This window comes from Eubacterium sp. An3, from assembly GCF_002159465.1.
Taxonomy (GTDB): domain Bacteria; phylum Bacillota; class Clostridia; order Lachnospirales; family Lachnospiraceae; genus Anaerobutyricum; species Anaerobutyricum stercoris.
Genome location: NZ_NFIR01000008.1, coordinates 1 through 57,671, shown reverse-complemented (window position 1 = coordinate 57,671; position 57,671 = coordinate 1). Strand labels below are relative to the sequence as shown.

General features: G+C 47.3%; 30 protein-coding genes and 1 other RNA gene (1 of these 31 running past the window's edge). 27 read left to right on the top strand and 4 right to left on the bottom strand.

The features are described from left to right. From dnaG to B5F87_RS08870, 5 genes are all read left to right on the top strand, one after another. A protein-coding gene (gene dnaG, locus B5F87_RS08890; RefSeq protein WP_087279947.1) for a DNA primase crosses the window boundary here: on the top strand, positions 1 to 1,300 show its 3' portion. It extends 476 nt beyond the left edge of the window; only the last 1,300 of its 1,776 coding nucleotides appear in the window; the start codon falls outside the window, past its left edge; the stop codon is at positions 1,298 to 1,300. Positions 1,301 to 1,492: 192 nt separating this feature from the next. Further along, the gene (rpoD, locus tag B5F87_RS08885; RefSeq protein WP_242964347.1) at positions 1,493 to 2,590 is read left to right on the top strand and encodes an RNA polymerase sigma factor RpoD; all 1,098 of its coding nucleotides are present in this window, start codon (positions 1,493 to 1,495) and stop codon (positions 2,588 to 2,590) included. Positions 2,591 to 2,612: 22 nt separating this feature from the next. Continuing rightward, positions 2,613 to 3,425, top strand: a complete 813-nt coding sequence (locus B5F87_RS08880; protein WP_087279941.1) for a class I SAM-dependent methyltransferase — start codon at positions 2,613 to 2,615, stop codon at positions 3,423 to 3,425. Positions 3,426 to 3,768: 343 nt separating this feature from the next. Further along, a complete protein-coding gene (locus tag B5F87_RS08875) occupies positions 3,769 to 20,478 on the top strand; it encodes an FctA domain-containing protein (protein WP_087279938.1) in 16,710 nt (5,569 codons plus the stop codon). Positions 20,479 to 20,930: 452 nt separating this feature from the next. Continuing rightward, positions 20,931 to 25,688, top strand: coding sequence for a pectinesterase family protein (locus B5F87_RS08870; protein ID WP_158097001.1), 4,758 nt, complete (start codon positions 20,931 to 20,933; stop codon positions 25,686 to 25,688). Between the two features lie 167 nt (positions 25,689 to 25,855). Here the strand turns inward: B5F87_RS08870 and B5F87_RS08865 are convergent, their stop codons facing one another. Continuing rightward, the gene (locus B5F87_RS08865; protein ID WP_087279932.1) at positions 25,856 to 26,050 is read right to left on the bottom strand and encodes a CopG family transcriptional regulator; all 195 of its coding nucleotides are present in this window, start codon (positions 26,048 to 26,050) and stop codon (positions 25,856 to 25,858) included. A 169-nt stretch (positions 26,051 to 26,219) separates the two neighbouring features. Between B5F87_RS08865 and B5F87_RS08860 the strand changes: the two genes are divergently transcribed. From B5F87_RS08860 to fucO, 5 genes are all read left to right on the top strand, one after another. Further along, positions 26,220 to 26,534, top strand: a complete 315-nt coding sequence (locus B5F87_RS08860; protein ID WP_087279929.1) for a hypothetical protein — start codon at positions 26,220 to 26,222, stop codon at positions 26,532 to 26,534. A 91-nt stretch (positions 26,535 to 26,625) separates the two neighbouring features. Continuing rightward, positions 26,626 to 27,177, top strand: coding sequence for a prolyl-tRNA synthetase associated domain-containing protein (locus B5F87_RS08855; RefSeq protein WP_087280116.1), 552 nt, complete (start codon positions 26,626 to 26,628; stop codon positions 27,175 to 27,177). Next, on the top strand, positions 27,174 to 27,734 hold the full coding sequence (locus tag B5F87_RS08850) for an NAD(+) diphosphatase (RefSeq protein ID WP_242964344.1): 561 nt from the start codon (positions 27,174 to 27,176) through the stop codon (positions 27,732 to 27,734). Before B5F87_RS08855 ends, B5F87_RS08850 begins: the two co-directional genes overlap by 4 nt. A 141-nt stretch (positions 27,735 to 27,875) precedes the next feature. Beyond that, a complete protein-coding gene (locus B5F87_RS08845; RefSeq protein ID WP_087280110.1) occupies positions 27,876 to 28,787 on the top strand; it encodes a S8 family peptidase in 912 nt (303 codons plus the stop codon). Between the two features lie 161 nt (positions 28,788 to 28,948). Beyond that, positions 28,949 to 30,097: a lactaldehyde reductase gene (gene fucO, locus B5F87_RS08840; RefSeq protein WP_087279926.1), complete on the top strand. Its 1,149-nt coding sequence runs from the start codon at positions 28,949 to 28,951 to the stop codon at positions 30,095 to 30,097. Positions 30,098 to 30,283: 186 nt separating this feature from the next. On the opposite strand, the gene rnpB is transcribed toward fucO, so the two are convergent. Then, positions 30,284 to 30,637: RNase P RNA component class A (gene rnpB / locus B5F87_RS08835), an RNA gene on the bottom strand. A 140-nt stretch (positions 30,638 to 30,777) separates the two neighbouring features. Here rnpB and B5F87_RS08830 point away from each other — a divergent pair. The 10 genes from B5F87_RS08830 to B5F87_RS08785 all read left to right on the top strand — a co-directional run bounded on the left by B5F87_RS08830 (position 30,778) and on the right by B5F87_RS08785 (position 45,305). Continuing rightward, on the top strand, positions 30,778 to 31,488 hold the full coding sequence (locus tag B5F87_RS08830; RefSeq protein WP_087279923.1) for a response regulator transcription factor: 711 nt from the start codon (positions 30,778 to 30,780) through the stop codon (positions 31,486 to 31,488). A 37-nt stretch (positions 31,489 to 31,525) separates the two neighbouring features. Beyond that, positions 31,526 to 32,635, top strand: coding sequence for a HAMP domain-containing sensor histidine kinase (locus B5F87_RS08825; RefSeq protein WP_158097000.1), 1,110 nt, complete (start codon positions 31,526 to 31,528; stop codon positions 32,633 to 32,635). A gap of 65 nt (positions 32,636 to 32,700) precedes the next feature. Next, positions 32,701 to 35,121 (top strand): hypothetical protein, encoded by a 2,421-nt coding sequence (locus tag B5F87_RS08820; RefSeq protein WP_087279917.1) that lies wholly within the window; start codon positions 32,701 to 32,703, stop codon positions 35,119 to 35,121. 12 nt (positions 35,122 to 35,133) lie between these two features. Then, positions 35,134 to 36,039 carry an ABC transporter ATP-binding protein gene (locus B5F87_RS08815; protein ID WP_087279915.1) on the top strand — a complete coding sequence of 302 codons (906 nt, stop codon included), beginning with the start codon at positions 35,134 to 35,136 and terminating at the stop codon, positions 36,037 to 36,039. A 3-nt stretch (positions 36,040 to 36,042) separates the two neighbouring features. Beyond that, a complete protein-coding gene (locus tag B5F87_RS08810; protein WP_087279912.1) occupies positions 36,043 to 36,918 on the top strand; it encodes a hypothetical protein in 876 nt (291 codons plus the stop codon). Between the two features lie 110 nt (positions 36,919 to 37,028). Then, complete coding sequence (gene thrC / locus B5F87_RS08805; protein ID WP_087279910.1) at positions 37,029 to 38,516, top strand: threonine synthase; 1,488 nt, start codon at positions 37,029 to 37,031, stop codon at positions 38,514 to 38,516. A 23-nt stretch (positions 38,517 to 38,539) separates the two neighbouring features. Then, positions 38,540 to 40,414, top strand: a complete 1,875-nt coding sequence (locus B5F87_RS08800; RefSeq protein ID WP_087279907.1) for a CDP-glycerol glycerophosphotransferase family protein — start codon at positions 38,540 to 38,542, stop codon at positions 40,412 to 40,414. Positions 40,415 to 40,473: 59 nt separating this feature from the next. After that, positions 40,474 to 41,571, top strand: a complete 1,098-nt coding sequence (gene glf / locus B5F87_RS08795) for a UDP-galactopyranose mutase (protein WP_087279904.1) — start codon at positions 40,474 to 40,476, stop codon at positions 41,569 to 41,571. A 393-nt stretch (positions 41,572 to 41,964) separates the two neighbouring features. Then, a complete protein-coding gene (gene rpoD, locus B5F87_RS08790; protein ID WP_087279901.1) occupies positions 41,965 to 43,065 on the top strand; it encodes an RNA polymerase sigma factor RpoD in 1,101 nt (366 codons plus the stop codon). 305 nt (positions 43,066 to 43,370) lie between these two features. Then, positions 43,371 to 45,305: an NAD(+) synthase gene (locus B5F87_RS08785; protein ID WP_087279898.1), complete on the top strand. Its 1,935-nt coding sequence runs from the start codon at positions 43,371 to 43,373 to the stop codon at positions 45,303 to 45,305. A 25-nt stretch (positions 45,306 to 45,330) separates the two neighbouring features. On the opposite strand, the gene B5F87_RS08780 is transcribed toward B5F87_RS08785, so the two are convergent. Then, the gene (locus B5F87_RS08780; protein ID WP_087279895.1) at positions 45,331 to 45,759 is read right to left on the bottom strand and encodes a hypothetical protein; all 429 of its coding nucleotides are present in this window, start codon (positions 45,757 to 45,759) and stop codon (positions 45,331 to 45,333) included. Positions 45,760 to 45,879: 120 nt separating this feature from the next. Here B5F87_RS08780 and B5F87_RS08775 point away from each other — a divergent pair, with 120 nt between their 5' ends. The 5 genes from B5F87_RS08775 (at position 45,880) to B5F87_RS08755 (ending at position 54,665) form a co-directional block, all read left to right on the top strand. Then, complete coding sequence (locus tag B5F87_RS08775) at positions 45,880 to 50,343, top strand: PolC-type DNA polymerase III (protein WP_087279892.1); 4,464 nt, start codon at positions 45,880 to 45,882, stop codon at positions 50,341 to 50,343. Between the two features lie 238 nt (positions 50,344 to 50,581). Further along, positions 50,582 to 51,073: a gamma carbonic anhydrase family protein gene (locus B5F87_RS08770; protein WP_087279889.1), complete on the top strand. Its 492-nt coding sequence runs from the start codon at positions 50,582 to 50,584 to the stop codon at positions 51,071 to 51,073. 86 nt (positions 51,074 to 51,159) lie between these two features. After that, the gene (locus tag B5F87_RS08765; RefSeq protein ID WP_143405239.1) at positions 51,160 to 52,188 is read left to right on the top strand and encodes a hypothetical protein; all 1,029 of its coding nucleotides are present in this window, start codon (positions 51,160 to 51,162) and stop codon (positions 52,186 to 52,188) included. 6 nt (positions 52,189 to 52,194) lie between these two features. Further along, on the top strand, positions 52,195 to 53,418 hold the full coding sequence (locus B5F87_RS08760) for an alanine--tRNA ligase-related protein (protein WP_087279882.1): 1,224 nt from the start codon (positions 52,195 to 52,197) through the stop codon (positions 53,416 to 53,418). 143 nt (positions 53,419 to 53,561) lie between these two features. Beyond that, positions 53,562 to 54,665 carry a hypothetical protein gene (locus B5F87_RS08755; RefSeq protein ID WP_087279879.1) on the top strand — a complete coding sequence of 368 codons (1,104 nt, stop codon included), beginning with the start codon at positions 53,562 to 53,564 and terminating at the stop codon, positions 54,663 to 54,665. Between the two features lie 79 nt (positions 54,666 to 54,744). On the opposite strand, the gene B5F87_RS08750 is transcribed toward B5F87_RS08755, so the two are convergent. Continuing rightward, positions 54,745 to 55,236, bottom strand: coding sequence for an acyl-CoA thioesterase (locus tag B5F87_RS08750; protein ID WP_087279876.1), 492 nt, complete (start codon positions 55,234 to 55,236; stop codon positions 54,745 to 54,747). 185 nt (positions 55,237 to 55,421) lie between these two features. Between B5F87_RS08750 and B5F87_RS08745 the strand changes: the two genes are divergently transcribed. Then, positions 55,422 to 55,808 carry a helix-turn-helix transcriptional regulator gene (locus tag B5F87_RS08745; RefSeq protein WP_242964343.1) on the top strand — a complete coding sequence of 129 codons (387 nt, stop codon included), beginning with the start codon at positions 55,422 to 55,424 and terminating at the stop codon, positions 55,806 to 55,808. A gap of 98 nt (positions 55,809 to 55,906) precedes the next feature. Further along, a complete protein-coding gene (locus B5F87_RS08740; protein WP_087279873.1) occupies positions 55,907 to 57,475 on the top strand; it encodes a hypothetical protein in 1,569 nt (522 codons plus the stop codon). Positions 57,476 to 57,671 lie beyond the last annotated feature (196 nt).

The window sequence follows — 57,671 nt, the reverse complement described above, 5'->3', positions numbered from 1 at the left end:
GGACATCTACCGGGACGACCTGTATCAGTATCTGAAAAAACAGGGCTACAGCGATTACCAGATGAAGGAATCCTCTCTGGTCACCATTGATTCGGTAAAAGGCAGTTACGACAAGTTTTTTAACCGGGTCATTTTTCCGATTATGGACGTGAACCAGAGGGTCATCGGCTTTGGCGGCCGGGTCATGGGAGACGGCGAGCCCAAATACTTAAACTCCAGAGAGACCATTTTGTTTGACAAGGGAAGAAATCTCTACGGTCTTAACTACGCCAAGAGGACCAAGGAGAACGCCATTATCCTCTGCGAGGGATACATGGACGTGATCTCTCTGCATCAGGCGGGCTTTACCAACGCGGTGGCGCCGCTTGGCACCGCTTTCACGCCGAATCAGGCGATGCTGCTGAAGCGTTATACCGACGAAGTGATACTGTCCTTTGACAGCGACGGCGCCGGAGTGAAGGCCGCGCTGCGCGCTCTGCCGATTCTGCGGGAAAACGGACTCCGGGGACGGGTGCTTTCCATGAAGCCGTTCAAGGACCCGGACGAGCTCATCAAAGAAGAGGGGGCGGAAGGATACCGGAAGCGGCTGGAGGAATCGGAGCCGGGCCGGATGTTTGAGATGCTGGTGCTTTACGGGCAGTATAATCAGAAAGACCCGGAGAGCCGCACGGAATTTATCCGCGCCATCGCCAGAAAGCTGGCGGAGATCGAGGAGCCGGCGGAGAGAAATACGTATCTGGAAGCGGCGGCCAATCGATTTATGATCCTCCGGAAGGATCTCGAAGATCTGGTGAACCGGTATGGCATGGATTATCAGTACAAGAAAGCCAACGAGCAGTACAAAAAGGAGCCGGAAAGCCGCGAAAAAAAGCAGGAGAAGAAAGAGCAGAACCACACGCAGCCGCAGCGGATTCTGCTGACCTGGCTCACGGAACACCCGGAGATCTATCCGTACGTGCGTCCCTATGTGAACGCCGATGATTTTCTGAATCCGATCTACCACTCGGTAGCTATCATGCTCTTTGACCAGCTGGAACAGGGACAGGCGGTGAATCCGGCGCGGATTATCAATCAGTTTACGGAGGCCGAGGAGCAGAAAGAGGTGGCGGCGCTCTTCAACGCCCACCTCAAATACGAGACCTCCCCGGAGGACAGAGACAAGGCGCTTACCGACGTGGTCAGAAAGATTCTCCTCACCAGCATCGAGGAGGAGATGGTCCACACCGGCGACATCGTGCGGTGGCAGGAACTGCTCACGAAGAAAAACAAGGTGCAGAAAATGCAGCTTCATATGAACTAAAGGAAAACTGACAGAGAACGAAGGAGAAAATGGGTTTTCACGCCGGCGCAGTATACAGAAGAGAGAATAATTCACAGAAAAACGGTTAGACTTTACTTAGTATATTGGGAACGATTCAGCCGTGCGCTTCGGATTCGCAGCTTACGCTGCGTTTCGCTGCCTGCGCAGCTGAAATAAATTGGAGGGCGTATTTTGGGCAGGGAAGAACAAACCTTTGGCAGTCAGTTAAATATATTATTTCAGAAGGCGGAAAGAAATAAAAATGTGCTGGAAATGCAGGAAATCAGAGAAGCCTTTCAGGGCATTTCTCTGACGCCGGCGCAGCTGGAGCGCATCGTCTCCGTCCTGGAAGGCCGGGGCGTCGACGTCCTCACTGTGTCAGAAAATATGGACGAGGATCTGAGCGACCCGGAGGAGGAGATGGAGAGCGCTCTGAGCCTGATGGACTCAGAAAATGTATCCATGGAAGATCCGGTGCGGATGTATCTCAAAGAGATCGGAAAGATTCCCCTCCTGAAGCCGGAGGAAGAGATCGAGCTGGCCAGGCGGATGGAACAGGGCGATGAGGCCGCCAAGAAACGCCTCTCCGAGGCCAATCTCCGGCTGACCGTCAGCATCGCCAAACGCTACGCCGGCAGAGGCATGCAGTTTCTTGATCTGATTCAGGAAGGCAACCTGGGGCTCATCAAGGCGGTGGATAAGTTCGACTACCGCAAAGGCTACAAATTCAGTACTTACGCCACCTGGTGGATCCGCCAGTCCATCACCCGGGCCATCGCCGACCAGGCAAGAACCATCCGGATTCCCGTACACATGGTGGAGACCATCAACCGGGTCAACAGGGCCAGACGGGCGTTGCTGCAGGAAAAAGGCCGCGAACCGACCCCGGAGGAGGTGGCGCGCCGTATGGACATGCCGGTGGAACGGATTCTCGAGATATCTAAGATCTCTCAGGAACCGGTCTCCCTGGAGACGCCCATCGGCGAGGAGGAGGACAGCCATCTGGGCGATTTCATCCAGGACGAGCACATCCCGATTCCATCGGAGGAAGCAGCCCACGCCCTGCTGCGGGAGCAGCTCTGCGAAGTGATGGATACCCTCTCCGAGCGGGAACAAAAGGTGCTTGCCCTCCGCTTCGGGCTGCTGGATGGCAAACCGCACACCCTGGAAGAGGTGGGCAAAGACTTCCAGGTGACCAGGGAGCGCATCCGCCAGATCGAGGCCAAGGCACTGCGCAAGCTCCGACATCCGACGAGAAGCCGGAAGCTGCGGGACTTCCTGGATATGTAAAAATACCATAGGAGAAAACATAATGGAATTATCAAAACGTTTACAGACCGTAGCCGCAGCCGTCACTCCCGGCCATCGCATCGCCGATGTGGGGACGGACCACGGCTACGTTCCTATTTATCTTGTAAAAAACGGACTCTGTCCGTCGGCCTGCGCCATGGACGTAAACAAAGGCCCCCTCGCCCGCGCGGCGGAACACATCGGACAGGAAGGTCTCTCGGACAAAATCGCCACAAGGCTCAGCGACGGCCTCGCCGGGCTGTCGCCCGATGAGACCGATACCGTTGTCATAGCCGGCATGGGGGGCGAGCTCATTTGCCGGATTCTGAAAAACGCCCCGGAATTTCTGAAGGCGGGCATGGAATTCATCCTCCAGCCCCAGTCCGAATGGTTCAAAGTACGCCACCTGCTCCATGACGCCGGATACCACATTGCCGGCGAATGGTTCCTGAAAGAAGACGGCAAATATTACGTGGTCATAAAAGCCCTCCCGGCTCCCGCCGGACAGCAGGAAAGCTACCCGGACGAATTCCACTACGCCTACGGCTCCTGCCTGCTCCGGGAGAAAAATCCGGTGTTGCTGGAATATCTGCAAAAAGAACAGCAGAAAAAGAAGAGCATCCTGGCGCGCATGGCGCAGCCGGAAGAGGAAGAAAATATCCCGCAGATAACAGATTCCGAACAACAATCCCGGAATTCGCAGGAAGATCCGGAAAACACATCCGGTAAGTCCCGAAAAGATCCGGAACAAAACGCCATGAAACGCCGCCAGCGTCAAAAACAGCTGGAAGAAGAAATCCGGGCGATCGGGCAGTATCTGAGAGAGACAGTCTGAAAATATCACTAAACTTATTAGAAATATGTACAAACTTGATACCTTTCGTTGTAATAGTGTCAAGTTTGTATAAGAACAGAGTTTTGGAGAAAATCCAGGACTCTTTTTTTGTTTCATTTCCTTTCAATCATGGTAATCCCCCCCGTATCATTACAAAAACAAAAAGGCGAAAAAAGTAAATTAGAATTATTGTAATGGAAAAATAAACTTTTTATAAAACTTATAATGATTCTATTGAAAAAGTGCAAAAAATGTGCAATATTACATAATAAGAAAATGTGTATTTTTCTGCATAAAAAGGTAATGAAAATTACCACGAAAAACGTGGAAAGGAGAGGTTAGTATGAAAAAAAGAAATTTCTGGGCCAAATGCATAGCATTCCTGCTGGTCGTTGTCATGGTCTTAAGTGAGCAGAATATCACTACTCTCGGCGAGACCATCGGCAGCTACGCACAGGAGCGCATGACTGGCAGCTCAGAGCAGGAGACGGAAAGAGCAATTATAAAAGAGGACTCTTCTCAGGAGAGTTCTTCTGCGGCTGGTTCGTCGGCCAGTTCGTCGGAGACGAGTCAGGCAGAAAGCTCAGCAACCCAAAACGATTCTCAGCAAACGCAGCAGACAGGTAAAAATTCCGACGCGGGCAGCGCACAGACAGACCAGGGGACAAGTGCGCCTTCCGGGCAGCAGGCGCTGACAGACGGCGCTTCAGATGCGGACAACGCCGGCGCTCAGAATGAGAAAAAAACTGCTGATGACAAGAAAAACAATCGGCAGAATGCTCAAAAAAAGCAGAAAGCGAAAACAGAGGAGCAGAATGACGCGAATCAACAGGAAGAAAATCAGGATGCAGAGAATAATAGCGCAAGTTTAGACGATACCATCAGAGATTATTATGGTGATGTAAATAGTACGGAGGATGGGAATCGTCCGACAGCATCAGTAACAATTAAACAGATTGGTGAAGAACTGACAGACATTAAAACAGGGCAGACCATTGACTTTAAAGTGGAATATACTCTGACCAAAGCAGCTTATTTCAGCTACGGTGAACAGCGTCAGCCATTATTTGATACTTATGATGAGACAAAGATTTATTTAACTCTTCCGGATGGAATCAGTATCATTGATGATGAAAATTTAAAAGGTATTACTTTGAATGCGCCAGAAGAAAATTCCCCAACGAATACCTGGACTTTAGAGTTGCCGTCAAATATTGATGCATCACAAGACAATTATTCTAGTTTTACACTGACAATGATGATTAACGGAAACGGTACCTATGAAGATAAACATGTCTTTGATTTTGGAGAGAGTCAGAATATGATGCAAATTGAGACTTTCTTTACCGTTAAAGACCGTACAGATGCATCCGATGTCACAGATAAAGGTAGATTTCATAAGGTTATTGGTACTGAGAGTAAGATTAATGACGATAATAAATTGACAGCAGTGACAGAAGATGCTTGGATGGTAAAGAAAACTCCAAATGGCTATGAAGTCAGTGATGATAACGAAACTGTGACAGTAAGATTTAAACTTGAGGTAGGTCTTACATCGGATGGAACAAATGTTATTACATCTGCGTCAAATTATGAATTGCCGGGACGTGTACCTTTTGCAAATGAAAATAATACAATCACTTTATTGGAAAATCCATCTGTATTGAATCGGAATAATCAACCGATTCAGGCAGAAAGTATCAAAGTGATTCCACAGTTTGATAATACCGATGACAGTAATACAATCGAGGTAACCAATGAAGAAGGAAAGATTACATTTCCACAGACACTGACAATTCCGGTAGATACCTGTGAGGGAAAAACCGATAGTGCGAAAGTAGATCCAAATGCACCATATTATTCGGAATATATAGTGGAAGTGGTATATCCGTATGCTGATTTTGTGGCGCATTATTCTGACACCAATCAGGAGCAGCTCGATGTTAATAATACTGCCACAATCAATTATCAGTTGAAAGGTCAGGATCAGAAGACTTCAGATAGTACTGCCACTGTCAAAGTCGGAGACGTAATACAACCGGCTACATTGATTTTAAAGAAAATGATTCAGGACAGTGACGGAAATAGCAAACCATATACTATCACCAACTTTGATCAAAATGACCCTGTTAAGGGTTCGGTGGAATATACGATAACGAATGCTGAAGATGATACAACGCCAACTTTATATCAAAAGAACGCAGATGGTTCATATTCTGTGAAGGAAAATGCAACAAATGGAAAAGTCACTTATGATTTAGGGGCGACAGGAGAAGTTATTGTATATCTCGATCCGGGAAATTATATCGTGAGGGAAACGCGTTATCCTTCTAAGACGGAACCTGTGACAAATGGCACCAATAATGCCAATGCCCGGGAAACCGGCTATATTGATGAAGAAGAAAGTGTTACAGAGACTTTCTATAACAAAGAACTCCTCGGTGAGATTACAATTACGAAAAAAGAAACAGGTACCAACACACTACTTGATGGAGCAGAATTCGGATTATACGAAGACGAAACCTGTACAAAGTTGATTGACACAACTAAAAAAACAGGGGAAGATGGAACAGTAGTATTTAACCGACTTGATTATGATGAGACAAGCGGAACAACGTACTATGTCAAAGAGATTGCTGCGCCGGAAGGATATTTGATCGACGATAAGAATCCAATGGCCTTTACAATCTCTAAGGGTGATTTAACAGCAGAAAAGACAGTTTACAATACGCCGAACGAGGCGTCTGTTGTCTTGCAAAAAAGAGTATTTAACCCGACCACAGGTAAGTATGAAAATGTTGGTTTAGGCAACTATACGGATTTTTCCGGTAAATTTGAACTGCAGCAATTCGTAAAAGATGCGGATCATCCGGACGGAGCATGGATTCCGGTTGAGAAGTATTCGTCACCGTTTGGCGTTGGACAGGAGGGTAAATCTGAGACCTTTGCTCTTCCTGTATACGAATCTGATGGAAATCTGATCCGATATCGTTTTAAGGAAACATTGCCAGAAGGATATCATGCCGCCGGAGAGAAGGTAGAAGGAACAGTCAGGGTATATAGTCAGGAATTTAATTTAGAGGGATGTCTGGCAGAAGATTATACAGGTCCGAAGACGGTAACCATAGATAATACCCGTAACGGCAGTATCACTCTGACGAAGAACTTTTATACTGCTGGCAATAATGGAATACAGCAGAATACAGATGGAACTTTACAGGCAACATTCGATTTGTATGCCCAAAAAGGCGGAAAGGTAGAGAAAGTAAATACAGATTCTTATACCGTAACTAACAGCGCTGATGGTAAGTCGGTCACGATTAATGACCTGCCGCGCACCTATCTTCCTGATACGGGTGGGGACGCTGAAGGACAGCCAATAAAGTATTATCTGGTAGAAACCAGTCCATCCGCTGCGGACTATATTTCATCAGAAGCAGGCGGCGTGAATACAGCAGAGAAGACTAGGTTAACTATACCATCTGTGGGAGAGAGTGGAAACCAAACAGAGACAACGGTAGAAGCTTATGGTCCATTTGATTTTACTCAGAATATTAATACTGGTACGGATGAATCACAGGAATTAGAAATTGTTCTGGAACAGTCTATTACCATCAACAATGTGGAAAATAAAGTTCCGGTTGTGGTGAAAAAAGTTAACAGCTATGACTACGCAAATAATAAGGAAACGTTTGTTCCAGGAGCAAAATATTCTATTTATCTATATGATAAAGATGAGAAAGCCGCCTCTCCACTTGAAGGTTATAGTAATGTAGAAATAACCTCAGTATCCGGTTCTCTTGCCAAATTAGAGACGGGACATAAGTATATTATAGAGGAGACAGTCACTCCATCAGGATATGAAAATGTAACAGATTCAGAAGATTTAATTATTGATTTGACAGGTGATAATGCGACTATAACAGCAGGTATGCCTGCGAAAGAGGTTGTGCTTTTGAACCGGCCGGATCCTTCTTTTAGAGTGTCAAAGGTACGGGTCAATGCGGACGGAACTACTACTTCTTTGAATAAGAATGCGTCAGAAATTACTCCACCGGCACAGTTTGAAGTCTATACATCGTCTGATGGTGGAAAAACATTTAAGCCTGTACCAGGAGCTGCTGAAGGAAGTATACTTACAATTACAGCTGGAGAAACTGTACAGATTACAGATGGAACTTATTACCTGAAAGAAATAGTGCCAAAGGAAAATCCGAATGGCATTCTTGATCCATCTATTTCTTTCTGGAAAGAGTTGTATCCTGAAACTGTAAGACAGGCTGATGGAACAAATAAGAGAATTGGAGTAAGAACAACAGATGATTCTTTCTATTTCGGCCCTTATACAGTCCAGAATCAACAGGCAGTGCAGGATTTTGGTACTATTACAAACTACTCTAACACTGGCGCAGTGACTGTTAAGAAAGAAGCTATGGATTACGATGGTACAACAGAAGCACAGGATGGTGCTACCATTGAGATAACCAGTGCGGACGGGTCAATTACGGAAACGGGAACAACCAGGAACGGTCAGGTAACCTTCACTGGTCTTCCGATATATGACGCGTCAGGAAGTAAAATTGTATATACAATTAAGGAAACGGCAGCCCCGAATGGTTACACCGTCAGTGATACTAAATTTACAGTGACATTGACGCCAGGTGAGACGGTAATAAAGGATAACACCAGCCCGACGCCAGTTGATTTAAAGTTTGTCAATCAGCCGACAACAGAGTTTAAGGTAAATAAGGTGTACTATAATGCCTGGGAGCATGCGTTTACCGATAAAACTTATCCTCTGCCAGGCACAGAGGTTGCATTGTATCAGTGGGTTGAGAATGACAGCAATTATCCAGAGGGAATTTACAAATATGTAACAAAGGGAACAACCGATGATGAGACCGGCAGTGTTACATTTTCAGGATTGGCACAGGATGTAAAATATGTTGCCATTGAAGTCAGCATTCCAGATGATGTGAAATACCAGTATTTGGAACCGAATGGGCCAGATGGAGGAAAGGATTATCTGGAATATGTGACAGATGCGGATGGTCAATCTAAGTTGCCTGATACACTTACAGCAGATAAACTCAGTCAATATAATTATGTTGTGAAGGATGAAAACACGACTGCAAATAATCCAGTTGAGTTGACCACGCGAACTCTTGAAAATGTGGAAAACTGGACGCAGCTTCATATCAAGAAGTTTGTGACAGAAACGGAAACACATGAGGATGAAGGGATTATAGCAGGCGAAGAACGTCTTATCAATAACGCCGAGTTCAACCTTTATATGCAGGTTCTGCCGGATGATACGGTGGAACAGGGCAAAACAGAGTCGGGTGCAGTATTATCATTTAATAAAGAGGCAAACCCGGAACAGTATACCCTCATTGGTACTTATTCCAGCGGAACGCTTTATAATACCAATGGAGAAAGATTAGACGGCTGGTTTGGAACAGATATTCTGAAATCTGCGGATAATGTAGTATACTGGCTGGAGGAAACCAAGGCCGGTATTGGTGCTGAGATTAGACCAACAAGTGTCTATACTTTAATTTACCGTGATGGAATGAATTATAGTAATGAGACTCCATATACACCAGCAGGAGATGCAGAGCAAGTAACATGTCAGGGTGCGATAAAGTATTATGACAGCACAGTATCCACCGGAGCGATAGAAAATGATCCGTTATATGGTGGGAACGGCGCTATGTTTTCTACAGTTCGTATCGCTAAATGGGCAGGAAGCCGTACGGCGGACGGAGGAAAAGAAAATATATTTAGCCCGTTGGGAAATGTAAACTTTGATTTGTATCTGACAGATGCGAATGGAACGCAGATTCAACTGCTGGATACGCTGACAACTGGTCTTGACAATACGACAATCGGTGATTATCTCCCTGAAGGAAGTACCGGCACGACAGAAGGAGATATCGCTTCTGGTACAGACAATGTGAATGCTGGTGAAACAGGTGAAGAAACGACGAAAGAAGGATTGACAGCGTGGGCTTCTTCTAAGGCGTTTTCATTCCAGGAAATATGTGATTTTGCAGGAGGACTGGAATCTGGAATAGATAGAGGTATTATAGTAGAAGATAAAGCTGAAGATGATACGGTGAAAGGATATTTTGTACGTGTCGCTCTCGAAGAGGGTAATGCTCCTAACGGCTATCTGGCGGAAAAAAATATCTACTATATGTATATGTATTTCAGCAGAGAATTGTTTGGCAGCGAAGGCGATACGACAGAAGATGGAGAAGTTCGGATTAAAACAACCGAAATCTTTAATGACGCTTACTATGTCCAAGATGATGGTACTACAGAAACTGGCATAACAAATGCAGATGAACAGGAGAAAGTATACCAGTGGGCATTATATCCAACCACGGAACAAAAGGATGGGACTTACTCACCATGTACTGTTGAAAATGCTCCGAGCGATGCTGATACTCCGTCGCAACAATATCGCCTGGTCAACTGGCCGGTAGATACGCAGGCGGTCACTGTACAGAAATATGGTTATACAGTAAATGAAGCAGAGGAAGGCGGTAATCTGAAGCTGACATCTGAAGGCCTGGATGCGTACTATGGCGTTGGTTCTGGTCATACTGACAGAGAGCCGATTTCTGTTAAAATGAAGCTTCAGAGATATGTCAATAATCAATGGCAAGATTGGGCATATGAGACAACCTCGGAAAACGCTGACTCAAAAAACACTGATTCAGAAAACAAGCTGGGGCTTGGAGAATTTATCACCAACGACGCCGGTTACTTCGCGTTTCCGGAAGGTTTGCAGATGGGATATTACCGTATTGTTGAAATAGGTGCTGAAGGCGATACGGCTGAGGATTACGAATTGATTTATGATGGCTCAGATGTGAAAAAGGATAACACAGCAGATACGCCGGATACTCCTAAATCAGCCGCATATTATTTCCAGGTAAAGGATGACAGTGTTCATATCACCATGTACAATCCTGATAAACAGGATTTGACCATCAAGAAAACAGATATGGAAGGAACGACTGCTGTAGGAGATGTTATTTTTACTTTGCTGAATAAGGATGATAACTCTTTAACAGTACAAGGCGAAACAGATAACAATGGTACTGTCACTCTCAGTAATATTTCTACGGGTACCCATACATTAAGTGAATCGGTAGATAATTCAGAATATTCAGGTACTTACTTTGAACAATATTTTAAAGAAACATATGCTAATTATAATAATGCAAATGGAAAGGGCGGAAAACTTAGTGATTTAGTTGATAACGACATTTTCCTGGGGTATGATTTTGCTTTGCAATCTGATTCCAATGGAACCAGCGTTATCGTAACTAATAAGACTGATATCTCTGATTACGGTATTAGCCGCACAAATGGTATTGACCTGAATATCAAGAATCCGAAGAAAGTATTTTTCAAAATACTGAAAAAAGATGCGAATACGGGCAATCCATTGGCGGGTGCGAAGTTTAATGTAGACTATATCTTATTTAGTGCCACCAATAGAACAGACATAGATATAGCGGCAGATGCAACCTGGAAAAGCTTACGAAAGGATGCCACGACAGATAATAACGGTTTGATTTCAATAGAAAATGCGGAACCGGGAATCTATCGTATTACAGAAACAGCACCGCCGACAGATTATGATCGAAACCTTACTCCACAGTATATTGTGATAACCGGTGGATTGAATATCGGAACTGTTAAGGTAAATGGTAATGTAATCGCAGCCCGTTATACAGGTGCAGAAACAGACGGAATCACTGTAGAATTTACCAATGAAAAGCAGGTAAATCTGACTGTAACAAAGGAAATTGCGGCTGGAAATATGGGCGTTACTGGAAATCATGAGTTTACATTTACTTTATATGATAGTAATAAAAAACAAATAGGAGAACCTAAAGAAATTACAGTAAATGGAAATGGAACGGGAATCGCAACCTTTACCGGATTAAGTCAGGGAGCTACCTATTATCTCAAAGAAACAGGTATAGCATCCGGATTCAAACTGACGGGTATGACAGGAACAGGTGCAAAGATTACTAATAACGGCGATGGTTATTACAAAATCGAAGTTCCAAATACAACAGGTGCGAAGCCAGCAGATATCTCTGTGACAGCAACAAATACTTATCTGTATGGGCAAGTATCTTTCCTGAAAGTGAATGGAGAGACAGGTGAGAAACTTACAGGAGCAACATTCCAGATTAAACGCGTGAAAGCGGATGGAAGTGAAGAAGATGTAAGTACTACAATTACAGATAATAAAGACGGCAGTTATACGGCTGTAATTCTTTTAAGCGATAATAAAGAGGAAACGTTCCGTATTTATGAAGCAACAGCGCCGAAGAATTATCTGTTGTCGGGTGATATGCATCTTGAGTTCAAATTAAAACCAGGGACTGTACTTGGCGTTCCTGAATGGAAAACGGATTATGCGAAAAACAATGATACCATGCTTCAAAATCGCATTTTCCCGAACTATCAGGGTGCATATATAGATCTTACAAAATATGATAATGTACATGATGCAGCAACAAAAAATACATTAGCAGATGTAAAATTCACACTGTACAAACAGAATGCAGATGGAACATGGAATTATGTGCAGGATAAGACAACAGAGGACAATGGATCTTTACGATTTGTAGTGGACAGCGGCGTATATGCTCTGGAAGAAAATCTGCCTGAAAACTCTGAATATCAGGGCTTGGAGGGTATCTATAACTATAAACAGGGAACGAATGTCGCAGAAAACACCATTGAAGCGACAATACAGACAGGCAATGCGACGGAAACAAAGATTCTGCACCAGATTAACGGAGGCCAGGCTGTTGTAACGGGAACAGAATATACATATTCTGCTTATAATATTCCGTACATCCCGCTGACTATTGAGAAATATAATAGCGATACGTCTTCTTCCACGAGGTTAACAGCGAAAGCGGCAGTATATGAGGTGCCTGCTGAAGTTGTATCTGAGTGGGGGGCTATCGATCAGGTAACCGACGAGCAAGTAACTACATTTATTAATGAATACACACCGTTGATTGATGATATTGACGTATCAACCCAGAGTAGCACTGATGGAAGACCGCACAGCTATGCGGATTCTGTTACAAAACCAGAATTAGGCAGAACTCTCGTGGCAGGGAAGACGTATCTTGTAGTAGAAAAGACAGCGGGAGATGTTGGTGATACAGCTGGCGGAGCACAGATTCGCGGCAATGAAAAAGTGCAGTGGTATGACATAGTACAGACTGAGGCAGGCACCACAACTGGACAGACAGCGGCGCTCTATAATGTAGAAGGAAAGGCGTCTCTTACTTTGGATAAGACAGTAGACGATACTGCTTATACCAGTCTGTTCACACAGGCGGCTGAGGTAGAATATACAATTACGCCAACTGTTAATAATACTTATCCGCTTATGGCGTTTACAGTAGAAGATACCGGTTTGACAGCTTTTGGGAAAAACGGACGGCTTTCTGACGATTATCTGAAAGATAAATACTCTCTGACGCAGGTAAAGATAGAGAAAGCATCTCATGAAGTATCAGATTATTCGGAATTGTCAACAGCGCCAATTAATGCAACGGTAACATTCAAAAATAGTGAAGGGCAGGCAATTGATGTTCAAACAGTGGAGAATGTACAGAATCTGAGTGAAAATGGTGCAACGGTAACTCTTTCGGCAGGCAAAGGAAAAGCAGCACAAGTGTCTATTAGTTATGAGTCTCCAACTTTTAAAGCAAATACAAAGAAAGAAGGGGAGCATGAAGGATACGCACTTGGAGCTAACTTTAATCCGGGAGATGTAACCATTACAGCGATGATTGATCAACAGACTGGCGGTTCGGGCAGAGAAGCGATTACAAAAATAAATAATAAAGCCTCTAGTACACTGAGTTACTATGAATGGAATGCAGACGGAACAGAAGCAGATAATACGACATCAATAACAAAAGAAGATGATGTTGATGTTAATTTTGCAGAACAGAAAGCTCCAAAGATTGCTGTAAATAAGACATCGGATGAAGAAGATGGTACGGCAGCATTGAATAGTACGACAACATACAGTATCAAGATAGAAAATCAATCTACGGATGGAGCTGTTTTTCAAAATCCATTTATTGTGGATTATCTGCCGCAGGGAACATCATGGGTTCTTGACAGTAACTCAAATGTGGATGTGAAACTGAAAGAAGATACAGGGGTAACTCAGCCTGATCTCACTATTGGCGATATTGTAACACAGCCAGTAAACGGAGAGAAAGCAGTTCTTATTTACCTGAATGGTGAATTGGATGCAGGGGAATCTGTAACAGTTGACTTGAAAGTAAAGATTGACAATACGGTTACTGCCTATGGAACAACGATGTATAATTATGCATTAGTCGGAAGTACAAATAAAGGAGCGCAAAGCACGGATAATCCGTATGCAGCTTCCTTTAAAAACAGTACAGGAAACTGGCCGGATAATGTGGATACTTTATTGGGACAGGCAATATCAACAGAAAGACTGACAACATTGAAGGAACTGCTCGGTGGTGAAGCAGGTGATGGTTTTGTCATGGATAGTGCAAATCTGAACTGGACAACTGCTTCAGAATCTGTTCTGGTAAAATCTGCCTATGGAGACAGAAACGCAAATCAGGGATATACCACAAATGTACTTTCTACAGTCAATAATATTATTGCAGGACAGGATGGTTCAGGTACTATGCATTACAGACTGGCTGTATCTAATACATCCAGTGACTATAAGACTACAAACCTATCTGTAATCGATATTCTTCCAAATGTAGGTGATTATACGTCTAAGGGAGATGAAAGAGAGAGTGCCTGGGGACTGACATTTAATAATATTGACAGAGTATATGTCAACGGTCAGAAAGATAAAAAAATTAACATAAAGACTTATTATTATACAGGAACGGTTTCAGGAGAAAGTCAATATACAAAACTGTATAATGATGTTCTTACCATTTCCTATGATACCGAAGAGAGCGCTCTGCCTGAAGGCTGGACAAGCACATTGCCAAATGATAAGACCACAATTAAGGCATTTATCGTCACGACAGATAGTAGTGTACAATTGGATAATACGGATAGCCTGTATATTGAATATACGGCAAAAGTAAAAGATGGAATTAATCCATGGACAGAAGAAGAATTGAGTAATAATTCTTGGAAAAATGCAGTAAATAATTTTGCTTGTACCTATAGTCAGTTAGAAGAACGTGACGGAGAGACAGTCTCTGTCCCTGAACCATTGAACAAAGTGCTTGAATCTAATGAAGTATCTGCCACAACCATGCCAAATCCGGTAAAGGTTGGAGGAAACATTTGGATTGATAAGAATGGAGATGGTGTAAGAGACACTGGAGAGGAGATAACTGCTTTTGCTGGCAATATTTTGATTGAGGATATGCTTAGCAAAGTTGAAGTGAATCTGAATACTTATCATGGAGATGAAACATCGGCAAGTGTTACACCGTATGGAGGCTCCTTAAGTACCAGTACCGCAAACTATGTCTTTGATAATTTGGATCCGGCAATGGTAAGAGATAACTGGGCTGATGCGGATGTATATCCAAATGGTACACTAAGTCCAAATGCGCTGAAGGGAACTTCTCCGGCGACATATACTATAGATGTCGATATTCCGGATTCGGTAAAAGGTATCTATGAAGTAACCTCCAGAGGTCAAACCTGTGGAAGGTCGAACCATCCGGATGAACTTTCAACAACGGAGCAAACAGATAATAACTTTATTGATGCCAATGCAAGTGGTAATACCAAGGCGATTTCTGCAACTTCCGAGCGTTTCTACCTGTGGCCGACAGATGTTACGACATCATGGGACAATACAAAAGATTTTGCTGTGATACCTCAACGTACGCTTACAATTACAAAGCAGGCAGCAGATCAGAATAAGAATGCAGTAAATGGCGCGAGGTTTAGATTATATGGTCCGTTTGCTGAGGATGACAATATAACGGCAGAGAGTTTGTCAGGTAACTATATGGGTACTTATATGACGGCAAATGGTCAGGTGGAGATTGATAATCTTTTATGGTTCCAGAAATATGTTATCGTCGAAGAAAGTACGGCGGAAGGTTATACTTTAGAAGATGCAGCGGTCAATGCCACAAGTGGGGGAACTAATGTTACGCCATTGTCAGGTGTCGAAATCAATGAAGAAGAAAAGCCGGCATGGATTCTTGGTGTACCTGACAAAACAAAAAATACACCGGAAGATACCGTTACAATCACAAATAAGAAGATACCGACAGAGACTACTCTTGGAGCATCTAAAACCGTAACTGGAAAGTCACTTACAGCAGGTGAATTTACATTTAAACTGTGGGACAGCACCGGAGCCAATATTGGCGATGCTCTGCAAACCAAGGTAAATGACAAAGATGGTAATGTAACCTTTGATAAGATTTCCTACGACAGTGAAGGAACATATACCTATTACATCACTGAAGAGCTACCTACCGAGGCTCAGGGGGCAAATCCATATGAGGGTATCAAGTACGACGAAGCCATTTACAGGGCAACGGTCAATGTAAAATGGACAGACGGAAAAGGACTGGAAGTTGAGTCGGTTGCTTACGAAAAGAAGGTAGGAGATGCTTGGGCGGCTGTTGGAAGCGGTGAGACTCCGACATTCACCAACGAATACACTGCTACCGGTTCCTGGACTCCGGAAGGAAGCAAGACGCTGACGGGCAGGGATATGAAGGAAAATGAGACATTTACCTTCCATGTAAAGAAAAATGATTCTAATGGAACTATTGTTTCCAGAGGAACTGCTCAAGGCGGAGATAATGGAGAAAATGTAACAATTGATTTTGCTCCAATTTCTTACAACCTGAATGATGTAGGAGAACACACTTATACTATCGTAGAGTATATACCAACTGAAGCTCAGACAACTAATGATGGCAAGAAGGTACTTGATGGAGTGGTTTATGATCAGACATCGTATGAGGTGACAGTAAAAGTAGAGGATAAGGGCGACGGAACACTTACCGTAACGCCAACATATCCAGAAAATGCGACGAAGGTAAGCTTTACCAACAATTATATTCCGACTCCGGATAAGTACGCGCCAGCTGTTTCAAAGATACTCACCGGTCATGAACTTCCGGTTACCAAGAAAGACTTTACATTTACTTTGACAGCGGATGCCAATAATCCGGAGGGAGCGACACTTCCGCAAAATAATACGGCAACAGTTTCCTTTGAAAATAAGAAAGAAGGAACAGCGACAGGCTTCGCGAAATTTGGTGATATTACCTTTACTAAAGGCGGAACGTACAACTTTACGATTCAGGAAACGACGGAAACGGCAGGAGATGGTTACACTTACGATACGACGCAGTGGACACTGACTGTAGTGGTAACGGATAACCTGAATGGAACTCTCTCTATTGATACAGCTACAGGTATTACCTATGATAAAAATGAGGATGGAACGGCGGACAGCACAGCCGCAGAGTTTACCAACGACTATACTCCTGCTTCCACTACTACACAGTTAGAAGTGTCTAAAGAAGTAGAAGGCGCTCCGATGGCGAAAGATGCGACATTTACCTTTACGCAAAGTCTTGTAAATGCTCCGGTGGATGGTGTGGCTATGCCTGGGAATGATACAGTGGAAATTACCGTTGTTCCGGAAAATGCAGATAACGCAGATGCGAACAAAGCACAATTTGACCCGATTACCTTTACGAAGGCAGGAATCTATGAATTCCATATTACGGAAGAAACGAACACTTTGCCGGATGGATATGATAAAAATATTTCCAATATAAAATTGGTAGAAGTTACAGTAGAAGATGTTGGTGGAGAACTTGAAGTGACAGGCACAAAATACTATACATCAACAGATTCTACCGGAGTAACAACGGGAAATGCAGCCTTTACAAACAGGTATAATACCGTGGATACTGTCTTTACACCGGAGATAAAGAAGATTTTTACGGGTGATGTTCCGACAGGTAAAAAGACATTTACATTCACATTGACCCGGGGAGATTCCAAAGACGGTGTACAGATGCCTGGTACTGATTCTGATGCAGACTCAATAACAACTTCTGTGACGTATGATTCAAATATTGGAGATATTATAGGACAATTTGGTCAAATTACCTTTACCAAAGCAGGTGAGTATACCTTTAATATTACAGAAGTATCGGATGGAACCGATGACGGTTATACCTATGATGGTTCTACATGGACTCTGACTGTAAAGGTAGAGGATCAGAATAGTAAGTTAAAAGTAACAGAGCATAAGTATACAAAAGCAGGCAGTCCGGATAGTACAAGTACAGAATATGCAACATTTACCAATACCTATGAGCTTATACCTACAGATTTTGCTCCTAAGGTAACGAAGACCATTGAAGGTGCGGCTGTGCCGGATGATATTGAGGCAATCTTTACTTTTGAGCTGACAAATGTCGGAGAAACAGACGGTGTGGATCTGAAAGAAGGTGCAACCAAAACTCTGGAAGTCTCTACAAAGGATATGGAGGATGGCAGCATTAATGCAGAATTTGCTGATAAGCTGCACTTCACAAAAGCCGGCACTTACACCTTCCAGATTGCCGAGACAGCAGGTAACCAGAACGGCTACACCTACGATGATAGCATCTGGAATCTGACGGTGACGGTGGAAGACAAGGGAGGATATCTGGAAGTAACCGATAAGACCTACGCGAAAGCCAATGTGGCCGCAGGTCAGGACGATGGCGAGAATGAAGACCACGCCACCTTCACCAACACCTACTCTGTGACCCCTGACACCTTCACCCCGCAGGTGGAGAAACAGTTCAGTGATGACAGTGTAACAAGACCGACAGCCAAAGACTTCACATTTAAGTTGACAGCGGATGAGCAGAATCCGGCAGGCGGCGCATTTACAGGCTATGACGAAACAACAGGCTCAGGTACTGCTCTTGAAGGTGCCAATACCATTGAAACAAAGGTAAATGGAAGTGGAACAGGAGCTTTTGATACTATCACCTTTACCAAGGCCGGAACCTATAAGTTCCGGATTCAGGAGGAAGCGGGAAGCGACCTCGGTTACACCTATGATGACGCCGTATGGACGCTCACCGTACAGGTGGATGATATCGGAGGAGCGCTTCAGGTAACGAATAACGATGTGACCTATCAGAGTAATGATACGACGGTAGAGCCAAACAACGAGAAAGCTGTTTTCGTAAACGAATACCATTACATTTCTTCCATTATAATCAATAAGGAAGTGCTTTGCGGCAATGCGGTTTACGAGACCGATGATGTCTTCTACGCAGGTATTTTCCGAAAGGTGGACAATACAGGCGGTGGAACGGGCAGCGAGACCGGAAACATTTCTTATGAGATTGTGAAGAATGTAGTTGTTGACGATAAGACCGTGGAGAGCGGAGTTGTACAGCTTGCAAACAATGGCAGAGTGGAAGTTTACGTTCCGCTGGGTGGAGAAGACCAGACAGAAGCGATTACCTACTATGTATTTGAGACTGATGCGGAGGGTCATCCTCTGGTAAGTTTCGATGAAGACGGCAATGCAGTTTATAATCAGCCGTTTGCATATGAGATTTCTTCGGAGAGCACGGGAGAAGATGGAACTGTCAATGGCCGCGGAGAAGTTTATGTGACTCCGGACACTGCGGGAGCACATCCGGAAGTGACAATCACCAACAGAGCAACCAGCGTGTCCATTGAGAAACGCGATATCAGCGGTAATCCGCTGACGGGAGCGGTTCTTGAGTTGTGGAAACAGGCTGATTCTGTAGATGCGGGTGTTGCTGCGGATGAAGACCGGACGAAGGCTGCCAACGGAGATATTCTTCTGGAGACATGGACTTCCGATGGTACGCCTCATGAACTGACGGCAGAGCTGGCAGTGGGCGGCACCTATTATCTGCGGGAGGCAGAGGTTCCTGCCGGCTATGTTCAGGCAGCGGATATTCTGTTTACAGTGGAAAATGGTGATCCGATCACTCTTATCATGGAGGATGAGAATCAGGCAAATGTACTGGGACAGATTCAGGTAACCAAACGTCTGAGTGCCATCGATGAGACGACTTTTGACAATATTGATCTGGTTGCGGAAGATGCAACAGTCTATGTGGGATTGTTTACTGACGCACAGGGCGAGCATCCGTATGGAGAAGACTATGTGAAAGAGATTCATATACAGGATGCATCCTCAGGAACGGTAACCTTTGATAATCTTCCTTCCGGAACCTACTATGTATTTGAGACACAGCAGGATGGAACAGTAATTCCTTATGGTGAGCTGCAGGCTGACGCTGCTGGCAGCGGCGCAGGATTCATTTGTGCCGGAGACGGCAGCAATGGCGGAGTAAAAGAGATTACTCTTAATCCTGACACAGGAGCTCCTGAAGGCAGCACAGAACTTGGTAATGTATATTATGGCGACCTGCCGGATGGATTTGCTTATCAGGGAGAGCTGATGATTACAAAAGCTGTCATGAAAGACGGTGCTCCGGCGGACAGCAGCGATACGTTCTATGCAGGAATCTTTACCAGTGAGACGGAGACAGTGCCATATAAGGTAGTGGCTCTGGAGAATAATGGAACTGTTACCGTGGAGGTTCCTCTGGGTGGAGAAAATGGAATGGATCCGGTGACCTATTACATTTATGAGACGGATGCAGACGGCAATAAGATTGATAAGAATTCCTTCGCCTACACAGTAAGCGGGGAAGGAACGGTAGATTTGGATGTAGACAATACTACGGCAGGTCGGACGATTATCAATACAATGGCGTCAGATCCCGACACCACAAGAACGATCCGCGAGAAAAACGACAGCGATACGAAGAAGATTTCGACGGATACCAGTAAGAAGAGCACGGGAACGAACCGGAGGACTTCATCGTCAAAGACTGGCGACGATACGAGAGTCGGGCTGTACCTCCTGTTCTTCGCAGCAGCGGCAGTAGGTATTATCCTTACTTTACGGAAACGGAAAGAAGATAAGCCGGAATAACAGGAAAAGTGAATGAGCCAGAACAGGATATGCTCTGACTTGCGTCGATAGCCGGAAGTTATAACTTCCGCTGAGAAGGCAAAATGCAAAAGAGGACAACCTCGAATCTGAAAATAATTTTCAGAAAGAGGATGTCCTCTTTTTTGCGGAAAAATAAACTGATATCTATGGAAGAAAAATGTGTTCTTTGTGATAAATATGTAAAAAAACTGTGAATTATTCTGCGATAATTGATGGGTGTTATAAATTATGCTAATATTTATTATGTTAAGAAAATGATTAAAAGACTTTTGAGGAGAATCACGACACAGTATAACTTGACAGAGCCGTTTGACTAGATCAGGGGAGATGTGTCTGTGATAAGAAAGGAGAGTGCGTAGTTGAAACTCCATAACAATCACATTGCCAGAATAATGGATAAGGAAAAGAAAAAAATGTGCAGAGAGCCGCAAATGTACAGAACATCGCACAGTAAAGCCCTGCGTATTCTCGCAGTGCTGCTTACCTTTGTTCTGACGGTTACCCTTTTCCCGGCGGAAGCTCTCGTAGTACAGGCAGCAGGCAATACCATTGAGACGGACGGCGAGGCGGTGACCTGGGATTTCAGAGATCAAAATGCAGCTATTTATCAGGAATCGCATGAGGATGGATCGCTGAGTGTGGAAGGAACATTTAGTTGGCATGAACAACAACCACAGCACGGTGCGAATATCGGAAATGGCACGGTCTTTTCTATTCAAGTGCCAGCGGGACAGACGACACTTACTTTTGGCGTGTGTGCCTATGGTTCTTCCAGTGCTTCGATCAGTGTGGATGGAGCTGTTGTGGAAGAAAACTTTTCTTTAAATCATGCAGCGACAGACGGCGGAGAATCTTCCATTCAGTACACTTCTGAATCTCCGGCCACGATTACTGTGACCATAACCGGAAACGGCTATCTTCATTCCATTACTGCCGAGACCATCACCCCTCCGCAGGTGGCGTCCGTCAGCGGTTCGGTAATTTCGTCAGCGGGAACAGGCGGCTCAGTCGAAGGAGAGACTCTGGTATTCACAGACGAGGACGGAGATGATGTTGAGACAAAGATCACGGCAGATGGATATGAGATTTCTCTTCCTGTAGGTCATGCCTACACAGTAACTTTTAAGAATTCTGAGGTGTATGGGGTAACGGCAGGCGGAACTGTAGATTTGACCGATGCTGACAACGGAAGTACAGTGAAGAATGATATTTCATATAAGGTGATCTGGGATACATCGAAAGAATTTCAGTTTACCATCAATGGGACGACCTACACCGTGAAGCCGGGAACGTCCCCGTCGAATGATTTCACAGTGGAGGCAAGCGACGGTAACGGCTCGGTGGAGCTGGCCACAACCGATGCGGCCATCATATGGGCGAATCTGGAGGGCGCCGGTTCAGGCAGTCTGACGTCAGATTTCCTGGAAAATGTCAGTGAAAATGTGACGTATGAGCTTTCGGGGAATACCATTACATTTACATATGAAGACGCGGAGTCTTCACCGACAGAATATGTGATTCATGTGAAAGATAACAGTGCGTCGGGGACGCCGCACGCCAATGGAAGGACGATCACCTATGATTTCGGCGACGGAAGTGTTGTGTCGGAGCTGTACACTGGCGACTATTCTATCACCGACGGAGCTTCAGTTAAGTCTACGGACGGGCTGGTCACAGTGACCGGCAACAATCGTATTCGTTATAATGGCACTTCTCATGGAATCATGATTGGCGACAGGGATCAAATCAGCGTAAAGGTGGCCGGCAACGCAGAGATTCAGCTGGAACTGTGTTCCTATGCAGCGGATAACAGTACATTTAATGTAGCAGTGACAGGTGGAACCGGAACGGTGACGCCGGAGTCGGCTTCTGCCAAGGTGTCCGCAGACGGCGATACTGCCTCTATCCAATATACTGGCGGAGCGGCGACTCTGACCTTTACCTATAATGGAAACGGCTCCGGTTATCTCCACTCCATGGCGGTGACCAATGAACTGCCGGAGACAACGACAAAACCGCAGGCAGCAATGCCATCAGTGCCAGATTATGGAGACGCTGGCAGCATGAAGGTGTCCGCTGTGGGACAGCAGCTTACATTAACCCAGGAAGGCGGAAGCCTGCGCACGGGTGATGCGTTATCCTCCAGTGTCGGCTATTATGGTTTTGATCTGACGGCGGATTTAAACAAACTGGAAGCGGACGTAATTGTCAACTCCTGCGGTAATTCGTCCTCTAATGGCGTGTTCTTTGGTGCGTTTAACGGAGAGGCTATTGAGACCATTGGTATCCGTAACTCGACGAATCTGAGAGGTGTTTATTCTGCAGTTGATAAAGATACCGATGAGGATCAGGTCAGTGCAGGAAGATTGAATGAATCAATTACTGAAGGGCAGACCGTACATTTTACAGCAGAGAAGACAGCAGACGGTTTTGTGATCACGGCCACTCCGGAAGGCGGAGAAACCTATACGATGACAAGTGACAACGATGACACACTGTTCGGCGGCGATGTGGAAAATGCACGAATTTCTTTTGGTTTTATTCTTGCCGATGCTTCTGTGACGGTCACAAATATGAAATATTACAACGCTGGCGGTAATCTGTTGTACGACCAGAACGACTGCTATGAGGCGATCGGAACGCAGCCGGTTGTCACTGCAGTACGGGCCAGCTCTGCGGCTACCCGGGACGCCATCGTCATCAGCTGGAGCATCAGTGAAGCGGCAGACGGTGACGGACGATATGTGATTCAGGTAAAAAAGGATAACGGAGCATGGAAGGATGTGGCGGAAACCACAGTGACGCAATATACATATCCGGTGACGGAAGCCGGGACTTACGAGTTTCAAGTGGGCGGCAAGCTGGGCAGCGAAGGAGAAGTAACCTGGTGCAAGGATACAGCAATAGTACAAGATTTCCTCCCGGCGCTGACGACCCCGGTGGTAACGCTCACGGGCAACGATACTTCCATAGATGTGTCCTGGACTGCCTCCGAAGGAGCGACAGAGTACGAGATATACCGATATTCCTCCGATGAGGGTGCGGATAAGGCACAGGTGGTTTACACGGCGGACAGCACAGGAGCTGCAGTCGTTGAAGGCAATACATCCGGTGCGGCAGACTCTGCCGCAGATACCGGCACAGATGCCGCCTTTGTTTGGACAGATACCACTGTGAAGCAGGAAGTTCCTTACTATTACTATGTCATTGCCTATCAATATGGGGATGGCTCAACAGGAACCGGCAGTGCAACGCTGATTAATTCCAGCAATCCGTCCGAGACTGTCTGGGCCATGGCTTCCGCAGGTCATACCGGCGCTTATGTCTATGAGGATGAAGCGGCAAAGATTACCCTTACGGAGTGCCCGGATGAGACGGTATTCCAGGATAATATTTCCATTGGCGGAACTGTGGACCGCGCCGGTCAGCTTACTGCCAATGTAAATGGAACACAAGCTGCCAGTCAAAATGTGGCGGCAGACGGCGCGTTCAGTCTGAACCTGTCTCTGGAACAGGGAAGAAACACCGTGGAGCTGCTGTTTACGGACAGCGAAGGAAAGGTGACCCGTGAAACCTGCAGTTTTGTTTATCTGACCAATTATGATAAGATTGTGGACGCCTCCTACATCGGAGAAGACGGGGCGGAAGTAAACGGTGTGCCGACCTACAAGACAGTGCAGGCGGCGGTGGATTCTGTTCCGGCGAATAACACGGAGAGACAGGTGATCTATATCAAATCGGGGGATTACGAGGAAAGACTGGTGGTGGAGAGCCCGTACATTTCCCTGCTGGGCGAGGACCAGGACAGTGTGCGTATTCACTGCTATCCGGCGGATTTGTATCCGGATGATGAAGGATACGAAGCGGGCGGAGATATGTCCAAGCGGTGCGCTGCATTTATTACCGATACGGCAGTCGGGTTCTCTGCGGAAAACATTACATTTGCCAACGACTATGTATATGGTACGCCGGACGGAAAAAGCAACAAGTCTGCCGACGCGCTGCGGTGTGACGCCGAGGGAGCTACTTTTGTCAACGTGACGATTTCCGGTGTGCAGGATACTTTGTATATGAATGCGGGACACCAGTATTTTTATCAGTGCCGTATTGAAGGACTGATTGATTTTATCTATTCGGGCGACGACGCAAGAGCATTGTTTGAGGACTGTGAGATCGTGTTTGTCTACGAAGAAACGCATCCGGAGGGCGGTTACGTGTGCGCGCCGAGAACAGCGGCAGATGCTTCCTACGGACTGATTTTTAATAACTGTGTGATTACATCGGAGGACGGATATGTGGACGGCACCTTCTGTCTGGCACGGCCTTGGGGACCGAATGCGTCCATTCACTGGATCAATTGCTATATGGGCAGCGCCATCAATGCAGAAGAACCATATGCAGACATGAGCGGAAATCTGTACATGGCGGCCAGATTCTATGAATGTGGCTCTTACGGGCCGGGGTATGCAGTCAATGCCGACAGAAGACAGATATCTCAGACGGCGGCGCAGAACCTGCTGTCGGATACGAGTCTCGGCTGGGAGCCGGACAGTGCGGTACAAACTGTCAGTGACGCTTACATCGGCACAATGACGCCGCCGGAAGAACCAACCACAGAAGAGCCTACCACAGAGGAACCTTCGACGGACACCGAAGCGCCGGGCACAGATAATCCGGATGCGGAAGAACCGACAACCTCCGATCCGCAGGATTCACAGACCTCGTCTGCCGGGCTGACCGCCGGTATGATGCTGACCGACAAGAAAAATGAGGCAGTTTACCGCGTGGACGGCGACGCGGCCTCCGGTTACACGCTGACCTGCGTGCGTGCAGCGTCCCGGTATGATTCGGTTGTGAAGATTCCGGCCAGCGTGACCGTAAACGGCGTATCCTATCCGGTGACAGCCATTGCGGCGAGAGCCTTCAAGGGAAACAAAGAACTGAAAAAGGTAGTCATCGGCGCCAATGTGACTACCATCGGCAAAAAAGCGTTTAAAGGCTGCAGCAGTCTGAAAAAGATTGTAATCAGGTCCAAAAACCTGCAGAAAGTGGGAGCAAAGGCATTTATCAATATAGACTCCGGAGCAGTGATAAAAGTTCCCGGAGGAAAGAAAAAAGCTTATAAAAAGCTTTTTACAAAGAAAACCGGTATAAGACGGTCCATGAGATGGAAGAGGATTGCCGGTTGATATCAATTTTTAATTCCTAACATTATTCATAAATGTAAAAAGATAAAAAACACAGTAAATAGCCATGAAATAAACATAATAAATATAAGCAAAAACGGCATGCAGTCTCTCCCTTCGGCAGGAGGAACCGCATGCCGGTATTTGTATGTATGGAAACCGCCGCCCTGTTATTCTTCATCATCGACAACCATATTGTCCAGTGCGTATTTCAGCGCCATGCTGATCAGCTCATTTCTGGAGCGGTTTGTCCGGGCGGATAATTTGTTGTACTCTTCCTGTATTTTCTTTTCCGTTCGAATTGTCATTGTGACATATTTATCGTCCTTGGGTCTGATGATTAGTTTATTATCCGTTTTATCCATAATGTATTCTCCTGTTTGATTTTATTACATTATAAAGTAAACTGCAATCATAAATCTATAACAGAAAATAGTTTGAAAATACAATGCAAAAATGATTTAATTTATGATATTATTTCTTAATAAAAAGGTATATATTATAACAGTTCTATCTGGAAAAGGGGTTGAAAAAATGAAGGACATCCTGAATTGTCAGAAAAGTAAGAAAAAAGCGAACAGCTTCTTCAGAAAGTCTTGGCTGTTTTATCTGTGCTGCGCTTTGCTGTGTCTTGCGGCGATAATATTCGAGGAGAGAACCGTGTATTTTCAGGTCTGCATCGTCGGGGCAGGACTCTCTTTTTTGCTGGGATTGATTTTTCTCTGTCTTGCCGGAGCAGAGGGACAGGAGCCTTATCTGGCAGAGCCCCAGGAGACATTGAGTGAGAAGCAGATGGAAGAGCTGAAGGAGATACTTGACGAGGCGCAGGAGCGGATCCGTGGCCGGTAAAGAAAATGTTTTCAAATATTTTTGTCTGCGTTATAATCTATATTGGTTTTCGCTGATATGGATAAATATTATGACAGACGGAGGAAGACATATGGAGTTATATCATGGCCGTCCGGAGAATGAGGACGGACGTTTGGAAAAAGAGATCCGGGTGTATGATCTGCTGGATGAGCTGGGCATGGATTATTACCGCACAGATCACGAAGCTGCAGATAATATGGAGGCGTGCAATGAGATTGACGCGGTGCTGGGGACGGTAATCTGCAAGAATCTGTTCCTGTGTACAGCTAATAAGAAGAAGTTTTATCTGCTGATGATGCCGGGGGACAAGCCGTTTAAGACGAAGCTTCTGTCAAAACAGATTCCGACGTCGAGGCTTTCTTTTGCCAGTCCGGAATTTATGAAGGAGTATCTGGATATTGAGCCGGGCTCGGTCAGCATCATGGGGCTGATGAATGATAAGGAGAACCATGTGCAGCTGGTCATTGACCGGGAAGTGCTGGCAGATGAGCATCTGGGCTGTCATCCGTGCATCAACACGTCCAGTCTGAAGCTGAACACCAAAGAGGTGCTTGAAAAGTTTCTGCCGGCGGTGCACCATGAGGCGCTGCTGGTTGATCTGCCGTGGGTGGTGGATGAATGATGGAATACTGCATGGAATGCGGCACGAAGCTGAAGGACAGGTTTCTGAAGAATGAGGGAATGATTCCCTTCTGCGAGAAATGTAACGCCTACCGTTTTCCGGTGTTCTCCGCGGCTGTCAGTATGGAGGTGCTGAATCCGGACAGGGATAAGGTGCTTCTCATCAAGCAGTACGGCAGGGACCGCTACATCCTTGTGGCGGGTTACATTAACAAAGGAGAGAATGCGGAGCATACGGTGGCGAGGGAAGTCATGGAGGAGATCGGCCTGCATGTGGATGAGATCCATTTTGAAAAAAGCGAGTATTTTCCGCCAAGCAACACGCTGATGTTGAACTTTTCCTGCGTGGCGGACTCGGAAGATCTGTCTGGCGTGTCGGAGGAAGAGGTGGACAGCTGCCGCTGGTTTTCTTTTGAGGAGGCAGAGGAGGCCATTGCTCAGGGCAGCCTGGCGGCCCGTTTCCTGAAAAACTTCCTGGACAAAAGAGAGGAGCCCCGAAGTCGGGATAACGAGTCCCGGCATTGTCCGGCCGGGCAGGAGAGAGAGGAGAATACATAATCCTGCAGGAGCATTTCCGCAAAGTTCGTCATATACTGTAAAAAAGACATTCGGCTGTGCAGGCTCGGGGGTGTTGTCATGCTCATCCGCTGGCAAATGTATTGTCAGTGCGCGGGACTGCCTGCCGGCAGGTATATGACGATGAGAGCTGAATGGAACCAATTATTGAATTTGTCACAGATATACAGCCGCGGCATTACCGGGAAAGGAATTGCCGCGGCTGTTTTAGATACAGGAATTTATCAACATGAAGACTTTATGTTTCCGGCAAACCGAATCTGCTGTTTCCGGGATTTTGTGAACGGGAGGGAGGTTCCCTACGATGACAACGGCCACGGCACCCATGTGAGCGGAATTATCGCTTCCGGTGGTTTTTTGCCGGAAGGAAGGAGAATCGGCATCGCGCCGGAGGCGCAGATCGCGGCCCTCAAGGTGCTTGACAGCAAGGGCAGCGGTAAAATAAGCGCTATGCTCCACGCCATTGACTGGCTGCTCATTAATTATAGAAGATACGGGATTCGGATCGTGAATATTTCAGTGGGAATGCCAGTGAAAAACTGGAGAGATCCCCAGAAAGATGTGTTGGTGCAGAAAGTGGAAGAGCTGTGGAACGAGGGCCTGGTCGTGGTGGTGGCGGCGGGTAATGAAGGCCCGGGGCAGTATACCATTACAAGTCCCGGCGTCAGCCGGAAGGTCATTACGGTGGGGGCGATGGAAGAGAGTATGACACAGAGAAGAGGATTTGGAAGGATGGTGCATTACTCAGGCTGCGGCCCGGTCCCGGGTACCTGTGTGTGTAAGCCTGATGTAATCGCGCCGGCAGGGGGGATTTTGAGCTGTGACAATCACAGCAGAGCGTACAAGCGGCGTAGCGGTACATCCATGGCGACGCCTGTGGTCACAGGCGTCATTGCGCTGCTTCTCTCGGCACAGCCCTGGCTCACCAATCTGGATGTAAAGATTCGGCTCATGGAGACAGGCATTGACTGTAAAGTTCCGAAGAACCGGCAGGGGTGGGGCGCCATTAATCCGGCAGGATTGCTGGGGATATGAAAGATGGATAAATAATTGACGAACTTTGTAATATTTGCCATATATAACTGATAAAATATTAAATATATTGTATAAAATCACAGATATTTCTTCCTTTTTTTAAATTTCTGTGTTACAATTGTTACAACAATATAACTAAAAAGGAAAAGGAGATATCGGAGATGGCAAATTGTGTAACACTTAATCAGACATCCTATCATGGAGCAGGAGCGATTCAGAATATTCCGGCGGAGGTAAAGGCTCACGGATTCCAGAAAGCGTTCGTATGCTCCGGCCCGAACATTTTAAAACACGGCGTTACGGCAAAGGTTACTGACCTGCTGGATGAGGCTGGCCTGGCCTATGAGATTTTCTCAGACATCAAGGCAAACCCTACCATTGAAAATGTACAGAATGGTGTGGAAGCTTTTAAGGCGTCCGGCGCTGACTACATCATCGCTATCGGCGGAGGTTCACCGATGGATACGGCAAAGGCCATCGGTATTATCGTAAACAATCCGGAGTTCGCTGATGTGAGAAGTCTGGAGGGCGTTGCTCCGACAACCAAACCTTCCGTTCCGATCATCGCAGTGCCTACCACAGCCGGAACAGCAGCCGAGGTTACCATCAACTACGTTATTAAAGACGATGAGAAACAGCGCAAGTTTGTCTGCGTGGACACCAAAGATATCCCGATTATCGCCATCGTTGACCCGGATATGATGAGCGGCATGCCTTACGGACTGACTGCAGCCACCGGTATGGATGCGCTGACTCACGCCATCGAGGGATATATCACGAAGGCAGCATGGGAGATGACCGATATGTTCCATATCAAAGCCATCGAGATCATCGCGAGAAGCTTGAGAGCAGCCTGTGAAAATGACCCGAAGGCAAGAGAAGATATGGCTCTCGGACAGTACATTGCCGGACAGGGATTCTCCAACGTAGGTCTGGGTATCGTACATTCCATGGCGCATGCGCTGGGAGCAGTTTATGATACTCCGCACGGTGTGGCAAATGCGATCCTTCTGCCGACAGTAATGGCATACAACGCAGACGCTACAGGAACCAAATATAAAGATATCGCCATCGCCATGGGTGTGGAAGGTGTAGAAAACATGAGTCAGGAAGAATACAGAAAGGCAGCCGTTGACGCAGTGGCACAGCTGGCAAGAGACGTTAAGATTCCTGAGAACCTGAAAGAGATTGCCAAAGAAGAAGATCTGGACTTCCTGGTAGATTCCGCATTTAACGATGCATGCGCACCGGGCAATCCGAAGGACGCCAGCAAGGAAGACATCCGTGCGTTATATCTGTCTCTGATGTAACAGACAACATGATACCTTATGCATGTATATAAATGAGAAATTCGTTTCTCCATGAACAATCCCTCAAAGCAGGATAAGAATCCGGCTTTGGGGGATGTTTTTTGTGTTATGACTTTATGATGGAAAAATGACATAAAAAAAGCGCCGCAGTGAAAAAATGCTGCGCGCGCAATAGTTCAGAGTAAAGTTCAGAGCCGGACGATAAGCCGGGTTATGTCGTGAATGGTCATCTGTCTGATTCTGCCGTCGCCGGCAGACTTTAGCGACCCACCTGAAAGCAATCCGGGCCGGATTATCGCTTTCGATTCGGTCTTGCTTCGGATGGGGTTTACATGGCATTCCCTGTTACCAGAGAATCGGTGGGCTCTTACCCCGCCTTTCCACCCTTACCGTCCCGCAGGGAGACGGCGGTATATCTCTGTTGCACTATCCTTGGAGTCGCCTCCACCGGACGTTATCCGGCATCCTGCCCTGTGAAGCCCGGACTTTCCTCTCCTTAAGCCTTTCGGCGTTAAAAGGAGCGACCATTTATCCGACTCTGAATCTTTCCCATTCTAACAAAGGCGCAGAAAAAAGTCAAGGTAAGAAGTTCTTAAGGACTTTGATGACGAAAATGTGGTAAACTATTCAAAAAGCCGACAGGAAAAAGGCTTTAAGAATAAATGTACGGAGGAAATCACATGGATAAGAATGCAAGTATTTTAGTAGTGGATGATGATAAAGAAATCGCGGATCTGGTGGAGATTTATCTGGTCAACGACGGATATAAAGTATTGAAGGCTTCGGATGGCGAGCAGTGTCTTTCCATGCTGGCGGAACATCCGGAGATTCGGATGCTGATCCTTGATATTATGATGCCGGGCATCGACGGACTTGAGGTGTGCCGCACGATTCGCAAGACCAGCAATATTCCGATTCTGATTCTGTCTGCCAAGGCGGAGGATATGGATAAGATCGTGGGATTCGGAACAGGGGCCGACGATTATCTGACAAAACCTTTCCATCCGCTGGAGCTTCTGGCGCGGGTGAAGTCCCAGATGAAGCGTTACACATCTATCGAGCCGGAGAAGGAATCGGCAGCGGATAAGAAGGAAGAGATCGAGATTCAGAACCTTACGATCAATAAGGCCGCCCATGTGGTAAAGAAGAACGGGGAGGAGATTGCCCTTACGCCTATTGAATTTGATATTCTGTATCTGCTGGCGTCCAACCGGGACCGGGTGTTCAGCACCGACGAGATATTCGAGCGGGTATGGAATGAAAAGGTCTATGAGGTAAATAATACCGTTATGGTGCATATCCGGCGTCTGCGGGAGAAGATTGAAGACAACTCCAGAAGCCCGAAGATTCTGAAAACCGTATGGGGGGTCGGCTACAAAATTGAAGGTTAAAAAGTTTAAAAGTTTCCGGTTTAAGATGGTTCTTTACATGTTTCTGAGCGTTGTGGCTACTTTTATAACGGAAGGAATCATCTTTGCCGGCATCTATTTTTATGAGACGGAGATTCTGGCTGGAGAATACCGGAGAGTCTGGGGCTCGTCCGGACAGGGCAAGCTGGCTCTTGGGATGCTCAGCTCATCCGGCTCGGTATCTTTGGATATCCTGGTCATTCTCATTTTTACGATTCTTTTGCTGGTCATGTATTTTATACTGATCTCTCACAACTTTGTCACCTATGTCCGAGAGATTATAAACGGCGTGGAAAAGATGAAGTCCGGAGACTTTCAGGAAGAGATTCCGGTAAAAGGAGAGGATGAGTTTTCGGAGATCGCCTACTCGATCAATGAAATGTGCAGGAACCTGTCTCAGACTCTGGAGGCCCAGAAGGAGACGGAAAAGACAAAAGATGAACTGATCACCAATGTCGCTCATGATCTGCGCACGCCGCTCACATCGATTCTGGGCTACCTGGATCTTTTATCTCAGGGAGATTTTCTCACGGAGGATCAGAAGCAGAAATATCTTGGAATTGTTTCCAATAAGGCGAGACAGCTGGAAACGCTGGTAAAGGATTTGTTCGATTATACCCGCTATGACCGGGATAAAGTAAAGATAAAGAAAGAGATTCTCGATCTGAATCTGTTTATGCCGCAGATTGTGGACGAGTTTTATCCAAGTCTCATGGAGAATGGTCTTACATGCCGGACGGAGTTTTACGAGGGCGCTCTCAATATAGAAGCCAACGGGGAACTGCTGGCAAGAGCCATCGGCAACCTGATGTCCAACGCCATAAAATATGGCGCCGAGGGCAAGGTGATCGAGGTGAAGACCGGGCGGCTGGAGAATAAGGTCTTTGTGGCAGTCATTAACTATGGCAAGGTGATTCCTGCAGAAAAGCTGCATAAGATTTTTGATAAGTTTTACCGGGTGGAATCGTCCCGGTCCCTGAAAACCGGAGGAACCGGCCTGGGTCTTGCCATTGCCAAAAATATTGTAAATCTGCATAACGGAAATATATGGGCGACCAGCGATGAGTATGGAACCAGATTTCAGATTGAACTGCCGGTAGTCGCGCCATATTCCGGCGGCAGGCAGTAGAAACGGATGTCTGTTATAACAAAAAGGAGTGTATGATCATATGACAGACGGCATGAGGAAACGATATGCTCAATGATTTATTTCACACTTACAAAAAAATAATAATTTTGGTCCTGATCGCCCTTTGTGCGATTATTTTCTGGTTTTATGGCTGTCACAGGCAGCAGCAGAGTAATGATACGACGAAAACCTGGGAAAAAGAAGAAATGACGGAGACCGAAGGGTACCAGTATCATTTTCAGACGGATACTCTGTCCGGAAACGTTGTATTCGGCACGAAGGGGTACATTGCCCAGGGCAGGACGCTGCCGGTGCGGGTGGATATGACCTGTGAAGGAGAATCTTTTACCGGAACGCTGAAGATTACTCTGCCTGGAGTGGACGGAGAAGGTGTGTCATATCAGTCCGCAGTAAGCTGCCGGGAGGGAGTTACCAGCAAAGTGGAGATGGAAGTCCCTTCGCTCGGGAATGCTTCCTATTTTTATTTCGAGATTCTGGATTCTTTTGGAACCGTTCAGTTTTCGCAGCGGGTGCTGACCCGTGACGGGGAGGAAGAGACCGGAGAAAAGAATCTGTATATCGGAGTTTTGAGCAGCCAGTATTCCTCTCTGGAATATTTGGACGGGATGAATTTTGAGGTGGATAATGAGACGTTCACTTTGCAGCTGGTACATTTTCTGGCAAATGACTTTCCGACAGATGTGCAGGAACTGGGGTCCCTTACAGGCGTACTCATTGATTCTTTTGACACGTCGGCTTTGTCAAAAGCACAGATCCGTTGCCTGACTTCCTGGGTGACTGCGGGCGGCAGTCTCTTCGTGGGGACAGGAACCGGAGCGGAAGTAGTTTTGTCCGGTCTGGATCATCTGCTGAAAGTACAGGCGGGAGATGTGGAAGAGGTGCAGTATACCTTCAACAGCGAATTATCCCGGGCAGGCAGTGCCAGACTCTATACTTCCGGTCTGACGTTTGCGGAGGAGGACAAATGGGAAAGTCTTTCTTTGTCTTCGCCGGCCTGTGTCTATCGTGAGAAGTATGAGAGCGGGGAGATCTCCGTATTTACATTCAGTCTCACCGATGATACTTTCCGTCAGTGGACGGGAAGAGACGATGTGGTGGGAGAGATCTTTGAGGAAGAGCTGAGAGAAGAAGCCGGCCGTTCCTGGGTGGGAGACACAAGTCTCTGGTACGTGAAGACGACGCTGTATGCTTTTATGAACGGAAGACATCCCAATACGTTTTATTACGGAATCTTTTTCATAGTGTATCTGGGCGTACTTGGATTTTTCGCTTATTATGTGCTGCGGAAAATCAAAAGAAGAGAGTATATATGGGGAGTGGTTCCGGTGGTGGCGCTTCTCTTTACAGTCTCTCTGGCTTTCCGGTCGGAGGGAAGCGGCGGAGAAACCGGAGAAGGATTTTCCGCTATTCGGATCAATGACGCTTCTGTTGGAAAAGATGATTATTATCTTTTGTATCAGAGCAACGACGGATCAGAGGACAGTGTGGATCTGGTGTCTTCCATTGAGAGTGTGGAGCCGGTGGACTACAATTACCGCACAGAGAATGTGGATGATTATTCAGTGCGAAATATTACGGAAAATTATACGATCAATAATACAAAAAATGGTTTTGACATTGCCTTTGGAGAATCCGTGCCGGGAACCTCCTATATTCTGAAATGTACCGGAGGCTCCTCCCAGATGGACAATGCCAGTTGTTTCACTACGAATATCACCGCGGAAAATTCTTTCTTCGAGGGAACTGTGACGAACATTTCAGAATGGGATTTTGATAAGGTCGTGGTGATCCGCGGACAGCAGTACACGGTGCTTGACGGCATAAAATCAGGAGAGACCGGGGAGATAAATGAAAAGACGGTAAAGTTCTGGACAGAGTATGAGGAGGAAGGTCAGACGGACGGGGATGAAGAAGATGCCACGGCTTCAGGTAATCTGGTTGAATACCTGAAACAGCGTTATATGCTGGGAAATGGAGATCAGAATACCCTGCTGGTTATTGGAATCACGGACGATAATAATTTTCAGCTTCTCACCAACGGCAATTCGTTAGGAAACCGTCTGTCCGCCTTTGTCAACCGGTTTGCTCTGCAGAATGAAGACGGCAGTGAGTGTATCATCAATATCAACACTTGTCTTGATGAAGAAAGCCAGGGGACGTCCTTAAGTTATAATATCCTTGAAAAAAATGAGACGCAGGCAGTTTATTCCTTTGACGTTTCAAAGGTTATCTGGGGCTTGTTCCGCAACCGGGACGGCTTTAGCGGGACTATTTATGCGTATAATTATGATACGGGAGGGCAGGATAAAATCCTGGAAGATGCAGATGATTATATGAATTGCGGAGAGCTGGAACCATATGTCTCGGATATGAATGAGGTGACGCTGACATATGTACTGCCGGCGGACGGCACTTATGGAGAGGCGCCGATACTTTCTCTCCTGACAAAAGATGTGGAACAATAGGGGGAAGCAAGTATGCTTGAATTTCAGAACATCTCGATTTACCGGCGTGAAAAAAGAATACTGGATGATTTTAATCTGAAAATACCGGACGGCGCCATTATGGGACTGCTGGGTTCGGACAGCAAGGCGAAATCCATGATTCTTGCGGCCGCCAGCGGCAGTCAGGCGCCGGATTACGGACAGATTCTTCTGAACGGAGTATCCATCTATCAGGGCAGAAGCCGGTCTTATCAGAATTTTGGATATATGCCCCGGGAGTATGGTTTTTATGATCTGCTCCGGGTGGACGAATATTTTGAGCTGTTTCTGTCCCTTTATAAAGTAAACGGAAGATACCGTCAGAAACGTATGGAAGAAGTGGCGGAGCTGTTTGGAATCCGCCAGTATATGAGTGCCTTCATCATGGAGCTGCCTGCGGAGATGCTGCCGTTTCTCTGTCTGGCCAAAACGGTTCTCCATGATCCGGAGTGGCTTTTGCTGGATGAACCTTTCGCAAATTTAAACTCTTCCAGCCGTAATTCCATGATAAAGATTCTGCTGATGCTGCAGGAGGAGGGCAAATCCATCGTGGTTAATTCACAGATGTTTCCGGAAACCCGCGATTTTTTTACGGACGTTGCACTTGTGGAAGATGGCAGGGTGGTCGTGGAAGGGGAGACCGAGGATATTTTTGAGACGGCCCTCAAGAAAAGCCCGGTTCGGATGCATGTGCTGGCAGGGCTTGATGAAGCACTGGAGGTTCTGAAAATGAATACGCTGGTGGACCGGGTGACCGTCGATGAGAAGGAAGTGATTTTCCGTTTTAATGGCGGAGAAAGAGAAGAAGCGGAGCTGCTCACCGATCTGGTGGCGTCCGGCGCGTTTATCCAAAAGTTCATGCGGGACCGTGTGAATATTGAAGAAGTTTTCCGGAGGTAGAACATGATTAATCCATTTTTAAAAACAGAATGGCTGCGGGAAGGCAGAAACATCCGGCTTCCGCTGATGATTATTTTCTATATTGCCATCATGGCGTTTATCATGATCCTTTTCATGGTATTTAACGAGGAATCTTTTCAGCAGGGATATTATTATGATACGACGACCTACCAGTATCAGTTTCTGATCATCAGTACTTTCCAGATTATCACCGTGCTGCTGCTCACGCCCTTTACAGTGTCGAGATTATTTATCGTTGATAAAGAAAAAAATATGCTGGAACAATTTGAGATGGTACCGGGCGTATCTTTTCAGTATGTGACGGCAAAGATCATTCTGGTTCTGGCCGTTCATGTGCTGCTTTTTATCTCCGGTCTGCCTGTATCGGCATTGTCCTGTATTTATACAGGGATCAGCGGGGTGAAGCTGCTGCGTCTGGGAGCTATGATATTTCTTTACGCCTTCTGGAGCGGCGCCATATCCATCTTTTTTTATACGGTATGCAGCAAAAGCGTCTGGGCCTTTGCCTCGACCTTTTTTGTGCAACTTATGTTTGGGATTGGCACGCTGATGCTGACGGAGGTATTCCGGAATGGTTCGCTGATGATGAGCGACACCGGACGGATCGCGCCGGAAATCGTCGCTGTCTGCCTGATTCTGCTGGCATTTAATCCGCTGTCTTCCTACATGGGATTTTACGGCAGCATCACGGGGGATATCGGTATTTTTGGCACCTTCTGCAGTCATCTTGGAATAGATACTTCTGATAAATGGTTTATTCTGCTGTTTTATAAGGTGTCAAGTCTGGCCTGCGTGCTGGTAGGCGTCCTTTTTCTGTCTCTTTCCGTCTGGTATATGGATAAGAGAAGGAGAACCTGACGGCATTTGCCTTGTGCAACAAATAAGGCTGTGCTATAATAACAGAACTGTGTCGAAACGGTGAAGATAAATGTAGAAATGACAAGAATAAGAACAGAGAGGACAGGGTTATGGATTTGTTGTATAGAAGCACGAGAAACAATGAAGAAACGGCAAAGGCTTCCGAAGCCATTCTCCGCGGCCTGGCGGGAGAAGGCGGACTGTATGTGCCGGAGCAGATTCCGGCGCTTAATGTCAGCATGGAAGAGCTGTCGAAGATGCGCTATCAGGATGTGGCTTATGAAGTGATGAAGCTGTTTTTGACCGACTTTACGGAAGAAGAGTTAAGGCACTGTATCAACAGCGCTTACGATAAGAAGTTTGACACGCCGCGCATCGCAGAGCTGGTGAAGAAGGACGGCGCGTATTTCCTGGAACTGTTCCACGGAGCGACCATCGCCTTCAAGGATATGGCGTTATCCATCCTGCCGTATCTGCTGACCACCAGCGCGAAGAAGAACCATGTAAAGAATGAAATTGTTATCCTGACGGCGACCTCCGGAGATACGGGCAAGGCGGCTCTCGCCGGTTTTGCCGATGTGCCTGGAACAAAGATCATCGTCTTTTATCCAAAGCACGGCGTAAGCCCGATTCAGGAGAAGCAGATGATCACTCAGCGGGGCGACAACACCTATGTCATCGGTATTGAAGGTAACTTTGACGACGCCCAGACCGGCGTAAAGAAGATGTTTTCGGATGCGGCGCTGGCTGAGGAGATGGCAGTGGCAGGTTATCAGTTCTCTTCCGCCAACTCCATCAACATCGGACGTCTGGTGCCGCAGGTGGTTTACTATGTATACAGCTACGCCGCACTGCTGGCAAAGGGAGAGATTGCGGACGGTGAGAAGATCAACGTCGTTGTGCCGACCGGTAACTTCGGCAACATTCTGGCGGCTTACTACGCAAAACAGATGGGCGTGCCGATTGCAAAATTGATCTGCGCTTCCAATGAGAACAAAGTGCTGTTTGATTTCTTTGCCACCGGATGCTATGACAAGAACAGAGAGTTTATTCTGACTTCCTCTCCGTCCATGGATATTCTGATTTCCAGCAACCTGGAGAGACTGATTTATCAGACGGCGGGAAGAGAGGCGGAGAAGAATAACGCCTACATGAAGGCACTGAACGAGACCGGCCGCTATGAGATTACCGATGAGATGCGGGAGCAGCTGAAAGATTTTTACGGTAATTTTGCCAGTGAAGAGGAGACGGCTGCAGCCATTAAGGATGTGTACGAAAAAACAGGTTATATCATGGATACTCACACGGCGGTAGCAAAGAGCGTCTATGAGAAGTATAAAGCGGACACGGCGGATGAAACAAAGACTATCATCGCTTCAACCGCAAGTCCGTACAAGTTTACCAGAAGCGTCATGAACGCTATTGACCCGGCTTATGATTCCCAGAGTGATTTTGAGCTGGTGGATGAGCTGAACCGGTTATCCGGCGTGCCGGTGCCGCAGGCTATCGAAGATATCCGTTCCGCTCCGGTGCTTCATGACACCGTCTGCGGCAAAGAAGAGATGTGCGGGGAAGTAAAACGTATTCTGGGGATTTAGTAGGAATTAATTCGGAGGAGCGTATGAAAATATCGGTTACATTTACAGATAATGTTCTGGAGGTCCGGAAAGAGGGAGAAGGCTCGCAGGCCGAGATCTGGCAGAAGAAGTTCGATGATTTTGAGCTTAAGAAAAATGTGAGTACCGGACTGACGGTGGAAAATAAAAAATTGCGGAAGATTCTGTTCTGGCAGCCTTTCGGGGAGAATATCCTCATGGTTTACACCAGAAGCGGGGAGGTAAAGGCCAGCTATGCCCCGAGCAGAGGCGCGTACCTGCGGGTGCTGGAAAGGATGTGCAACGTACAGCATATTTCTCTTACCAAGGATGGCCTTTCCCTGCAGCTGCAGGTGGGAGTGGTAGACGACGGCACGTTCACCTTTGAGGACGCTGTCCTGGTGATCGGCGAGAGAGCGCGTCAGCCCTTTGACATTCCGGTCAGCAAAAAGACGCTGGCAGGGGTGAAAGATGACGATCCGTTTTTTATCAGGAAGTTTCATATGTCCATGGATGAGCTGACCAGGACGATGGAGGAGACTTCTTCCCGCTTTGATATTGCGCTGAAGGTTAACGGCATGGATGTTACATTTCCTGTAAAGATCGAGGTTCCTGATGAGAATATCAAGTATCAGCATGTGCCGATGATCAGTTTCTTCTATAAGAATGATGCGGTGCAGATCAAGCACACCGGCGTGGGAAATGTACTGTTTGTCTGCCGTCCTCTGGAAGAGGTGGAGAAAACGGCTTCCTTCCGTTTCTGGGAGAGCGACGCAGTCTCCGGCCGTCTGTACCGGAAGGGTAAAGAGGAGAAGAAGAAGTCCTCGCTGAAGGTGAGCCTTTTCTACGAGAAGTTCTGCCAGAAGGCAGAGGAAGGCACCTTCGAGATCTTTGACATGGCCTGGAAGCGGAATCCGAAGGGCGCTTATTTTATCATCAGCGGAGATTCGCCGGATTACGAGCGGATTAAAAATCATCCAAACGTGGTAAAACAGTATTCCAGGAAATATTACGAGCTTTTGTTCCGTGCCAACGCGTATATTTCTACAGAGACGCCGTTTCATCTGAATGTGATACGTTCCAACAACAAATATTACCGTCGAAGCATCGCGGAGAATACATTTGTCTTCCTGCAGCACGGCGTAACTTATATGAAATGTCATGGTCCTAACTCGCCGTTCCTTGCCGGACGGGAGATGGAGCCGGATTACATTGTGGTCAACAGCGAGAAGGAAAAGGAAGCTGTTCATCGCATGATGGGCATTGACAATTCCCGCATTTTAAAGACCGGCATGGCGATTTTCAGCAAGCTGGAATATAAGCATCTGAATCAGGACTCCGATGACATCGCGGTCATCATGCTGACCTGGAAGCCGTACGAGGACAATATGGAGGATTTTACCAAATCCACCTACTATCAGAACACACTGGCTATCTATAATATGCTCAGGAAATTCCTTCCGGCAGAAAAAATCCGGGTGGTGATCCATCCGAAGACCGGAGCTCATCTGGAGAAGACGGAGCTGGCTCCGAGTATCTGGAAAAAACCGATTTCTGAGGTACTGAGTATTGCCAAGCTGCTGATCACGGACTATTCTTCCGTCTGCTACAACAGTTTCTATCAGGGCGGCGGCGTGGTCTTCTTCCAGGAAGATCTGGAGTTTTATGAGAAAGAGAACGGCAGGCTGATTCCAAAGGACGATGAATATATCGGAAAGAGAGCGTTTTCTCTGCCGGAGCTTGATGCGATTCTGGAGGAAGGATGCCGTGACGGAAAGATTGATCTTGATTCTTTCCGGACAGAGGAATTTGAGCGGCGGTATCAGCTCATCAATGAGTTTTCTGACGGTAAAAATATGGAGAGGCTCTGTGAGAAACTGAAAGAACTGGGGCTTATCTGATGCGTTGATCTCTTCGGACAGCCTGGCAGTTGTTTTTGAATATAGTGGAGGAAGTTATCGTGAAGCATTACGATTATCTCATTGTGGGCGCGGGCCTTTTTGGCAGCGTCTTCGCCCATGAAATGACGAAAAAAGGCGCTTCCTGTCTTGTGATCGAGAAACGGAATCACGTGGGAGGCAACATTTACACAGAAGATATCGAGGGAATCAACGTTCACAAGTATGGCGCGCACATTTTCCATACCTCTGACAAGGAGGTCTGGGACTATGTAAATGAGCTGGCAGAATTTAATCATTACATCAATTCGCCAGTGGCTGTGTACAAGAATGAACTGTATAATCTGCCTTTTAATATGAACACTTTCAGCAAGCTGTGGGGAATCCGCACGCCGCAGGAGGCGAAGGATATCATCGCGGCGCAGATTGCGGATCTTAATATCGGAGAGCCGCAGAACCTGGAGGAGCAGGCGCTGTCCTTGGTGGGACGGGACGTTTACGAGAAGCTGGTGAAAGGCTATACCGAGAAGCAGTGGGGCAGAGACTGCAAAGAGCTGCCGTCTTTTATCATCAAGCGTCTGCCGCTTCGTTTCATTTATGATAACAATTATTTCAACGATCCATATCAGGGTATCCCGAAAGGCGGCTACACGAACCTGATCATAAAACTGCTGGAAGGTTCCGATGTGCTGTTGAACACAGATTACTTTGCGTTCCGGCAGGAACATCCGGGTGTGGCGGACAAGACTGTGTACACCGGACCGCTGGATGCTTACTTTGATTACCGGCTGGGCATCCTCCAGTACCGGACTGTCCGGTTTGAGACGGAGGTGCTGCCGACGGACAATTATCAGGGTAACGCGGTGGTCAATTACACAGAAAGAGAAGTACCGTATACAAGGATCATCGAGCACAAGCATTTTGAGTTCGGGACCCAGCCGTCCACTGTCATCTCCCGGGAGTACCCGGAAGAGTGGAAGCCGGGCATGGAGCCGTACTATCCGATCAACGACGAAGAAAATGAATCCCTGGCGGCCCAGTACCGGGCGTTGGCGGAAGCGGAGCCGGATACCATCTTCGGCGGGCGCCTGGGAACATATCGGTATTATGACATGGATAAGGTCATCCGGCTGGCTCTTGATACCGTAAAGGAGATGTGAGGCTCACCCGGCAGCCCCGTTTAGCCGTGGAATATCGAAAATTGTCGGGAAATGATGGGGAAACGGCGGGAATATATGACATAAAGAAGAAAGAATACAATATAATGTTGTATAAGAGAAAAAAGACACAAAATACTGTGAAAAAATGATGAATTTCCCAAAAAAAGTTGACATAGAGGGAAACATGGGATAAAATAGACAATATCTATATAATAGTGGTAGTGCCGCTATCTGGATGATTAAGATAAATTTGTAATAGAGCACGAAAGAGAAAGGAAGGGTAAGGTGTTTTTTCGCATACCCTTCCTTAAGATGTCTTCTTTATTTTTATCTTAAGACAAATGAGACAGCAGCAAGGTAACAGGTCAGCAAAAAAGAATCGGGAGAACAAACATGGAAGATGCAAGATTAAGTTTTTCTAATATTATGGAAACACTTCTGAAACAGGCCCACCAGAATAAGAATGTACTCGAGTACAAAGAGATTAACGATGCATTCAAAGATATTGAGTTAACCCCTGAGAAGTTCGAGTGGATTCTTGATTATTTTGAGAAGCAGGGCGTGGATGTTCTGAATACCAGCGAGGAAGATAACGATGATAATTACATCGATGATGACGCCGAAGAGGTGGAGCTTATCGATGATACGGATATTCTGGAAGGCGTCAGTCTGGAAGATCCGGTGCGTATGTATCTGAAAGAGATTGGCAATATCCCGCTGCTGACAGCTGAAGAAGAAGTATTCCTGGCACAGCGCATTGAAAAAGGTGACGAGCAGGCCAGAAAGCAGCTCATTGAGGCCAACCTGAGACTGGTGGTAAGTATCGCTAAGAAATATGTGGGACGAGGCATGTCTTTCCTGGATCTGATTCAGGAGGGTAACATGGGTCTCATGAAGGCCGTGGAGAAGTTCGACTACAAGAAGGGCAACAAGTTCAGTACCTACTCCACCTGGTGGATCCGTCAGGCGATCACCCGAGGTATCGCCGATACGGCGAAGACCATCCGTGTGCCGGTACATATGGTGGAGACCATCAACAAGACTCTTCGTACTTCCAGGATGCTGCTGCAGGAGCTGGGAAGAGAACCTACCAACGAAGAGATCGCAAAGAAGATGAACATGCCTGTGGCTAAGATTGACGAGATTCTGAAGACATCCAGAGACCCGGTATCCCTGGACACCCCGATTGGCGAGGAAGAGGACAGCCAGCTGGGCGACTTCATCGAAGATGAATCCCTGCTTTCCCCTGTGGATTCCGCATCCTTCTCCATGCTGAAGGAGGAACTGGAAGTGGCCATGGCCTCCCTCACAGAGAGAGAGCGCAACGTCATCAAGCTGCGTTTCGGACTGGACGACGGTAAGACGAGAACTCTCGAAGAAGTCGGAAAAGAGTTCAACGTAACAAGAGAGCGTATCCGTCAGATTGAGGCGAAGGCACTCCGGAAGCTGCGCCATCCGAGCCGGAGCCGTAAGCTCAAGGACTTCCTGGAGTAAAGAATTTGCCGCCAAGTACATATTGCCAAATGATAAATAATTGATTAAAATAATGGGAAGACTGTGTGATCAGGATTCCCATTTTTTTTTGAATAACCCGGACAGCGGCTGCGCAGCGGGACGGGCTTGCATGTCCCGCTGTGTAGACATTGGACGGGCAAAGGAGAATGAGCATGAAGAGCGATAGCGCGGAATGCGAATGCTCCGTTGCAGATGGCGGGAGCACAAAGTGCGAAGACATCTGTTATTCCAAAGAATAGAAAAGCCCTCCGGGCGTAAAATGGGCATAGAGAAAGGAAAACAAAATGAAAGACGGATTCTTGCGGGTGGCGGCGGCATCGGTAGATGTGAAGGTTGCCGACCCGGCATTTAACAAAGAAAGTATCATGAAGGCAGTGAGAAGGGCGCAGGAGCGGCAGGTGAAGGTGCTTGTTCTCCCGGAGCTGGTGATCTCCGCTTATACCTGCGGCGATCTGTTCTGGCAGAAGCCGCTGCTGGAGGAGAGTAAGAAACAGCTGGCCGTCATTCTTGAGGAGACGGCTGAGATACCAATGGTCATTGTGGCGGGGGCGCCGCTGCTTGTCCATCAGAAGCTTTATAACTGTGCGGTTTTCTTATATAGAGGACGGATTCTTGGCGTTGTGCCGAAGCATAATCTGCCGAATTATTCAGAGTTTTATGAGGCGAGACATTTTACGCCGGGCAGAAGAGAGGTGGAGATGATCCGTCTGCTGGGACAGGAAGTGCCGTTTGGCATGAACCTTCTGTTCTGCTGCGAGAATGTGGAGAATCTGGTGCTGGCCGCGGAGATCTGCGAGGATCTCTGGGTACCGCTGCCGCCGTCCACCTACCACGCACTGGCAGGAGCGACGGTCATCTGTAATCCTTCCGCCAGCGATGAGACGACCACGAAAGACACTTACCGCCGGGAGCTGGTCAGCTCTCAGTCGGCAAGACTGGTCTGCGCGTACATTTATGCATCTGCGGGAGAGGGCGAATCCACCCAGGATCTGGTGTACAGCGGCCACAATATGATCACCGAGTACGGAGCCGTGCTGGCAGAGTCCGGACGGTTTGAGAATCACTATACGGAAGCGGAGATCGATCTGCAGCGTCTGGCGGCAGACCGGCAGAAGACGTCCACCTTCGTGACCGACGACGGCGGACAGCCTTATCACCGGGTGTATTTTACCCTGGAAGAGACGGAGACAGAGCTGACCCGGTACTTCTCCCGGACTCCGTTCATTCCTTCCAATAAAGAAGACAGAGATAAACGATGCGATGAGATTCTGACCATTCAGGCCATGGGACTGAAGAAACGTCTGGCGCACACGGGATGCCGCCATGCGGTCATCGGTATCAGCGGCGGTCTGGATTCCACCCTGGCGGTGCTGGTGACGGCGAGAGCCTTTGATATGCTGGGACTTCCGAGAGAAGGAATTGTCTGCGTGACCATGCCATGCTTTGGAACCACAGACCGAACCTATTCCAATGCCGTGACCCTGACAAAACGGCTGGGTGCCACCCTGCGGGAGATTCGGATCAACCGGGCGGTGGAGCAGCATTTTTCGGATATCGGACACGACATCAATGTGCATGACGTTACCTATGAGAACTCCCAGGCCAGAGAGCGGACGCAGATCCTCATGGATATTGCCAATCAGGTAAACGGTATGGTCATCGGAACCGGCGACATGTCCGAGCTGGCTCTTGGCTGGGCCACTTACAACGGCGACCATATGTCCATGTATGCGGTGAACTGTTCGGTGCCAAAAACACTGGTGCGCCATCTGGTGCGCTACTATGCGGACACCACGGAGGAGGAAGAACTGCAGAAGGTACTACTTGACGTGCTGGACACTCCGGTGAGTCCGGAGCTGCTGCCGCCGGTGGACGGCGTCATCTCTCAGAAGACAGAAGACCTGGTGGGTCCTTATGAACTGCATGACTTTTATCTGTATTACATGCTGCGGTTTGGATTCGGTCCGGCGAAGATCTTCCGGCTGGCAAAGAAAGCCTTCGGCGCAGATTACGAGGACGCTGTCATTTACAAATGGCTCCGCACCTTCTGCTGGCGGTTCTTTGCACAGCATTTCAAACGCTCCTGCCTGCCGGATGGACCGAAGGTGGGCTCCATTGCCGTATCCCCGAGGGGCGACCTGCGGATGCCGAGCGATGCAAGCCCATCCGTGTGGATGGCGGAGCTTGACAGACTGAAAGAAGAGCTGGGACTGGAATAAAGCGCGTTTCCGAAAAGGCGCAGTATCAGGACTGCGCCTTCTGGAGCGCATTTTTGATGGCCTGCTGCAGGATCAGACCGGTATATTTGGTGTCGGAATCCAGCTGCAGGTCGTCGATGGAGGAAATGCTGTCCAGCTGTTCGTTGATGCTTTCCAGAGAAGGCTCCAGAAGCGGATACATGGCGGTGACGCTTTCCGACAGATTATTCAGGCTCACGGAGGTAATATGGTTTTCATCCACAGATACCGCCACATCGAGAGCGGTGTCTCCCAGAGTGATAGTGGAAGTATAAACGCCGGGCGTGTATGCTCCGGCACTGGTGCTTACACTTTTTTCTCCCGGGGCGAACATAAAGATAAGCAGGAGAATGAGGATGATGGCAAGGCAGATAAAAAGAGCCGTGTAGATCAGTTCTTTTGCTTTTACAACAATGATTTTTGTTTTTGCACTCAAAAAAAACAGTCCTTCCGATACATAATTTTAATAAATTTTATTCTGCCGAAAAGGATTTATGACTACTTTATTATGGAAGAAAGAAGGGCGGCTCCCCTGCTTTTCGGGGAAGGAGGCATTATGGAACAAAGACAGACATTTCCGGAAGTATTTCCGGACTATACAATACCCGACAATTTAAGATATGCGCTTTCCAACACCATCGTCACCAAGGTGGTAATGAAGCAGAGCAAAAATCAGCTCATTGTGCACACAAAGAGCGAGCACATCATGGGAAAGAAGCTGATAAATAAGATTGCCTATGATCTGAAAAACGAACTGTTCCGGGGTACGTCGGTGTTTCTTGCCATTGATGATACCTATGAGCTTTCTCCCGTATATACGCTGGAACAGCTCACCAAAGATTACTGGGACAGTATTCTCTATGAGATCCACCGGATGGGTCAGGTGGAGTACAGCCTGTTCCTTCGCTGCGAGTGGGGATTTGAAGGAAATATCATGACGATCCTGCTGGAAGACTCCTTCCTTGCCAGAAATAAATCAGCGAAGCTCAAGCAGTATCTGGAAGAAATGTACGCTCACCGTTTTGGTAAGGAGATTCAGGTGGGCTTTGATTTTACCGACGACGCAAAAAATGCATTTTATAAGGCGAGAAATCACAAGCTGAGTCTGGAAGTCGGCATGGTCATGGAACAGATTGAAAAGGCGGAGGCGGAAAAGAGCAGTCAGAAAAAAGCCGGAGAGAACGGGCAGGAGAAAGACGGTGAGCAGAAACCGGCCAGGAAAGGCAATGCATTTTCTTCCAACTTTTTTGAGGAGCGGGCCAGACGGCAGGAATTCGGAGGTTATGCCAAACGGCAGAAGGACCCGGATATCATTTACGGCAAAAACTGTGACGGGGAGGTCGTTCCCATCGAGGAGATCGTCGACGAGATCGGGGAGACCGTCATCCGGGGACAGATCATCGGACTGGAGATTCGGGAGATCCGCCGGGAGAGAAGCATTGTCAGCTTCCGGATCACAGACTTTACCGATACCATCGTGGGAAAAGTGTTCCTGAGAAACGCGCAGCTTCCGGACTTCCTGGATGAATTCCAGAAAGGAAAGTTCTATAAAGTGAAGGGCATGCCGCGGATGGATACCTTCGAGAGAGATATCACCATGTCTTCCATCGTCGGCATCAAGCCGATTCCGGACTTCCGGGAAAAACGGATGGACAAGAGTCTGGAGAAGCGGGTGGAGCTTCATCTGCACACGGTCATGAGCGATCTGGACAGCGTGGTGGATATCAAAAAGGTCATTCAGACAGCCAAAGACTGGGGGCATCCGGCGCTGGCCATCACCGATCACGGTGTGCTGCAGGCTTTCCCTATCGCCAATCACTGCATCACCATGGATGAACCGTTTAAGATCATCTACGGCGTTGAGGGATATTTTGTGGACGACCTGAAAAAGCTGGTCACCAACGCCAAGGGTCAGACGCTTTCGGACAGCTTTGTGGTCTTTGACCTGGAAACCACAGGATTCAGCCCGGTTCATGACGCCATCATCGAGATCGGTGCGGTAAAGGTGTCCGGCGGCGAGATCGTGGATCACTACAGTGTGTTCGTCAATCCAAAGCGGCCGATTCCTCTGCGGATCACGGAGCTTACCAGTATCGATGACGCCATGGTGGCGGGAGCGGAAGATATCGAGACCATCCTGCCGGAGTTTCTCGCGTTCTGCGAGGGCTGTTCCCTGGTGGCTCACAACGCGGAATTTGACGTGAGCTTCATCGAGGCAAACGCCGACCGTCTGGGCTATGAACACGACTTTACAGTGCTCGACACGGTGCAGATGGCAAGGATGCTGCTGCCGGGGCTGAACCGGTTTAAGCTGAACACCGTCTGCAAACATCTGGGCATCAAGCAGGAACATCATCACCGGGCTGTGGACGACGCCCGGGTGACCGCGGAAGTATTCGTGCGGTTTGTGGAGATGCTGGAAGAGCAGGGGGTACATACCCTGGAAGAACTGAATAGCAAAGGAAGTACCTCGGCTGATCTGATAAAAAAGGCCATGACCTACCATGGCATTATTCTCGTAAAGAACGATGTGGGGCGGGTGAATCTCAACCGGCTGGTGTCCGCTTCGCATTTGGATTATTTCAACCGGCGGCCGCGGATGCCCAAGAGTCTCATTGAGAAATACAGAGAGGGGCTGATTCTCGGTTCCGCCTGCGAGGCCGGCGAGCTGTTTCAGGCTATTATCAGAGGTAAGAGCGAGGAGGAGATTGCCCGGATTGTAAACTTTTATGATTATCTGGAGATTCAGCCCATCGGCAACAATGCCTTTATGCTGGAGAGTGATAAGTACGACGCCAAGACTGTGGAAGATCTCCAGAATTATAACCGGAGAATCGTGGAGCTGGGAGAACAGTATCATAAGCCGGTGGTCGCCACCTGCGACGTACATTTCCTCAATCCCGAGGACGAGCAGTACCGTCGTATCCTCATGGCGGGAAAAGGTTTTGCCGACGCCGACAATCAGGCTCCCCTTTATTTCCGCACTACCGAGGAGATGCTCGAGGAATTTTCCTATCTGGGTGAGCAGAAGGCAAGAGAGGTGGTCATCACCAACACCAACAAGATCGCGGACATGATCGAGAAGATTTCCCCGGTGCATCCGGATAAATGTCCTCCGGTCATCCCGAATTCCGATAAGGAGCTGACGGATATCTGTTACAACAGAGCCCATGAAATATACGGGCCGGAGCTGCCGGAGATTGTAAAAGAGCGGCTGGACAGAGAGCTTACCTCCATCATCTCCAACGGATTTGCCGTTATGTACATTATCGCGCAGAAGCTGGTAAAGGACTCCAACGACCATGGCTATCTGGTTGGTTCCCGTGGTTCCGTCGGTTCCTCCTTCGTGGCGACCATGTCGGGAATCACAGAGGTAAATCCCCTTTCCGCCCATTACATTTGCCCAAAATGTCATTTTGTGGATTTTGATTCCGAGTATGTAAAGCCATACACCATGAAGGGTATGTCCGGCTGCGATATGCCGGACCGGGACTGCCCGGTCTGCGGCACGAAGCTGTTAAAGGAAGGGCATGATATTCCTTTCGAGACATTCCTCGGATTCAAGGGCAACAAGGAGCCGGATATCGACCTGAACTTCTCCGGAGAATACCAGGCGAAGGCCCACAAATATGTGGAGGTCATCTTTGGGGAAGGTTCCGCCTTCCGTGCCGGGACCATCGGTACCCTGGCGGAAAAGACCGCCTACGGCTATGTGATGAAATATTTTGAAGAACGGGGGATTCACAAACGCCGCTGTGAGATGGAACGGCTGGCAGAGGGCTGTACCGGCGTAAAGAGAACCACCGGACAGCACCCGGGCGGTATCATTGTTGTGCCCCATGAGCATGAGATTTATGATTTCACCGCCATCCAGCATCCCGCCAATGATGTGAATACCGATATTATCACGACGCATTTTGAGTACCATTCCATCGACCATAACCTGTTAAAGCTCGATATTCTGGGACACGATGATCCCACCATGATCCGGCGGCTGGAGGATTTGACCGGCATCGACGCCAAGACCATTCCTCTCGATGACAAAGACGTCATGGAGCTGTTTCATGGTACGGAGATTCTCGGAATCACGCCGGAGGATATCGGAGGCGTGGAGATGGGTTCCCTCGGCGTGCCGGAGTTCGGTACGGACTTCGTCATGCAGATGTTAAAGGATACGAACCCGCAGTGTTTCTCGGATCTGGTGCGCATTTCCGGTCTGTCCCACGGAACGGACGTGTGGCTCGGCAATGCCCAGACGCTGATCGAGACCGGGCAGGCGGAGATTTCCACCGCCATCTGTTGTCGGGATGATATTATGACCTACCTTATTAATATGGGACTCGATAAGGAGGAATCCTTCACCATCATGGAGTCCGTCCGTAAGGGAAAAGGATTAAAGGACGACTGGGTGGAGACCATGCTCTCCCACGGCGTGCCGGAGTGGTACATCGGCTCCTGCCGGAAGATTAAATACATGTTCCCGAAGGCTCACGCCGCCGCCTATGTTATGATGGGCTGGCGCGTGGCATGGTTTAAGGTGCATAAGCCGCTGGCTTACTATGCGGCCTATTTCAGTATCCGCGCCTCGGCCTTCTCCTATGAGATCATGTGCCGGGGACGGGCTATCCTGGAAGAGTATCTGGAGGAGCTGACCTCCATGCCGAAGGAACAGCAGACGAAAAAAGACCAGGATACCATTCGCGACGGGCGAATTGCCCAGGAAATGTACGCCAGAGGATTTGAATTTATTCCGATTGACATCTACAGAGCCAAAGCCCGGGACTGCCAGATCATCGACGGCAAGATCATGCCGCCTCTGTCCAGCGTGGAAGGTCTTGGCGACAAAGCCTGCGATCAGGTGGAAGAAGCTGCAAAACACGGCCCGTTCACCTCGCTGGATAATTTCCGCAACCAGGCGAAGGTCAGCAAGACCAACGTGGATAAGATGGTGGAGCTTGGCATCCTCACCGGGCTGCCTGAGACAGATCAGCTGTCACTGGCGGATTTTATGGTGGTGTAGGGATTGGGAAATTGGGAAATTACGACTGTAACGCCATACTTCGGTTATCCTAAAATCCACAGTTCAAATCGACAAATCCCCCAATTCATGGTAAGATGTTACCATGACCGAAAATGCAGTGCCTTCGCGGATGAATTGCATTTTCGGAAATGGAAAAAATATAATTGGGCGTGTCGCACCTTGATGATAAAGCGGACGATGGCCGGAAGGCCAAAACGCCCGGAAAGGAAAGAAAACTATGGCATATATTAAAAATGCAGACATACAGGGGAATGCCTGGGTGGCGGAAGGAGCCGTCGTCATTGGAAATGTGACGGTGGGTGATGAGAGCTCCATCTGGTACAATGCGGTGGTTCGCGGAGACATGGCGCCGATCATCATCGGCTGCGGTTCCAATGTGCAGGATGGCGTGGTGATTCATGTGGACGCCGGATGCCCGTGTCATATCGGCAACAGCGTGACTATCGGTCATAACGCGATCATTCACGGATGTACCATCGGTCATAATACGGTGATCGGCATGGGCTCCATTGTGATGAACGGAGCTAAAATCGGAGAAGACTGCATCATCGGCGCCGGCAGCCTTGTGACGCAGGGAACGGAGATTCCGGACGGTATGATGGCGTTTGGTTCTCCTGCAAAGGTGATTCGGCCGTTGACAGAGGAAGAGAAAAAACATAATGAAACCAGCGCTATCACTTATATGCTGGCTAAAAATGTACAGAAGTAACCGACGCCATGACCGGCGGGTTCTGCGGGACGGCGTTCCGCAGGGCGGGAGCATACCGGGATGATGATTTGGAAGGGAGAAGATACATGTCAAAAAGTATCATTGATATTGAAGAAACACCGGAAAATTCCGGTGGAAAATGGAGAAAGGGAAAGCGTTACCAGGGGTACGATCTGGATAAAACACTTCAGAAACGTTCCAAAAGACCTTGGTTCTGGAAGATTCTTGGGATCAGCCTTCTGCTGACGGCTGTGGTAATCCTGGCTGTCTGTGGATTCTTTTTCCAGAGTAATCAGAGAAGAAGCAGTTACATTTCGGAGATTAACGATGCGAACACCATGGACAATCTTTTGAGCAGTCATGAAAATGTACTGATCACGGTGAATTATTCTCATCTCGCCAATGAGGAAGATTATAAGACCACACGTTTTGTGAGAAAGACCGGCAACGGAGACTATTATTCTTATTACAGAACGGACGGAATGGAAGAAGATTATCGGGAAGTTATCCGCGGAAAGCAGCTGTATCGCTATGACGGTAATTTCGTTTACTACTATGGTCTGCTTGGAGATGATTACGAAAACGTCTGCGTTTCTCAGATTGAAGGCGAGGTTTTTCAGACCGGAGATTCTGTGAGAATAACCGATGAGCAGGAGAGCGGAGATTTCCTTAAGGTCACGGCAACCTATACCGTTGCGGAGGGAGATGAGTACGTTACAAGATATGGTTTTAATGTGGGCGATCAGATCGAACAGACACTTACTCTGGACAAGGAAACTATGGTTGTTCTGACTGCTGTGGAAACCTGTAATGGAGAAGAATTCTACAGCTATACGGTGGAATTTGACGGGTCTAATAAGAATCCGGAATTCTATCAGAATATAAAAGATCAGGAAACTGACCGGGAGTGTACAGTTTACTACGATTATCAGGGAGATAACGAGGAGACGTATACATTCAATATCCCAAGAGGCGTATATTTTAATCTGCTGGAGCATGACGGATATACGGTTTATTCAGATGAAGACTGCGATCAGGAATTTACAGAATACCAGATGCAGGTGCAGAATCCGGAGACGGATATCACTTTATATGTAAAACAGAATGAAGAGTAGATAAAAATGCGGACAAGACGGTTATTTTATGAAAATGTATATCTGAGAGAGTTTGAGGCGGAAGTCCTCTCCTGCGGAAAAGATGAGAGAGGACAATATGTGGTCCTGGATCAGACCGCTTTTTATCCGGAAGGCGGAGGGCAGCCGGCAGACCTTGGTACATTGTATCCGGTCGACGGCGATAATAAATGTACTGTCCTGGATGTTCAGTATGGCGGCTCTGATGAGGGAGAGATTCGTCACTACGTGGAGAATCTTTTGCCGGTGAATTGCCGGGTTCGCGGCGTGCTAGACTGGGAACGCCGTTTTGACCTGATGCAGCAGCATTCCGGAGAGCATATCGTCAGTGGATTCATTCACCGGAAATACGGTTATGATAATGTGGGCTTCCATATGGGAGAAGAATTGATCACCATTGATCTGAACGGTCTTCTCGATGAAGGGCAGCTGCATCAGATAGAGCAGGAAGTCAACAACTATATCTGGACAGACCGGCGCGCCCGGGTATTTTTCCCGGACGAGGAAGAAAAAAATGTACTGCCTTACAGAAGTAAAAAAGAACTGACAGGTGAGGTGCGTCTGGTGGAGTTTCCAGGCGGTGATCTCTGCGCCTGCTGCGGACTTCATGTGGAGTCCACCGGGGAGATTGGTCTGGTAAAACTTCTCTCGGTGAAACATTTCCGGGAAGGCGTCCGCATTGAGATGGCTGCCGGTAAAAGAGCGCTCGGGCTGCTCCATCAGCATCTGGAGGCAAACAGCCGGGTGGCATCTATGCTCTCTGTGAAGCCCGACGGAACGCCGGCGGCAGTTCAGCGGCTGCAGGATGAGATCTACAGTCTGAAGGGAGAAATTCTGGCACTTCGTCAGCAACAATTTGCCATGAGGGCAAAGCAGTGTGAAGGAAGAGGAAATGTTCTTTTGCTTGAGCATGCTTTGGATGCGGCGGATATTCGCAAGGAGGCGGACGCTGTTTTAGATGTCTGCGGCGGTATCTGTGTGGTGATTGCACTGGAGGATTCGCAAAAGAAAAATACCGGAGGCAAATATGCTGCCGGGCAGAGGAATGGCGATGTTCGTGCGTTTGTGAAAGAGATGAACGAGACGCTCTCCGGGCGGGGCGGTGGGAAACCTTTTTTTGCTCAGGGATCACTGCAGGCGGACCGGGCGGTTATAAAGTCCTTTTTTGAGGAGAAGGGGTTTGTGATCGTGGACGATGCTTCAGGGGCGTAAATAAAATTTTCACGGTTCTTTAATTAAAGTGTAAGAAAGCTGTTCTTTACATGTCGGCAATAATGCGTTAAGATTTAGGTTAGATTCGTCAGAAGTCAGAATAATGTAATCGTAATGAAATATTACAGAAAGAAGGGATTAAGATGCATTTTAATAAAATGAAACGATGGGGAGCCGTTGCACTTGCCGGAGCCATGGCTTTTTCTCTGATCGGCTGCGGCGGCCGCAGTACAGATGGACAGGATAATGCAGAGCCAACGGAGGCTTCCACAGAGGCTTCTACCGAAGCGTCCAATGATGACTCAGAGGACTATGTGGATGGAAATGTTGATCTGCCGTCAGATTTCGGCGATATGATTTATCCGATGACGGCTCTGATGGTGGAATCTTATTCCAAACAGCTTCCGTATTATTCGGAAGATTCCACAGAGGAAGAAGGGGATTCTTTCTGGTTCTCCATGGCAGTGCTTGCTTCTCTCATGAACGATTATGTGAAAGATGTTACTGTAGATACAGATGAACAGTATCTGTATATAGATGAAGAAACTACGAACATGTATGCTTCCGCACTTTATGACGCATTTGCGCAGGGCAATCTGGAGTTCCCGGAATTAACAGAGGATAATACCTATGCGGTATATAATGAAGAGGATGGAACTTACGGATTCCTTTCCGGCGGTATCGGTTCTCTGGAGGCATATATCACGGATTGTCAGGAGCAGGGTGATGATTATGTGCTGACAGCGGAACTGCGCGATGCAGATTCGGACGATGAAGTATGCGGCACTTACGAGATTACCATTACCCCAACCTCATATGACGGAGAGGATAATGCCTTTAATTATGCCGTGTCTGATTTCGCGGAAGCGTCTGACAACAACGGAGGCTATGATTTCTCCGAAAGCACCACGGAAGGTTCCGAGGCGGACACCGGAGATGAGACAACTACAGAAGAGACCGATGAGACAGAAGAAACTGACGAGACGACAGAAGAAGACGGTTCCTCCGGAAGCACTGAGACGGAAGCAATTTCAGAAGATGAAGCTCTCTCCCTGGCTCAGGAATATTATGGTGAAGATGCAGAATATACCTTTAAGGATATTGTCACGATCGGCGATTATGAATACTATAATTTCTCTGTAGAAGGAGACGGAGTTTCCTCTACAGATGTGCTGGTATCCACCGACGGTGAGAATGTTCTTGGTGGTGTGCAGAACGATGATGGAAGCTGGTCCTTCGATCAGTAAAAATATACGAAAATACGGATAATTATAAAAATCGTACAAAAATAAGAGGAGAATCCTGTTTTGCGGGATTCTCCTCTTATCATTCACCATAAAAATGAAACCCTTCTTTTCGCTGTTTTGCCCGCAGATTCCGGCGCATTTCCGCACGTTCCCATTCTTTTCGGTCTTCTTCTGTCTCAAGAATCAGACGGGGAAGAATGGCGGGCCGGTTATCGTCTCCCAGACCAATTTCTGTCAGGAAAGCCCGGTTGATCAGATCACGCTTACCGTTCGTGTGCTCTACATAGGTTTCCACTTTTACCTCCATGGAAGTATTGCCCACATGGGTCACCCGTCCGATGATCACGATCACATCTCTCTGAAAGGCTCCCTGCAGAAAACGGAGATTGTCCACCGATGCTGTTGTAACGTTCATCTGCGAGTGCCGTTTTGCCACAAGAGCGGCCACTTCATCAATCCATTGCATCAGCACGCCTCCGAAGAGACGGCCTGCATCATTCAAATCAGTGGGCCGAATAATATGCACAGTTTCCACCCGGGACTCTGCTACGGTTTTTGCACGAAATTCCATAAAGATACCTCACTTGTCTGTCTTTTCTTTATCATCATATCATTTCCCGGCACATAATTCCAGAGTATCTTCGGGAAGAAAGGACAAGAAATGGAACAACAAAATGTATAGAAGTCAGGACTTTTTTCTGATAAAATGAAAGAAAAAATGTGTTGAGTATTTTTATGTCAGCTGCCTGAGAGAATTTGCTGGCAGAGAAGCGGGAAGAATACACACAGAGAGGAACAAAGGAAATGATCGTCAGTGAAAAAATATTTATTTTACTTCAAAAAAAGGGGATGAGTCAAAAAGAGTTCTCACAGAGGACAGGAATCTCTCAAAGTACTATCAGTGACTGGAAAAGAAAAAAGACCAATCCGTCGGTAAATAAAATCTTAACGATCTGCGAGGTACTTCAGATATCGCCTTATGAACTGCTCTCAGAAAATGATTTGGAAACGCGTGGCAGTTCCGCAGATTATATGATGCCATTAAATAAGGAAGAAAGTATTCTGCTTGAAAACTACCGAAGACTGGATCATCAGAAACGGGAGCGGATCATGGGATATATGAGCGCACTGGAAGAAGAATAAAAAATAAAAAGAAAATGCATGTGGAAATTGACATGCGTTTTTCTTTTTGTTATGATACGTATATACGAAACGATAAAACGTATTACAAGGAGGTATCTATGGGGATTTTTATTTATGTGAGTATCGCGAAGTCAGTGACTGAGGAAGAATGGTCAAAGGTATATGAAGAGACACTACAGTTTGCCAGAATTTTTTCGCTGGCGGAAAGGAAAATAGTCGATATAAAAGGAATAAATGTACAGTGTCTGGCGCTGACAGAGGAATGGACAGAGACCCGCTGTGACTGGGAATATACAGGATGGCGGGCGGACGGAGATTATATGACCATGCGGACAGCGGAAGAATATTGTATGCCAAAGATGCTGGTAAAAGAAGAGGACGTTGACGCTGAAGCGCCGGATGCGATTTTTGGCGCTCTGCCGGCATATTTGGACTATGACTGGAAAGATGAGCGTTTTCAACGGAATTATCATCTCTGGGGAGATAAGACACAGGGAGAACCCTATCACATGTATCTTCTGGCCATTGCCTGCCTGATGGAGGCGCGTCTGGGACATAAGGCTTTTGTATACGGAGATATCACAGGCGGACAGTGCAGGGCGGCGGTTTCTATGATCAATGACTATCTGGATGAGCCTATTGACGTACCGGATCGCTGCGATCCGGACCGGCTGGCAGACCGGGTACGCCAGCTGCCCCTCAGCTGGAAAGAGCGGCTGGCTGTGTGGAAGGGATTTTATCTGGGCAATGCGACAAAAGAGATGGGCGACGCCATGCGAAAATATTTTCCGGAAGAAGTGTGTGAAGAATACTGGAGAGATCAGTTCGCCGGATATCATGTCGATTCTTATGGTTTTTCGATGCGAATCCGGGAATATCTGACCCTGGGATTTGATCTGGAGAAACTGTGCAGTCTGGTAAATTATGAAGATAAATACGGAAAGCTCCGATACGGATTATTTATTAAATGTATCATGGATACAAAAATATACGTGAAGGATAAAGATTGTTCGGATCTTCTGGACATCGATCAGGACGATCAGCGGCCCTATGGAGTGGAACGACTCTTTGCTCAATTGGTGTTTGGAAGAGCCCGCAACAAAAAGGTGAACCGATACATACCGTTGGAAGAAGTCAGAAAAGCGCTGGAGAACGGTCTTTCGGAGATGTGCGGAAATACCGTTGACATATCGGCGGAGATCGACGCCTGCCTTTCGGAAGAAGAACAGGAGCCTTCGGAAATGCTGCGTCAGGTACTGGAGACGGAGAATGAGAAGATAAAAGACCGTGCCGGTCATTATGACATTACCTGCTATGACAGCCTTCTTTATTATGAAGACGGAGACACGATCCTGCCGGATATCGAGGAGTCCCTGAAGGAAGCCTATAAGCTTTACCAGGTACTTTCGGAAGAAGATACCTGCCGGGAACTTCTGAGCAAACCGCCCCGGGAACGCTGCCAGTGGCTGGTTCGGCAGAATCATTCTATCCTCATGCGGGACAGAGACTGGGAGAAGATATTTACGGACATAGAAGAGAATGAAACTTCTTTTCAGCGATACTATCCGATGATGCGCGTGCGGCTGTCCAGCAATGAAATCATTGATATGGTCAGAGCTATGGCAATCAATGATGCGCTGTACGAATACTGTAGTGACATAACATAAGATAAAATGATATGGGATATAAAAAATGAGGCTGTCGCACTAAATAATTAGTGCGGCAGCTCCTTGGCTTTTTATTTGGTAGTGTAAAAAACTTTGTGGCTTTGGTAAAAAATGGCTCCTTTTTGGTAAGAATTACAGATATGACAATTCTTATCGAAAAGGAGTTTATTTATGGCAGTAGCAAAAGACCAAATCC

Bases quoted from the DNA above. Each gene is read 5' to 3' on its own strand.
- B5F87_RS08880 (WP_087279941.1), top strand. From the start codon at position 2,613: ATGGAATTATCAAAACGTTTACAGACCGTAGCCGCAGCCGTCACTCCC.
- B5F87_RS08875 (WP_087279938.1), top strand. From the start codon at position 3,769: ATGAAAAAAAGAAATTTCTGGGCCAAATGCATAGCATTCCTGCTGGTC.
- B5F87_RS08870 (WP_158097001.1), top strand. From the start codon at position 20,931: ATGTACAGAACATCGCACAGTAAAGCCCTGCGTATTCTCGCAGTGCTG.
- B5F87_RS08865 (WP_087279932.1), bottom strand. From the start codon at position 26,050: ATGGATAAAACGGATAATAAACTAATCATCAGACCCAAGGACGATAAA.
- B5F87_RS08860 (WP_087279929.1), top strand. From the start codon at position 26,220: ATGAAGGACATCCTGAATTGTCAGAAAAGTAAGAAAAAAGCGAACAGC.
- B5F87_RS08855 (WP_087280116.1), top strand. From the start codon at position 26,626: ATGGAGTTATATCATGGCCGTCCGGAGAATGAGGACGGACGTTTGGAA.
- B5F87_RS08850 (WP_242964344.1), top strand. From the start codon at position 27,174: ATGATGGAATACTGCATGGAATGCGGCACGAAGCTGAAGGACAGGTTT.
- B5F87_RS08845 (WP_087280110.1), top strand. From the start codon at position 27,876: ATGAGAGCTGAATGGAACCAATTATTGAATTTGTCACAGATATACAGC.
- fucO (WP_087279926.1), top strand. From the start codon at position 28,949: ATGGCAAATTGTGTAACACTTAATCAGACATCCTATCATGGAGCAGGA.
- B5F87_RS08830 (WP_087279923.1), top strand. From the start codon at position 30,778: ATGGATAAGAATGCAAGTATTTTAGTAGTGGATGATGATAAAGAAATC.
- B5F87_RS08825 (WP_158097000.1), top strand. From the start codon at position 31,526: ATGTTTCTGAGCGTTGTGGCTACTTTTATAACGGAAGGAATCATCTTT.
- B5F87_RS08820 (WP_087279917.1), top strand. From the start codon at position 32,701: ATGCTCAATGATTTATTTCACACTTACAAAAAAATAATAATTTTGGTC.
- B5F87_RS08815 (WP_087279915.1), top strand. From the start codon at position 35,134: ATGCTTGAATTTCAGAACATCTCGATTTACCGGCGTGAAAAAAGAATA.
- B5F87_RS08810 (WP_087279912.1), top strand. From the start codon at position 36,043: ATGATTAATCCATTTTTAAAAACAGAATGGCTGCGGGAAGGCAGAAAC.
- thrC (WP_087279910.1), top strand. From the start codon at position 37,029: ATGGATTTGTTGTATAGAAGCACGAGAAACAATGAAGAAACGGCAAAG.
- B5F87_RS08800 (WP_087279907.1), top strand. From the start codon at position 38,540: ATGAAAATATCGGTTACATTTACAGATAATGTTCTGGAGGTCCGGAAA.
- rpoD (WP_087279901.1), top strand. From the start codon at position 41,965: ATGGAAGATGCAAGATTAAGTTTTTCTAATATTATGGAAACACTTCTG.
- B5F87_RS08785 (WP_087279898.1), top strand. From the start codon at position 43,371: ATGAAAGACGGATTCTTGCGGGTGGCGGCGGCATCGGTAGATGTGAAG.
- B5F87_RS08775 (WP_087279892.1), top strand. From the start codon at position 45,880: ATGGAACAAAGACAGACATTTCCGGAAGTATTTCCGGACTATACAATA.
- B5F87_RS08770 (WP_087279889.1), top strand. From the start codon at position 50,582: ATGGCATATATTAAAAATGCAGACATACAGGGGAATGCCTGGGTGGCG.
- B5F87_RS08765 (WP_143405239.1), top strand. From the start codon at position 51,160: ATGTCAAAAAGTATCATTGATATTGAAGAAACACCGGAAAATTCCGGT.
- B5F87_RS08760 (WP_087279882.1), top strand. From the start codon at position 52,195: ATGCGGACAAGACGGTTATTTTATGAAAATGTATATCTGAGAGAGTTT.
- B5F87_RS08755 (WP_087279879.1), top strand. From the start codon at position 53,562: ATGCATTTTAATAAAATGAAACGATGGGGAGCCGTTGCACTTGCCGGA.
- B5F87_RS08750 (WP_087279876.1), bottom strand. From the start codon at position 55,236: ATGGAATTTCGTGCAAAAACCGTAGCAGAGTCCCGGGTGGAAACTGTG.
- B5F87_RS08740 (WP_087279873.1), top strand. From the start codon at position 55,907: ATGGGGATTTTTATTTATGTGAGTATCGCGAAGTCAGTGACTGAGGAA.